We start from the raw sequence: 57,671 nt of genomic DNA on the forward strand, positions 1-57,671 counted from the left end.
TACCGCGCGCGCCACTTTCGGCATGGTCGCCGGGTCGTACCAGAGGTGCGGATTATCGCCGGCTTTCTTGCCGACCAGGTCCGCGGCGACGATGGTGGTGCGCTTCGCGCTCTTCGAGGCGGCCAGCAATTTTGCCATCCACGGATCGTAGTCGGCGCCGTTGTAGACCACAAGGCTTGCATGCTGCAGCGCGCGCGCCGTCTTCGGGCTGGCTTCGAACAGATGCGGGTCCTGATCCGGATTGCTCAGGATGCTCGTGACATCGACACGGTCGCCGCCTAGTTGCTGTACGACGTCGCCGTAAAAATTCTCTGCGGCCACCACCGGGATTTTCGCATCCGCCGCAAACGCGGCATGGCTGAGCGTGAAAGCAGCAGCGGCCGTCGCACCCATGGCCACGGTCTTCGACAGCGTCAGCGCGCGGCGCGCCCCGTTGAACATCGAGCCGAATTTCTTCATCGTCGTTTCCTGCTGCGTGAGAGTTGAATGAATGACAAACGTAAGGGACGGTATGCCCCGGTGTTCTTGCACTCGCTCGAGCGCATGCGCCGGCGCGGCATGCGGAGGCCGCGCCTACGCCGAAGGCTGGAGGTCGGGCGAGTTCGAAATGATATAACGTATCTCAATTTTTTGGCAGCGGCGTCGGCAACAGGCTGTCTTACCGTCTGCACTTCTTCGGTCCCGCAGGCATGCTGGACGAGGCGCGCAGTGGGTTAGCCGCGGACATATTAGGCTTGTAGGGGAGGCCTGCCGCGCTGCACCATCGAAATCTGATCGAGCGCCTTGACATGACCCGGTCCGTATCCGATCATTCGATCACTAACAGAGCAATTGTTCGCGCAACGAGCGTTCGCTCACCGCGCCTCAAGAAGCGAAACGAACCGGAGACAGGCAGTGGCGGCACGATTGCAAGACAAGGTGGCCATTCTGACGGGCGCGGCAAGCGGAATCGGTGAAGCCGTGGCCCGGCGCTATCTGGATGAAGGCGCGCATTGCGTACTGGTCGATGTGAAGCCGGCGGACAGTTTCGGCGACGCGCTCGCCGCCGCATATGGCGACCGCGTGCTGACCGTCAGCGCCGACGTGACGCGCCGCGAGGACATCGAACGCATTCTTGCGAGCACACTGGAGCGCTTCGGCCGCGTCGATATCCTGTTCAACAATGCAGCGCTCTTCGACATGCGCCCACTCCTCGACGAATCCTGGGACGTCTTCGACCGCCTCTTCGCGGTGAACGTGAAAGGCATGTTCTTCCTGATGCAAACCGTCGCCCGGAAAATGGTCGAGCAGGGCCATGGCGGCAAGATCATCAATATGTCGTCGCAAGCCGGCCGGCGCGGCGAGGCGCTGGTATCGCACTACTGCGCGACCAAAGCCGCCGTGCTCAGCTACACGCAGTCCGCCGCCTTGGCTCTTGCGCCGCATAAGATCAATGTGAACGGCATCGCGCCGGGCGTCGTCGATACACCGATGTGGAAAGAGGTCGACGCGCTCTTCGCCCGCTACGAAAACCGGCCGCTCGGCGAGAAGAAACGCCTGGTCGGTGAAGCGGTGCCGCTCGGCCGAATGGGTGTGCCGGACGATCTGACCGGCGCTGCCCTGTTTCTCGCGTCGGCGGATGCCGACTACATCACCGCGCAAACCCTGAACGTGGACGGTGGGAACTGGATGAGCTAAGCGGACAGCAGCGCTGGATGAGCCGAGCCGGCTTGACCAACCCGCTTCACCCTTCGTCATTTTCGTAGAACAAACGCAGCACTACATAACGTACGAGAAAGGAGACAACACATGAAACCAGCTACTCAATCCGCGCTGAAGGCGCTCAGTGCCGGTGCTCTGGCGTGCTTTGCGTTGAGCGCGTCGGCGGCCACGGTGACCATCGCCACGTTGAACAATCCGGACATGATCGAGCTGAAGAAGCTCTCGCCCGCTTTCGAGCAGGCCAATCCGGACATCAAGCTCAACTGGGTGATTCTCGAAGAAAACGTGCTGCGTCAACGCGCCACCACCGACATCACGACCGGCAGCGGCCAGTTCGACGTGATGACGATCGGCGCGTACGAAACGCCGCAATGGGGCAAGCGCGGCTGGCTCACGCCGCTCACCAATCTGCCTGCCGATTACGATCTGAACGACGTCGTGAAGACGGCCCGCGACGGTCTCTCAAGCGGCGGCCAGTTGTACGCGCTGCCGTTTTACGTCGAAAGTTCGATGACGTATTACCGCAAGGATCTGTTCGCGGCCAAGGGCCTGAAAATGCCCGATCAGCCGACCTACGACCAGATCGCGCAGTTCGCCGACAAGCTGACGGACAAAGCCAACGGCGTCTACGGCATCTGCCTGCGCGGCAAAGCCGGCTGGGGCGAAAACATGGCGTACGCGACGACGGTGGTGAATACCTTCGGCGGTCGCTGGTTCGACGAAAAGTGGCAGGCGCAACTGACTTCGCCGGAATGGAAGAAGGCCATCAGCTTCTACGTCGATCTGTTGAAGAAAGACGGCCCTCCGGGAGCGAGCTCGAACGGCTTCAACGAAAACCTCACGCTGATGTCCTCGGGCAAATGCGCGATGTGGATCGACGCCACGGTGGCCGCCGGCATGCTCTACAACAAGCAGCAGTCGCAGATCGCCGACAAGGTGGGCTTTGCGGCGGCGCCGACCCAGGTGACCCCGAAGGGTTCGCACTGGCTGTGGGCGTGGGCGCTGGCTATTCCGAAGTCGTCGAAGCAGGCTGACGCGGCGAAGAAGTTCATCGCGTGGGCTACCTCGAAGCAGTACATCGAGCTGGTTGCGAAGGATGAAGGCTGGGCATCGGTGCCGCCGGGAACGCGTCAATCGACCTACGCGCGCCCTGAATACAAGCAGGCAGCCCCGTTCGGCGACTTCGTACTGAAGGCAATCGAGACGGCGGATCCGGATCACCCGACGCTCAAGCCGGTGCCTTACACCGGTGTGCAGTTCGTCGGCATCCCTGAGTTCCAGTCGTTCGGCACGGTGGTCGGTCAGAGCATCTCCGGCGCGGTTGCCGGTCAGATGACGGTCGATCAGGCACTGGCAGCCGGCCAGGCCACGGCGAATCGCGCCGTGCAACAGGCCGGTTATCAGAAGTAAGCCGCGCTTTTGCACTCCCGGTACCGAAGCCAGGTACCGGCGCGCGTAACGTGAAACGCGCCGGTTGACGCCCGTCAGCCGGCTCACGCAGCACAGCGGGCTGTCCCCGGCACTTGTTGCCGCTTATATGCCGGTCAATTGTCATTCATGCGCCGCGACATCGGCTGGCGTCGCGGCGAGTGATGTGACTAAAGCGCGGCTAAGGCGGTGTCTTTGCCGGACAACCCGCGCATTACCGAACAGGTGGTCAATCATGCGTCCTCTGCGCCTACCTCTCATGCATGCCCATCCCCAGACAGAAAAAGAACGCGAAACCCGCAAAGCCAATTCCGCCCGCTGGCTGGTATCGCCCTCGGTCGCGGTACTCGTGCTGTGGATGGCTATTCCGCTGGCGATGACGATCTGGTTTTCGTTCTCGCGCTACAACCTGCTGAATCCGGATCTCAAAGGCTTCGCCGGATTCGACAACTACAAGTATCTGGCCACCGATCCGTCATTCGGACCGTCGATCGGGCACACCCTCGAACTGATTATCTCGGTGCTGGTGATTACAGTGGTCGGTGGCGTGCTGATGGCGATCCTGTTCGACCGCAAGTTTTACGGTCAAGGCGTTGCACGACTGCTGGCGATCGCGCCGTTCTTCGTGATGCCGACTGTCAGCGCGCTGATCTGGAAGAACATGATCCTGCATCCGGTGTATGGCTTGATCGCCCAGGGCATGCGCGCGATCGGCCGGCAGCCGATCGACTGGTTCGCCGACTATCCGTTGACGGCGGTGATCATGATCGTTGCGTGGCAATGGCTGCCGTTCGCGTTCCTGATCCTGTTCACCGCGATCCAGTCGCTCGATCAGGAGCAGAAGGAAGCGGCGCGCATCGACGGCGCGGGTCCGTTCTCGATGTTTTTCTACATCACGCTGCCGCACCTGAAACGGGCGATCGCGGTGGTGGTGATGATGGAGACGATCTTCCTGCTGTCGATCTTCGCCGAAATCTATACGACCACGGGCGGCGGTCCGGGCACCGCGACCACCAATCTGTCGTACCTGATCTATTCGCTCGGTCTGCAACAGTTCGACGTCGGTCTCGCTTCGGCGGGCGGCATTCTGGCTGTGGTGCTGGCTAACATCGTGTCGTTCTTCCTCGTGCGGATGCTCGCGAAGAACCTGAAAGGGGAGTACGAAAAATGAGTCACGTTGCCTCTACACCGGCGTCGAGCACGACGTCCATTGCCGTGCCGGCCAAGTCGCCGTTCGACGCGATTCGCCGCGGCATTCCCGGCGTGATCGCCTGGCTGGTCGCGCTGCTGCTGTTCTTCCCGATCTTCTGGATGACGATCACCGCCTTCAAAACGGAGCAGCAGGCGTATTCGTCGTCGCTGTTTTTCGTCCCGACGCTCGATAGCTTCCGCGAAGTGTTCGCGCGCAGCAATTACTTTGCGTTCGCGTGGAATTCGATCCTGATCTCGTTGGGCGTCACGGTGCTGTGTCTGCTGCTCGCCGTGCCGGCCGCGTACGCGATGGCCTTCTTTCCGACGCGCCGCACGCAGAAAGTGCTCCTGTGGATGCTGTCGACCAAGATGATGCCGTCGGTCGGCGTGCTGGTGCCGATCTATCTGCTATGGAAGAACAGCGGGCTGCTCGATACCGTGTCGGGTCTGGTGATCGTCTACACGCTGATCAATCTGCCGATCGCGGTATGGATGTCGTTCACGTACTTCGCTGAAATTCCGCGCGACATTCTCGAAGCCGGGCGGATCGACGGTGCGGCGACCTGGCAGGAAATCGTCTATCTGCTGATGCCGATGTCGCTGCCGGGGCTCGCCTCCACCGCGCTGCTGCTGGTGATCCTGTCGTGGAACGAGGCGTTCTGGAGCATCAACCTGTCGAGTTCGAACGCGGCGCCGCTGACGGTGTTCATCGCGTCGTATTCGAGTCCTGAAGGCTTGTTCTGGGCGAAGCTTTCCGCCGCGTCGCTGCTCGCGGTCGCTCCGATCCTGATCGTCGGCTGGCTGTCGCAGAAGCAACTGGTGCGCGGCCTCACGTTCGGGGCGGTCAAATGACCGCAAGCACGAATGGAAGCCAGTTCGCGCTGATCTGCGATTGCGACGGCGTGCTGATCGACAGCGAAGCCGTGGCGGCGCGCATGCTGGTGCACGAACTCGAAGCGCGCTGGCCTGATGCCGATGTCGAACCGGTGGTGCTGCCGCTGCTGGGCCTGCGCATCGAAAAGGTGCTGCAAGGCACGGCGGCGCAACTGCACAAGAGCCTCGGCGCTGGCGATGTCGAGGCAATCCGCCGGGCGGTGGAAGCGGCGGCGATGCAGGCGCCGACAGTTGCAGGAATCGAGACCGCGCTGGCCCAGGTGCCGCTCACCAAGGCCTGCGCGAGCAATAGTTTCCGGCCATATGTGGAAAGCGTGCTGGCGCGCACGGGTCTCGTGAAGTTCTTCGGCGATCGGCTTTTTTGCGCCGATGCGGTGCCCAATCCGAAACCCGCACCGGACGTCTATCTCGCTGCCGCGCAAGGTCTCGGCCTCGCGCCGTCGGCCTGCCTCGTGGTGGAGGACAGCGTGACGGGCGTGACGGCGGCGAGCGCGGCGGGCATGACGGTGCTGGGTTTTATCGGCGGAGGTCATGCGAGCGACGCGCAGATCGACGCATTGCACGCGGCCGGCGCGCGCCACGTTTTCGACGACATGCTGCAGTTGCCGGAACTGGTCGCGCAATGGACGCTGAGCGCGACGGCCGCGACGCCGTAAGCGCGGCTGCGTTGGCGCCGCGTCTGGCACAGCCCCTGGACAAACGAATTAACGCAGTAAGAGCAACACACGGAGACACATCATGGCAAGCGTAACTCTGCGCAATATCAGAAAGGCTTACGACGACAACGAGGTGATGCGCGACATCAACCTCGACATCCTGGACGGCGAATTCGTCGTGTTCGTAGGCCCGAGCGGTTGTGGTAAATCGACGTTGATGCGGATGATCGCCGGCCTCGAGGACATCACCGGTGGCGATCTGACCATCGACAACGCACGCGTGAACGACGTGCCGCCCGCCAAGCGCGGTATCGCGATGGTGTTCCAGTCGTACGCGCTGTATCCGCACATGACGCTGTACGACAACATGGCGTTTGGCCTGAAACTCGCCGGCACCAAGAAGCCCGAGATCGATGCCGCCGTGCGCAATGCGGCGAAGATTCTGCACATCGACCATCTGCTCGATCGCAAGCCGAAGCAGCTCTCGGGCGGTCAGCGTCAGCGGGTTGCCATTGGCCGCGCGATTACGCGCAAGCCGAAAGTGTTCCTGTTCGACGAACCCTTGTCGAACCTGGACGCCGCGCTGCGCGTGAAAATGCGCCTCGAATTCGCGCGTCTGCACGACGAGCTGAAGACCACGATGATCTACGTGACGCACGATCAGGTCGAAGCCATGACGCTGGCCGACAAGATCGTCGTGCTGTCGGCGGGCAATGTGGAGCAGGTCGGCAGCCCGACCATGCTGTATCACGCGCCGGCCAATCGCTTCGTCGCCGGTTTTATCGGTTCGCCGAAGATGAATTTCATGGAAGGAGTGGTGCAGTCGGTGACGCATGATGGCGTCACGGTGCGCTACGAAACCGGCGAGACGCAGCGTGTCGCGGTGGAGCCGGGCGCGGTGAAGCAGGGCGACAAGGTCACCGTCGGCATTCGTCCGGAGCACCTGCACGTGGGCATGGCCGACGACGGTGTGTCGGCGAAAACCATGGCGGTCGAATCGCTTGGGGACGCAGCGTATCTGTATGCGGAATCGAGCGTGGCGCCGGACGGCCTTATTGCGCGGATTCCGCCGCTCGAGCGCCACAGCAAGGGCGAAACGCAGCGGCTCGGCGCGACGCCCGAGCACTGCCATCTGTTCGACAGCGAAGGCAAAGCGTTCCAGCGCAAGATCGTCGAAGTGCTGGCTGCGTGATTCCGTGAAGGGCAAAGCGGCGAGGGCGCCGCTTTGCCTCAATCACGCGTCGAGCGCCGCGCGTGCGCACAACTCGTCGGTTACCAGCCCCGACAGCCAGCCGCCTTTGAGCACGGCGATCAGCGCTTCGCGCTTGCGCTCACCGCCGGCAAAGCCGATGGTAGGACGCCGCGGCGGCGAGTCGAGCGCGATGCTCGTGACCCGGCGCCCGGTCGGCGATTCGACGTGCGCGCCGGCGGCATCGATCGGCAGGCCGAGCATTTCCGCCACCGCACGGTTCTGCATCAATTCCTTCACCTCCGCGGAGGTGATGAAGCCGTCTTCGTGCAACGGACATTTCGGCCCGATATTGCCGACGCCGACGAACGCGACATCCGCGTTGGCCAACAGAGATTCGACGATCCGGTAAAGCCGGTGATTGCACCACTGCGCGCGTTCGGCCTCGCTATCGGCGAGTAACGGCGCCGGCAGCAGAAAATGCTTGCCGCCGGTCTTCTCCGAAATGTGCAGCGCGACGTCATAGCGGTTCGAGGAGCCGTCCTGGGCGATCGCCCCGACCATGGATACCAACCGGTGCTGCGGACGCTCCAGTTGCGCGATCTGATCGACCGCGGCCTTCAGCGTACGGCCGCTGCCCACGGCGACCACCATCGGCTTTTCTTCCACCAGATAGCGTTCCATGACCTGCGCGCCGGCCACTGCCAGCTTGCGGTCGACTTCCTCCGAGGTGTCGCCGTCGATCGGGACGACTTCGCACATGCTCAGGCCATAGCGCTTCGAGAGCTGATCAGCCAGCGCGAGGCAATCGGCCAGTTTGTGATCGACGCGCACGCGAATCAGGTTCTTTTCCACGGCGAAAGCAACCAGCCGCTGTGCGACCGGGCGTGACACCTGGAGTTTCTCGGCGATCTCGTTCTGGGTATTGCCAGCGACGTAGTACAGCCACGCGGCGCGGGTAGCTAGATCTAATTTTTCTGTGGACTTGGGCACGGTGACGGTTCGCTTGAAGTGCGCCGATGATAGCAGCCGGTTCCCGCGTCTCAACGGGAACCGGCTGCGGTTTGCCGATCAGGCGAGCGGTGGCCGCGCGGGGTCGAACAGCGGCCGCACGTGGCGATAGAGCGCGCGATACGCTTCGAGCCGGCTGCGCAGTTCGGCGTGCCGTCGCGGGTTCGGCGTGAACTCCTTTTCGATCGGCGGCTTGGTCAACACTTTGGCCGGATCGCCGCCCGCGGCCAGCCAGCCGAGCCGTGCCGCGCCGAGTGCCGCGCCGGTTTCGCCGCCGCCGTGCTTGCGGGTGGCGGTGTCCAGCGCGTCGGCCAGCAGTTGGGCCCAGTAGTCGCTGCGTGCACCGCCGCCGAGCAGGGACAGCGCCTTCGCTTCGGTGCCGGCCGCGCGCAATGCGTCGAGGCCATCGGTGAGCGCGAGCGTGACGCCTTCGAGCACCGCGTAGCCGAGGAGGGCGCGATCGGTCGCGTGATTCATGCCGAAGAACACGCCCTGTGCGTACGGGTCGTTGTGCGGCGTGCGTTCACCGGACAGATAGGGCAAAAAGAGCGGCGCAATGGTCAATGCTTCCGCCGGCAGTGCCTCGATTTCGGCGAGCAACGTCGGCTCGTCGGTCGAGGTGAGCTTGCAGACCCAGCGCAAACAACTGGCCGCCGACAGCACCACGCTCATCTGATGCCAGCGATCCGGAATCGCGTGGCAGAACGCGTGCACTGCCGACGCGGGGTTCGGCCGGAAACTGTCGCCGACCACGCACAACACACCTGACGTGCCCAGCGAAACGAAGCCGTCGCCCGGTTGTGTCGCGCCGATGCCGATCGCACTCGTGGCGTTGTCGCCACCGCCGGCTGCGACGATCACGCCGTCGCTCAAACCGAACTCGCGCGCTACGGCGGGAAGCAGGGTGCCGGAGGGCGCGCTGCCTTCGCACAGGCTGGGCATCTGCGCGCGCGTCATGTTGCAGGCGGCTAGCAGCGAATCGGACCAGTCGCGTTTGGCCACGTCGAGCCACAACGTGCCCGCCGCGTCCGATGGATCGGACACCTTGCCGCCCGTCAGTTGCAGGCGCAGGTAGTCCTTCGGCAGCAACACGCAGGCCGTGCGCGCAAAGATTTCCGGCTCGTGGCGCGCCACCCAGAGCAGCTTCGGCGCGGTGAATCCGGGCATCGCGAGATTGCCGGCCACGCTGTGCAGCTCTGGCGCGCGCTCGGTCAGCTCGGCGCATTCCTTATCGCTGCGCATGTCGTTCCACAGGATCGCGGGCCGCAACACGCGATTCTCCGCATCCAGCAGAACGGCCCCGTGCATTTGCCCCGACAGGCCAATGCCGCGGATCTGGGCGAACTCGTCCGGATGTTTGGCGCGCAACGCGGCCAGCGCCGCGCGCGTGCCGGCCCACCAGTCTTCAGGATTCTGTTCGGCCCAGCGCTGATGGGGGCGCGAAACGGTAAAGGGTGAGCCCGCGGTGCCGATTACGCGGCCATCGGACGCGAGCAGCAGGACTTTCACTTCGGACGTGCCGAGGTCGATGCCGAGATACATGGGCGCGAAACCTTCGTCGTTAGGGATGCGCTACTTTAGCCGCAAGCGCCAGGCGCTGCCATGCGCATTAAGCCTGGCACCGGCGTGGTTCGTGTGATTCGCGTGGTTCGCGTGGTTCGACACCGCGCGGCTCAAGCGGCGCCGCGTTTGGCGAGCCATACGTCGACCCGCGCCAACGCGCCCGCCAATGCCGATTCCAGCTCCGGTGTCTGCGCCATGCTGCCCCATAGCAGGCGATCAGCGGCGAATGCCTTGAGCGGATCGGGCGCGCTGAAGAAAGCACGCGCGACCTGCTCGTCCATCACGCCGTCCTGATACGCATACGGCAGCGTGCCGGCGTTCCAGCGCTCGAGGAAACGGAAGAACAGCGCCGGCAACATCGCCGTAGCCGTGGGCTTGACGCCGCGTTCGAAGCATTCCGAAAGCGTCGGCGCGATAAAGCCAGGCAGCTTCGAAAAACCGTCAGCCGCGACGCGCTGGTTCGTGTCCTGGATGTAGGGATTGCCGAACCGCTCGAGCACTACGTCGCGATAGCGTTCGAGGTCGAGCGGGCTCGGCGTGAGGCACGGAATCACGTCTTCGGTCACATAGTCGAAGGCGAATTTGTTGATGTCCGGATCGAGCGTGCCTTCGTGGATGTAGTTCAGTCCGACCAGCGTGCCCGCCCATGCAATGCAGCTATGCGTCGCGTTGAGAATGCGGATTTTCGCTTCCTCATACGGCAGCACCGAGTCGACCAGTTCCGCACCGACCTTTTCCCACGCGGGGCGGCCGGCGATGAAGCGGTCTTCGATCACCCACTGGATGAAGGATTCGCCCATGACGGGGCAGGCGTCGTCGACGCCGGTAGCGGCTTTGACGCGTTCGCGCACATCCGGCGTGGGACGCGGCGTAATGCGATCGACCATCGAACTCGGGCACTCGGTGTTGTCGTCGAACCATTGCGCCAGTTCGTCTGCGCCGCGCCGCTCGAGAAACTCGCTCATACCCGCATGAAAACGCTCGCCGTTGCTGCGCAGGTTATCGCAGGTCTGCAGCGTGACCGGGCCGCCGCCGCGCTTCATGCGGGCGTCGAGAATCGCCGCGAGCGCGCCGTAAATGGTGGTATGGCCGCCTTGCAGGTCAACCGCGAGATCGGCATTGGCCGTATCGAGTTCGTCCTGTTCGTCGAGGTAATAGCCACCTTCCGTGACGGTGAAGGCGATGATCTTGCAGGCCGGGTCGGCGCCCGCTTCGATCAGGCCGTCGAGACTTTCGGTCCACGGTAAGACACGCTCGATCGAGCGAATCGTTTCGTACGCGCGCTCGCCCTGCGGTGTGACGGTCTCGAGCGTATAGACGCCGTTCTGCGCGGCGAGCGCGTCGAGCACGGCGTTCATGTCGCTGCGGATATTGCCTACCGTGAGCGACCAGTGCGGCTCGCCCGCCACCTTCGCCTCGTTCAGCCGATGGAGATACCACGCCTGATGGGCGCGATGAAACGATCCCGCGCCGATGTGCAGGATCACGTGTGCGGTCGCGCCGCTGCCTTGTCCGCTGCTCATGTACGTCTCCTGAATGTCTTCGCTCGCCTGGCTCGGAGCCCGCGTTTTTCTTGAATTGGAGCATTTGCTCTGTCTGTGAGCGAATGATCGTACCCGGTGAAACGAATGTCAAGGCAAGCTCAGCGGCTTTTCGTGGCGCAGCGCGGCGTGGCGGGCGTTCTGGCTGTAGTCGCGAGGTGCCCGTGCGTTGTGGGACGCGTGTCGCGGTGCGTATTGCATTGCATCAAATTTGACTTTCTCTGCGTCAGGACTAACCCGAATGCAAAAAAGTATCGGTCCGCGGTTTGATTTTTAGTGGTGGATCAGGTCGTAGAAGGCTACTTTTCGCTATACAAGACGAAGCTCAGCGGCACTCGCAATACGCCGCTTCATGGAGGAAGACGCGAATGCAACCCGATCTGGAAGTCGTCGCCGTACGGCGTGACGAATCCTTCAAAGCGTGGTCGCACGGCTATCCGTACCGTACGGTGCGCTGGCACTTTCACCCCGAATACGAAATCCATCTGATCGTGGCGACGACGGGCAAGATGTTCGTGGGCGATCACATCAGCAGCTTTACGCCAGGCAATCTTGTGCTGATGGGGCCGAACCTGCCGCACAACTGGGTCAGCGACGTGCCGGAAGGCGAGACGATCGCGCAGCGCAATCTGGTCGTGCAATTCGGCCAGGAGTTCGTAACGAGTTGTCTTGAGAGTTTTCCGGAGTGGCGTCAGGTCGAAGCGCTGCTGGCCGACTCGCGCCGCGGCGTGTCGTTCGGCGCGCACACGAGCGCCGCGATCAAGCCGCTGTTCCTCGAATTGCTGGCCGCGCGCGGATTGCGCCGGCTCGTGCTGTTCATGTCGATGCTTGAGATTCTGATGAACGCCGACGATCGCGAGATCCTGGCGAGCCCCGCTTATCAGGCCGACCCGACCAGTTTCGCGTCGACGCGCATCAATCATGCGCTCTCGTATATCGGCAAGAATCTGTCCAACGATCTGCGCGAATCGGACCTCGCGCAACTGGCCGGACAAAGCGTGAGCGCGTTCTCGCGTTACTTCCGCCGTCATACGGGGCTGCCGTTCGTGCAGTACGTGAACCGCATGCGCATCAATCTCGCCTGTCAGTTGTTGACTGACGGAGAACTGAGCGTGACCGATATCTGCTTCAAGGCGGGCTTCAACAACCTGTCGAATTTCAATCGGCAGTTCCTCGCGGTCAAAGGCATGGCGCCTTCGAAATTTCGCCACTATCAACAATTGAACGACGCGAGCCGCGACGCTTCCGAACAAGCCGCCGCGCGCGGCGCGGGCATCGACAATGCGCCGGCGATCGTGCTCGCGCCGGGCTTGCCGCGCACCGCGGCGGCCGCCTATCCGCCGACGAGTCCCCATACGCCACGCTGAAAGCCGAAGCGTTCCAATTCATCCGCGTTTCAACACCTGTCGCGCTGTCTTCGGACAGCGTGAGGGACGTGCTCATTTCATCGAACAGTTTTAATAACGGAGACAACCATGACGCAATCCATTTCGAAGCCGACATCGTTGAAGACCTTCGCGCGCAGCACGGCAGCGCTTGCGACGCTTGCAGTCGGCCTGTCGTTGAGCGCCGCGCCCGCGGCACAGGCCGCGCCGCTGAAGATCGGCATGACGTTTCAGGAACTGAACAACCCGTATTTCGTGACGATGCAAAAGGCCTTGAACGATGCCGCTGCGTCGATCGGCGCGACAGTGGTCGTCACCGATGCGCACCACGACGTCAGCAAGCAGGTCAGTGACGTCGAGGACATGCTGCAGAAGAAGATCGACATCCTGCTCGTGAATCCGACCGATTCGACCGGTATTCAATCGGCGGTGACGTCGGCCAAGAAAGCGGGCGTGGTGGTGGTCGCGGTCGATGCGAATGCGAACGGTCCGGTCGATTCCTTCGTTGGTTCGAAGAATTTCGATGCGGGCGAGATGGCCTGCGACTATCTGGCGAAGGCGCTTGGCGGCAACGGCGAAGTGGCGATTCTCGATGGCATTCCGGTGGTGCCGATTCTCGAACGCGTGCGCGGCTGCAAGGCGGCGCTCGCGAAAGCGCCCGGCATCAAACTCGTGGATACGCAGAACGGCAAGCAGGAGCGCGCGACGGCCTTGTCCGTCACCGAGAACATGATTCAGGCGCATCCGAATCTGAAGGGCGTGTTCAGCGTGAACGACGGCGGCTCGATGGGCGCGCTCTCGGCAATCGAATCGTCGGGCAAGGACATCAAGCTGACCAGCGTCGACGGTGCGCCTGAAGCGATTGCGGCAATCCAGAAGCCCGGTTCGAAGTTCATCGAAACGTCGGCGCAATTCCCGGCCGACCAGGTGCGAATCGCACTCGGCATTGCGCTCGCGAAGAAGTGGGGCGCGAATGTGCCGAAGGCGATTCCGGTCGACGTGAAGATGATCGACAAGAGCAATGCCAAGGGCTTCAGCTGGTAAAGCGAACGCTCGCCGCCGTGCTTCTTTGATCGACATGGCGGCGAGCAGCAGAGGAGGACCCCGTGGACACGATACTCAAGCTCGACAACATCACCAAAAGCTTTCCCGGTGTGAAAGCGCTGCAAGGCATACACCTGGAGATCGCACGCGGCGAGATTCACGCGCTGCTCGGTGAAAACGGTGCGGGCAAATCGACATTGATGAAGATCCTGTGCGGCATCTATCAGCCGGACGAAGGCACGATCACGATCGCCGGCGAGGCGCGCCATTTCACGAACTATCACGATGCGGTCGCCGCGGGTGTCGGTATCGTGTTTCAGGAGTTCAGCCTGATCCCGTATCTGAACGCGGTGGAGAACATGTTTCTCGGCCGTGAGTTGAAGAGCGCTTTGGGTTTGCTCGAACGCGGCAAGATGCGGCGCGCGGCCGCCGCGATTTTTGAGCGCCTCGGCGTGGCAATCGACTTATCGGTACCGATTCGCGAGTTGTCGGTCGCGCAGCAGCAGTTTGTCGAAATCGGCAAGGCCCTGTCTTTGGAGGCGCGCATTCTGATTCTGGATGAGCCGACTGCGACACTGACGCCCGCCGAAGCCGAGCATCTGTTCGCGATCATGCGCGATCTGAAGCAGCAAGGCGTGGCGATGATCTTTATCTCGCATCACCTGGAAGAGATCTTTGAAGTATGCGACCGCATTACCGTACTGCGCGACGGTCAATACGTCGGCATGACCGAAGTTGCGCAATCCGATGTGAACCACCTGGTGGAAATGATGGTGGGGCGCCGCATCGAAAACAGTTTTCCGCCTAAGCCGCCGCTGCGTGCGGACGCGAAGATCGTGCTCGAAGTCGACAAGCTCCAGTTGCTCAAAGACAGTCCGATACTGCGCTTCACGTTGCGGGAGGGCGAAATTCTCGGTTTCGCGGGACTGGTCGGCTCGGGCCGCACGGAAACCGCGCTCGCCGTGATTGGGGCCGACCCGGCTTACGTGAAGGAAATTCGCATCAACGGTACGGCCGCGAAACTGTCCGATCCCGCCGATGCGTTGCGCGCCGGCGTCGGCATTCTGCCGGAGAGCCGCAAGACCGAAGGTCTGATCACAGACTTCTCGATCAAGCAGAACATCTCGATCAACAACCTCGGCAAATACCGCTCGCTGCGCTTCTTTATCGACCAGCGCAGCGAAGCGCGTGCCACCGCCGACATCATGAAACGCGTCGGCGTGAAAGCCCCGACGATGCACACCGAAGTCGCGACGCTCTCCGGCGGTAACCAGCAGAAAGTGGTGATCGCGCGCTGGCTGAATCACCACACCAACATTCTCATCTTCGACGAACCGACGCGCGGCATCGACGTCGGCGCCAAAGCCGAAATCTATCTGCTGATGCGCGAACTCACTGCGCGCGGCTACTCGATCATCATGATCTCGTCCGAACTGCCGGAGATCGTCGGCATGTGCGACCGCGTTGCCGTGTTCCGGCAGGGCCGCATCGAGGCGGTGCTCGAAGGCGAGCAGATCGACTCGAACGCCGTGATGACCTACGCCACAGCCGGTACCCGTGGAGCAACTCATGAACATGCCTAATCGTTCTTCATCGCCGAAAACCTCGGCCGTCAGTAGCGACACACCGGGCGCGCCCGTGCGCTTCACATGGGCGGCGTTGAAACGCTCGACGCTCTTCTATCCGTTCATCGGCTTGCTGGTGGTCTGCATCGTGATGGTATTCGCGAGCGACAGCTTTCTCTCCGCCGCCAATATCGAGAATGTGCTGCGCCAGGTGTCGATCAACGCGATCATCGCCGTGGGGATGACCTGCGTGATTCTGACCGGTGGTATCGACCTGTCGGTCGGCTCGGTCATGGCTTTGTCCGGCACGCTCGCCGCGGGCCTGATGGTCGCCGGGATGAACGCCGTGGGGGCGTTGGCGATCGGCATCGCGGTCGGTTTAGGCTTTGGCGCCGCGAACGGTTTCTTCGTTGCCTTCGCCGGCATGCCGCCGATCATCGTCACGCTTGCCACGATGGGTATCGCTCGCGGCCTCGCGCTGATCTACACGGGGGGTTATCCGATCGATGGTCTGCCGGATTGGGTCAGCTTCTTCGGCAGCGGCAAGATTCTCGGCGTCCAGGCGCCCGTGGTGATCATGCTGGTGATCTATGCGATTGCCTGGGTGTTGCTCGAACGCATGCCGTTCGGCCGCTACGTGTATGCGATTGGCGGCAATGAACAGGCGACGCGTCTTTCCGGCGTGCGCGTGGCGCGCGTGAAACTGATTGTTTACACGCTCGCCGGTTTGACCTCCGCTTTTGCAGCGATCGTCCTGACCGCGCGTTTGATGAGCGGCCAGCCGAACGCGGGCGTCGGCTTCGAACTCGATGCGATTGCCGCGGTGGTGATGGGCGGTACGTCGATCTCCGGCGGACGCGGCTCGATCATCGGCACCCTGATCGGCGCATTGTTGCTCGGCGTACTGAACAACGGCCTGAATATGGTCGGCGTGAATCCGTATGTGCAGAACGTAATCAAGGGCGGAATTATTTTGCTCGCGATCTACATCAGCCGCGACCGTAGAAAGTAACTCTCCACTGACCCATTTTTTCCAGCAGGACCATGCAATGACTCAAACCACGCAATCCGAAAAGCAGGACATGACGGCGATCGTCTGCCACGCACCGAAAGACTATCGCGTCGAACAGGTAGCCAAACCCAAGGCACGCGCGCACGAACTGGTGATCCGCATCGCCGCGTGTGGCATCTGCGCGAGCGACTGCAAATGTCATTCGGGCGCGAAGATGTTTTGGGGCGGCCCGAGCCCGTGGGTCAAGGCGCCGGTGATTCCGGGGCATGAGTTCTTCGGTTTCGTCGAAGAAATCGGCGAGGGCGCAGCCGATCATTTCGGCGTGAAGCTGGGCGACCGCGTGATCGCCGAGCAGATCGTGCCGTGCGGCAAGTGCCGCTATTGCAAATCCGGCCAGTACTGGATGTGCGAAGTGCACAACATCTTCGGCTTTCAGCGCGAGGTCGCGGACGGCGGCATGGCCGAGTACATGCGTATTCCGCCGACCGCGATCGTCCACAAGATTCCCGACGGCATTTCGCTTGAAGACGCCGCGATCATCGAACCGCTCGCGTGCGCGATCCACACGGTGAACCGCGGCGACCTGCAACTCGACGATGTGGTGGTGATTGCGGGCGCGGGTCCGCTTGGTTTGATGATGACGCAAGTTGCGCATCTGAAAACGCCGAAGAAGCTGGTCGTGATCGATCTGGTTGAGGAGCGCCTGGCACTCGCGCGTGAATATGGCGCGGATGTGACCATCAATCCGAAACAGGACGATGCGTTGGCGATCGTCCATTCGCTGACCGACGGTTATGGTTGCGACGTGTACATCGAAACGACCGGCGCGCCGATCGGCGTCAATCAGGGCATGGACATGATTCGCAAGCTGGGGCGTTTCGTCGAGTTTTCGGTGTTCGGCGCGGATACCACGCTGGACTGGTCGGTGATCGGCGACCGCAAGGAGCTCGATGTACGCGGTGCGCATCTCGGCCCATACTGTTATCCGATTGCGATCGACTTGCTGGCGCGCGGGCTGGTGACGTCGAAGGGTATTGTCACGCACGGCTTTTCGCTGGAAGAATGGGACGAAGCGATCAAGGTCGCCAACTCGCTCGATTCGATCAAGGTATTGATGAAACCGCGCGCCTGAGGGGGCGAGTGGAGCGCCGGTCTCGGACGAACGGCACATAAACGGAGACTGTATGGATTACGTCATCGGCGTCGATATCGGCACGCAGAGCACCAAGGCGCTGCTGGTCGATCAGCACGGCGCGATCATCGCGCAGTATGCGTCGAGCTATCAGCCGGATACGCCTAGGCCGCTATGGGCTGAGCAATGGCCGGCGGTGTGGTTGAACGCGGTGGTCGAGTGCGTTGCCGCGTGCGTCGGCAAGGCGAAAGCGGCAGGCGTCGCGGCGAAGTCGATCAAGGCCGTATGTGTGAGCAGTCTGTACGGCGGCTCGGGGATTCCTGTCGATAGCGAGATGCGGCCGCTTTATCCGTGTTTGATCTGGATGGACCGGCGCGCAACCGACCAGGTCGAGTGGGTGCGTGCGAACATCGACCTCGAGCGCCTGTATGCGATCACCGGCAATGGCGTGGACAGCTATTACGGTTACACGAAGATGCTGTGGCTGCGCGACCATGAGCCAGATGTATGGGCGCATACGCGTTACTTCCTGCCGCCTAATGCTTATGTGATTTACATGCTGACCGGCGAGGTTGCCGTCGACCATAGCTCGGCGGGCAATATCGGCGGTGTTTACGACATAGCGAAGCGCGACTGGTCGGATGAGGCGCTCGACATGCTCGGCATTCCCGCGACGATGATGCCCGAGCGACTGGTGGAATCGTCGGACGTGGTGGGCGGGTTGCTGTCGCAGTGGACCGGACAGCTTGGCCTCGAGCCGGGCACGGCGATCGTGGCGGGCGGCGTGGATGCGGCGGTGGCGACGTTTGCCGCCGGCGTCACGCGCGCCGGGCAGCACGTTGCGATGATCGGCACGAGCATGTGCTGGGGATATATCAACCAGAGCGTCGACGCGAGGCATGGGTTGATCAGCATGCCGCATGTGTTCAACGGTCAGCACGATATCTACGTGTTCGGCGGCGCGATTACGGCGGGTGCTTCGGTGACGTGGTACCGCGAGCAGTTCTGCCACGCGGAGACTGAAGCCGCGCGGGCGATACCGAATGGGGACCCGCATCGCTTGCTGGAAGAGAACGCGTCGCGGATTCCGGCAGGGTCGGACGGCGTGATGTTCCTGCCGTATCTGATGGGCGAGCGAAGTCCTGTTTGGGACGCGAAGGCGAGTGGGGCGTTTGTTGGCTTGAGCCTGTTTCATACCCGGGCGCACCTGTATCGGGCGGTGTTGGAGGGTGTGTCGTTTGCGTTGAAGCACAACATCGAGGCGGGGCGTAAAGGCGCGCAGTCGTTGGATGACAAGCTGATCGTGGTGGGCGGCGCCGCGCACTCTGATCTATGGATGCAGATCATCGCGGACGTCACCGGCTATCCGGTCTACACGATCGAGCAGGATGTCGAGGCGGCGATGGGCGCGGCGTTGCTGGCCGGTGTGGGCGTCGGTCTGGTTTCGCGTGAAGAGGCGCAGAGAGGATGGGTCACGCTGGTTGAACGCGCGGAGCCGAACGCGCAACGAATGGCGCTGTATGAGCAGCGGTTCGGTGTTTATACGGATTTGTATCCGGCGTTGAAATCGGTCATGCATCGGTTGCAGACATCATGAATGCTACTTTCGATTTTTCTGGCCGCTCGATTCTGGTGACAGGCGCATCGAGCGGAATTGGGCGAGCGACGGTGGAAGCGTTGTGCGCTTCCGGCGCGAATGTGGTCGCTGCGGCGCGCAATGTGAATGAACTCGCGCGTTTGGCAGAGGAGACAGGCTGCGAGCCGTTGATGCTTGATGTGAGCGATGAAGAGGCCGTAGACGAGGCATTGAGCTCGCTCGAAGCGTTCGATGGGCTTGTGAACTGCGCGGGGATCGCTTTGCTTGAGCGTGCCGTGGATACGACCGGTGCGAGTTTCGATCGTGTGATGGGAGTGAATGCGCGTGGGGCGGTGCTGGTGGCCAAGCATGTGGCGCGCGGAATGATCGAGGCGAAGCGTGCCGGCAGCATCGTGAATGTTTCCAGTCAGGCTGCGCTGGTGGCGCTTGACGATCACTTGAGTTATTCGGCTTCGAAGGCGGCGCTCGATGCGGTTACGCGGGCCTTGTGTATCGAGTTGGGGCCTTTTGGTATTCGGGTGAATAGTGTCAATCCGACGGTGACGTTGACGCCGATGGCCGTGCAGGCGTGGAGCGATCCTGTGAAACGCGATCCTGCTTTGAAGGCGATTCCTTTGGGACGGTTTGCCGAGTCCGCTGAAGTCGCTGCACCGATTATGTTTTTGTTGAGCGACGCGGCTTCGATGATTAGTGGGGTTTGTCTGCCGATCGATGGGGGGTATACGGCGAGGTGAGGGGTTTGCGCGTACTTCAATAGAGAAGGCGCGAACAAGTCGCGCCGTTTTCTTTGTCGCAGCATGGTCGCCGCTATTTCATCCTAGTGCTTCACTGCTGCCCGCTGCGCATCAGCTCGCGCACGGGCGGCAGTCTTGATGCGCTCCTGCTTGCACGTCGCAGTTTTCTCCGGCGCAGCTTCGGCTTCGACCGCTGCTTCTCGCCCCGCCTCCGCTGCATCCGAAAGAAGTTTCGCCGCATGTTTGGCGGTGATGCAACTGTGAGGAACGCCCTTCGCGTCGAGCGCGATTACCTGGTAAAGCTCTCGGTCGCATTCAACTTCCTGCTGGTATTGCTCGACGGTGTGAAGCAGGTGTTCCAGCAAGTTGCGCTCACGGCGTCTTTCGTCAACCGTCGTAGCCGGGCATCGTGTGATGCTTGCCGCGAGATTGATCAGTGTTTCAAGCTGCCGGATTTGCCGGTCGCATGCGCCGAATGCCGACAGTGCGAGCTTTTCGTATTGAAGCGCATCAACAGGCGGGCGTGACGCAGGTTTAGTTTTTTTGGTGTGTTTGCTCATGGCGCGGTTTCCGGTGAGTTCCTGAATTGCCCGACACTCGCTGATATAACAGATGGGGTGAGCGGGCACGTAGCGAGTTTGAGAGACCGGGCGTAAAACCGAAACCGGCGAGCCTCGCGGCTCCCTCACCACAGCCCGCCCGTAGAAACAGACGTGCATGATGGGTTGCGCACTACCTACTTGCGCAGGTAGTGCGGGTTTACGCTGCGGGCTCTCATACCCGGCCGCTTTGTAACGGCGGGAACAATTTAAACCAGATATTTTTTAAGACGAGCAACCACGCAGGCTAAACGCGCGAATTATAACGAATCTTTACATTCGAGCCGGAGCACTCGCGGATCACCGCGAGTCACGCAAACGCGACCGATTCATCGCGCATGTCGACAGCGAGACGCACAACGCTGCAATCGCAAATTTACTTAACATGATTGACTCGCAAAAAAAGCATGAATAAAAGTCTGGTCCCACTCAGAACTGAGCCGTAGCCTGCACTCCCACCGTCACGCGCGAGGTCGGAAATCCGCTTGGTTTGTAGACCGGCGTGCCGACGAACAGATCGTAGGAGAGACCAACAAAGCGTGCAGGCAGACCACCGCGGATGCCGATCACCGCACCCGCCAGTTGTGTTCCGGCCAGAAACGCGGTGTTCGGTCCGAACACGCGTCCGTAGTCGATTCCCGCGTACAACGCCTGTCCGGTCTTGCCGATGGACCATTGCAACTCGTTGCGCCAGTAAAAGCCTCTCTCTGCCGCCAGCATGGTTTCGCCGTCGAAGCCGCGCACCGTGTATCGGCTGCCGATGGTGAGGTCGTCCATGTAGAACAGCGTGTCAGTAGTGAACTGCGCGTGAACGGTCGCGACATACCGGACGTTTTGGCTGGCGACGGCAAACGGGACCGACAGGTTCGCGTCCAGTACCGCCATGTGGTAACGGTAGGTCGGACCCTCGGGGTACGGGTCGGACGTCGCGCCAAGGCCGCCGATGCCTTGGCGGTAAGCGAGCGTACCGTCGAACTGGGACGCGCCGAAGTAATGCCGGTCGGTCAGGCCCGCTTCGATGAACGTGTTGTTGCGCTTCTGTTGCGGGATGTGGGTGTCGTCAATGAAGCTGTCGCCGAAACGCTTCGATAGCTGGAACTCCACGCCGAATACGTCGCTCTGGCTGCGGCTCAGCACACGCGCGAGCCTCAGTGCGGCTGTCTGCGAATTGCCGCTGGACACGAAGGTCTGGTTCACGCCCGCGATGTTCTGGTAGTACGTGTTCGTGTTACCGGACAGTGTGGCCGTCCAGTACCCCCACGGCACGGAATACGAGCCGTTGAATCCGTGCGAGCCGAGTGACTTGTTGCCGAACGACAGGTCCTGATTTGCGCCGACTGTGAAGATGTCGTTGAGTCCCAGCGGATTGTCGACGCCGAGGCTCACGTTGCCCTGCCACTTGCCGGTCGCGTCTGTACCCGAGTTATCGACGGATGCGACGAAGCTCCACGGTTTCGAGCGCTTCACGCTTACGACGACATCGCTTTCGCCTGGTGTGCCGGTCGGCTCGATTTTCATGTCCACGTCCTGCGACGCCACGCGCTTCATCTGCTCCAGCCCCTGCTCAAGGTCGCGCAGGTCCAGCAGGTCGCCGCCGCTTACCGGAAATGCGGATTTCAGGGTGCCGCGCGTTTCGGGATCGACAAAGCGGAGCTGGTGCACAATGCCGGGAACGAGCGCAAAGGCCAGCGTGCCGCTGGACAGGTCCTGCTGCGGGACGAGTACGCGCGTCGTGACATAGCCACGGCTCAGGATGGCCTGCTGCAGCCCCTTCGTCAGTGTGTCAATGCCGGATTTGCCGATGCATTGGCCCCTGTAGTGATCGAGCCATTCGCGAGCGAAGGCGAACGGGTCCAGTGATAGGGCCGAGGTGCCCTTGCTGCGCACGGCATCGGGCAGAGTCGTCGGAATGTCGAGTGCGAACTTGCCGATGCGGAAGCATGGCGTCTCGACCGGCAGCTGTGGGTAGCCCTCGAATGTCGGGAGGGTCGAACGCACGGCGGGTGCCTGCACAATTGCGTCGCGCTGCTGTGCATCGCGTTGTTGCTGTATCTGCTGGTTCTGCCCGGCGTTGGCCCGTGCTGCGGCGGCTTCATCGGCTGGCGTCGGCGAATGTTGCGCGTTCGACGCGAGCGATACCAGGGCTGTGAGCGGGAGTGCCGCCAGCCGCGTTCTGATTTTCATGGGTGTTTCATTCCGTGATTCGATACGGCATGCAGCAGCGAGTACCCAACCATGCCCGTGCCGGCGATAGCTGTACTCACTGGATTGTTATTCACCAGATCGTCATAGGCCTGCTGATTACCTGCAATGTAATGACGGTTGCAGTCGTGATTTGCGTATTGCGGATCGGTCTTGTAGCCGTCGCAGTTCAGGCTCTGGCATCCGATGATCGCGTGAACCTCATAGTCCTGCACGCCACCGGATGCGTTCGAGGCCCGGTGGTCCAGGTTGCGGAATATTTCCGCAACGATTTGGCTTTCCGCTTCCTGTTTATTGATGCCGAACTTCTTTGCAACGACTTTTGCATCCTTCTTTTCCATTGCGTATTCGTCGGGGTGCAACGGCCGGTTCGAGCGAACACCACACCCCGACACGCCCGCCGTTGTCGGTACAGGGTTCCTCCTGACGCAACAGGAACCTGCAAACCGGTTTTTCCTGATTCGCGTCGCCATCCGAAATTTTTGCCCCGACACGGGTTCTGGCCAGAAGGCGCGAGTTTGCCAGAGGACGCCTTGCGCCCATCTCAATTACATCGCATCACGAAACAACTTCGTCTCGGCGGGTTTGATTGAGCACGCGGTGCGACGGCAAACCAGGCGGAATAGGACCGTTGTGCTCCACTGTTCAACAACCGCGCTGACCGTTGTTACGCGGTAACGACGCCTCGCTTACCCCGGGCGCTTACTCCGTCAAGGCCGCGCGCGAGCGCGCCGAAGGGCAGCCGTCTGCCGATGTCTTGAAGAGAATGGCTGTTGCGCTGCATGTCACCGCAGATTTTCTGCTCTTCGATGAGCACGAGCGCGGCCCCGACACTGACCTCACCTTGCAGTTCGAAGCCGTCAACCAGTTTTCAAAGGAAGAGAAACATGTCGTGCGCGAACTGCTTGGGGGTTTGATCCTCAAGTACGAAGCACGACGATGGAATAACCGGACCCCGGAACAGGGCCGTTATCGAAGCGCGGGGCATGAGTGTTACCAGCACTCATGCCCCGCTGACCGCAACCAGTTCACTTGGAGAACTGATCATGGCTGATACCAATCTTAAACCACGTCGCGCACGCGGCGAACACGCCACGCGCATTTCCGTGGCACTTGAAGCAGATAGCACGTCCGAACACGGCAGGCGCACCGCCTTCCCCTGGATGCAGGTCACCAATGCCATGCTCGAACACGCCGGCTTCCTGCCGGGGAACCAGGTCCTGTTCAGCATCGACTACCGGCACGGGCACATCACTATCACCCCGGACTATGACTACAGGGTCGCCGGCCGGTACATGACCGCGACAGAGGCCAACGCCATGCTGCAACGACGCAGCAAACGAAACTGAACAACACCCGCAAACAACAAACTCGGCCAGCGCCGGGTTTGTTGTTACTGCTACAGCCGATTTCTCACCCTGAGATACTGCAGAATTGCCACGATCCAGAAGACTAAGGCCACAAGCGAACCGCGAATCAACACAAACCGTATGTCCTCAACTCCCCATCGATACGCTCCGCCATAAAATACAACAGCCATCAGGACAGACGATACTTTGATCGCCGCGAAGCACAGCAGTGACAGGGCATAGGCCAACATCAGCAAGAGCACTAGACGCATCATTTTTTCGCAGGCCCCATTTGATTCTTGACACCATTTATTGCGGCACCCGCCGCCTCAGAACCTGAACCGCCGGCTACGCCAGCCCCGATTACGGCCAAATTGTTCGGTATAAGGAAGTTCAACCCCGACGGCCCAGCCCATTTTCCGACATCCGCCCAGCCCGAACTGTTGATCGTTGGCCGCAGGATGGAGTTGATCCCTGTCTCCATGCCTTTGCCGACACCATAACCGAAGGCCGCGCCAGCGCCGCTCACTGCGCCGCCAAACATGATGCTGTCGCTCTTACCGTATACGGCATTATTGATCGCCGTGCCAGTCGCACCACCCACGCCATTCACGAACACGTTCCATCCCAGGCCACCGTACGCGCCAGCACCTCCCGATATCGCGGCAATTGCCACGTCAACAGGATTGACCGTTCCATTCTGGTAATACTGCGAGCCTGCATTGATGCCCGCGCTAATCGCGCCGGTTCCCGCCGCCGAAGTCCATGCAGTCGAACCCAATGCCCCGTCAATCCCGAAGATCGGCGCACCGGGTATTGCTGCCAGTGCAGGTAGGACTGCCGGTGCCGCCAACGCGCCCGCAATAGCGAGCCCGAGTTTAGGACTAGCTACGGCTCCAGGCAATGCCCGTTGCTCCGGCGTCAGTGACCCATCTTTGTTTCCGTAGAGGAAGGGACTGTTGTATTCGGAATTAGTGGCGGTGAACATACCGTCCGCGTTCTGACTGATAAACGCCACCGCAGTCGCATCGCCACCAGGCCCCTTGCTTGCCGCTGCATCGACCAAACGATACCCATTGGCCAACAGCACCTGCTGCGCCTGATCGGGCGTGATCGACTGGCCAGTCTTGTCCTCATAGAACTGCGCGAACTGCTTCGCGTTATCTTTCGCCCATTGCCGTTCTTCCGGATGCAACTGTCTGTTAAACCGGTCTGTGTTCACGGCTTGAACCAAGGTCCGAATCTCTCCGGCTCATCACTCAGTATTCCTGCCTTGCGTAGTGGTTTCGGTAAAAACCTGATTAAGACAACCAGCAAGATAAGAAACATAGGCAACCCGATTGCCAAGAGGGCAATATTTTCATCTAGCTTGAACATTAAGCGACATAACCCGGCAACCAGAAACGACCAGGAACTCGCCCCGATCGCCGATGTAAGGCAGACCATGAACCAAATTTGGAATGCGGCGTATGCTCGACGCCAATTCATTTTTTTTCTCCCGCGTTGCGGACGTCATTAACAAAGGTCGCGGCCTTGGTGCCCACTCCAAGCCATAGAGAGGCTTGGTTAGCACTAACGGACGGTCCGATAAACGGGACTGACTTTGCATTGTTAATGTTCGGCACCATGACGTCGAACATAGAAGTGGGTCGGTTTAGGCCATCTAACGTTCCTACGTTAAGTGGAACCGGTACTTTTAACGCAACGAGAGCGGTCCCGAGGTTGATGCCGTCATATATGGTGTTTCCCCAAGTCGGCGCGAGTGCACTAAAACCTGACCGCAAGGGGTTCCATCCAGAGGCCGTAATTCCATCATAGCGATTGGCTAGGCTAGTTGCCCCCTCGATTGCATCACTTGTGCCGAACACGAACATCCAGCCTCCCACCGCACAACCAGCAGCGCTTCCACAGAGCAAGCCACCAGTCTTCGCTGTTACAGCTCCCAGGCCAACCTTCAATGCATCCTTCCCTACACCCAGGGGATCGCTCTTCACCATGTCTGTGATCTTCTGCCGAGGCGTGTAGTTGAACAATCCTGCTTCCTGCTGACGGGTCACCCACGCAACTTCAGGCCCGAGCTGCGTTGCCTCAAGCTGACTCACGTAGTTCTTGTTGTACTCGTCGCTGCCCACGGGATATTCTGCCCAGCACTTCACCGCAAGGCATGCCGCCTTCGTCAATTTGTCCTGTTCGGCCTGGTCGCCGTTCGCCTGCTTCGCTATTGCGCTCTTTTCTTCAGGGTGTAGTTGCCTATTAAACCGAACACTGCCGTGTAGGCGCAGTTGGCGGCCCTACATATCGATTATTTGCATATCTTGCTTGTGGTGGCGTTGTACCTCATGGATATGAGAACAGTTGACGTGTTCTTGTAATCCCCAACATTTTCCTGAATCTCCGCAAGCACGCCCTTCTTACAGAAAGAAGCGGGGCTAGTCGGCATCTGCTGCCAGCCGAGATCAACCAGGGTTTTGATGTCCCTATCCCGAAGCTGCTGCGACCACGAATCCGTGCGAATCAGGAGCGATAACAGCGCTCCGCCGAACTTCGCATTCTCATTTCGATAGACGACCGCTCCCCCGTTTCCAAGCATCGTCGCCATATCGGCTTTCATCATGCTCATCCTTACACTTGCGTCAGTCGTTGATGGATTTTTTATCACGGCATAAATGAGGATGAGCAACCACGACACCACCGTCAGCGCTACTACGTAGTGCTTGGCGGGGCGGCCCCAAATTTGATTATCTGGCATGGTCCATTTATTGTGATGAGGGAAGTTTGAACACAGGCAAAGATACTCCCGTGCTCGCACTCCCGCCGAGATTTATCGCTTTTGTCGACGCGCCAATTCCCAAGCCAACCTCGACAGCCGTAGCGCCACCAATGGCATGATTCCCGCCAAAGCAGGCACCGTAAGCGCAAGCAGCGACCGAGTAGGAGCCGCCCCCCAGGAGTTGATCGGTATTCTCCCCTTGCACTGCGTTGGGCAGCCCGTAGTTCGACGGCAGCCAACCCAACGTGACGCTCGCGCTAGGAGCCACAGGCACAGAGCCGCCAGCTCCGACATAGACTTGACCGTTATGCAGATTCATTGAGAGTGAGCCTGAGAGGCCCAGAGCGTTGCCATTGACGGCGACGTAGTCAGGTGCGGGGATGCCCGGCTGCTGAAATCCAACCGAATTGTCACCGGTGTTCCATCCCGGTGAAAACGGTCCATACGGATCGATCTTCGGCGTTGCCGCTTGAGCGGTTGACGTTCCCCAACTGTACGGTGAGCTAGCACCACCCGTGTTTTGCGTGATCAAGTCCTGCACATTCTTAGACGGTGTCGCCAGCATCGACGGGTCCTGCACCAGATAATTACCCGTACTGTCCGTCGCCAGCTTCATGCCCGTTGTGTCGTAGACGGCGCTTGCAGGCGTGTTCGCGTTCAGCGGCACCACGACGCCTGTCGCAGCGATCTCGCCGTACTGGCTGTTGCTGGCCGCGCGCATTGCGTTCTCAATCTGGTCGGTTGTGATCGGCGATCCGTCCGGGTTCGTTATACCTTGCGCCGCTGCATTCGCCGCTATCTGCTTGGCTGCGGTCTTTTCCTGCGGATGCAGTTGCCGGTTGTACCGGTCAACGTTGTAGCCTTCGAACGCACCCGCATTGCCGCCTACCGCCGCACCGGCACTCGTAGCGATTACGTTTGCCACGATGTTGCCGAGCGCCTTGTTCATATCCGAATTGCCAGTCGGGTCCGATCCCGCGATTGCGTCGCTCAGTCCGTTCAACTTGCCCGCAGCGATTGAAGCGATACCCGCGCCAGCCGCACCGCCGAGCGCGTTGCCGCCGGCAAGTCCCGTTACCAGCGCCGCGCCTGCCGCCTGCATCGCGGCCCGATACGTGCCTCCTTCGGCCCACTCAGGATCGCCTGTCGCCCTGGCCTGACGGTCGGCGTAGTCACCGATGCGCTGCGAAACCGCTTCTCCCGCTGCGCTCGCCGCCGCCATCATGTCCGCCTGCCGGTCGAGCAGGTTGTTCGCGTCAGGCAGTTTTGCAACCGTGCCGTTCGTGTTCGACGTGTCCCGGTTCAGGCTTGCGATGTCCTGCATCTGGCTGGCTGCATCGGTGACGCTGACCGTGCCCGTACTGATGCCGCTACGCGTGGCCGCGCTGTCGCTGCCGCTGTCGTTCTGGCTCAACATCGGCGCACCGCCGCCTGCATTGGGCCCGTTCGCCGTTGAACCCGGGCCGTGAGTACTGTAATTCGCGCCGCCGTCACCAGTCGTCACGCCTGCACTGAAGCCGCCCGAGTGCGCGTCGTAGCTCGACTGGTTCTGGATATCGCTAAAGGTCAGTGTCCCAGTGGACAGGTTGTTCCTGGACGCGTCCGCATCGCCAGCAATCACCGCCCCCTTGAGGTCCGTGTTGCCCTTGACGCTGATATTGAACCCGCCGTCACCCGCCTGGATGCCCGCCTGTTCGTTCACGCCCGCGTAGCTGCCGTTGGCGTTCGCGTTGGTGTGGCTGAAGCTCGCGCTGCCGCCACCCTGGCTGATTGCAAAGCCGCCGCCCGAGCTCTCCTGATGCGCGGCGCTCGCCATCGTGTCCTGCACGCTCGCGATGTTCAGAAAACACGCACCTGACGCGCCCGCCGTTGTCGAAACAGGTTTTCTCCTGACGCGACAGGAACTTGCAAACCGGTTTTCCATGATGCGCGTTTCCATCTGCAATTTTTTGCCCTACGCGGTTTCTGGCCAGAAGGCGCGAGTTTGCCAGATGAGGCATTTTCCTTATCCCAATTACATCGCATCACGAAGCAAACCCGGCGGAACAGGGCCGTCGTGTCGCGTCAACCGTCTGCCGATGTCTTGAAGAGAATGGCTGTCGCGCTGCATGTCACCGCAGACTTTCTGCTCTTCGATGAACACGAGCGCGGCCCTGACACCGACCTCACCTTGCAGTTCGAAGCCGTCATCCAGTTTTCAAAGGAAGAGAAGCATGTCGTGCGCGAACTGCTTGAGGGTTTGATCCTCAAGTACGAAGCACGACGATGGAATAACCGGACCCCGGAACAGGGCCGTTAACGAAGCGCGGGCCATGAGTGCTGGTAACACTCATGGCCCGCTGACCACAACCGACTCAATACAGGAGTTGACCATGGCTGATGTCCATCTTAAATCACCTCACGCTCATCCGGAGCGCAGCCTCACCATCCAAGAGTCTTGGCGTTATCAGCAGATCACGCTCGGGCGCATCCGCAAAGATCCACCTCTTTATCCATGGATGAAGCTCGCTGGCCGATGGATCGAACACGCGGGCTTCCTTCCTGGCCAGCGCGTTCGTATCGTCGTCGAACATCACAGGATTATCATCACGCCATTCCCGGAGTGATTCCACATACAACAAACCCGGCCAACGCCGGGTTTGTTGTTTTAGCGGAAGAATCAGCTCACCAGTAAAGCGTACGCGACTGCCGTTGATGCCAACGTTACAAGCGCGGCCATAAATATCCAGTACCTGAGTCGTTCCTTCTTACTCATTTGCTTCCATTGATCGAGTGAAGGGCCACCACCTGCTGCCATATTTAGCTCCTCATTTACTCTTTCTGCCTATTTGTTTGGCATGACTCCACGGTACAACACCGAATGTTTTGCTACCAGGAGGACTAACACCAAGCTCAATTGCCGTCGCCCCACCGTATGCATGCGTAATCGCCGCATAAACGTTGGCACCAAATGGGGTTGGCAACGAAACGAAGAATTGATTTGCATCGCCATTTAAGAATGCATTCGTCAATTGTGCATTGGAGGAACCTATGATCCACCCGAGTGCTGCGCTGCCGCCCGGTATCCAAGACGTTGCTGACGGGTTCGCCTGAGCTATTCCGCCAGATGCATGTACAGACCCATCGTAAAGGTTTGCTGCGATGCTGCCCGTGGCGGACAAGACACCACCGCCGACGGTTGCGTAGTTAGGCTGGAGAGTAGCCGCCGCTGCATCTGCATTCGCACTCTGCGCCTGAATCGCCGCCTGCAGCACCGCCTCACTACACTGCGCACCCGCACCGCATATCTGCGACACCAGATCCTTTGATACAGATCCATCGTGAACCGATCTATTGTAGAGATCGACATTCGATCCCGAGAATGCACCCGCATCACCACCCACTGCCGCACCCGCGCCCGTAGCAATCGCGTTCGCGACGATGTTCCCGAGCGCCTTGTCGATGTCCGCATTGCCGGTCGGGCGTGATCCCGCAATCGCGCCACTCAGTTCGTTCAGTTTGCCCGCTGCGATCGAAGCGATGCCAGCGCCTGCTGCGCCGCCAATCGCATTGCCGCCGGCAAGTCCCGTCACCAGCGCCGCACCAGCGGCCTGCATGATGGCCCGACTCGTGCCGCCTTCCTTCCAGACGCTTGCATCCCACATGAACTTTGTTGTCGAATCGCATTTTTCCCCGACGCATCAACCACTTGCACACCGCTTTTTCCTGACGCCGGTCCGAGCCCGCAACTTTTTGCCCCGACGCGGGTTTTCACTTTAAGACGCGAGTTTGCCAGTTACGCGTCAGAGATTTGTTAAGGACTGTAAAGGTTGCGCGCGTCATCGTCCCGCCGGGTTTGACGGCTCCCGAAGGGAGACGGCAAACCCGGCGGAACAGGGCACTTGCGTCCCACTGCTCCAGAACCGCGCAAGCCTTCGTGAACCACCCCAGCGACGACTCCGTCAAGGTCGCGCAACGCGCGCCGAAGGGCAGCCTTGACGGCCACTGGTTTGACACGCTCGGACATGCGGTGCAAGACGACACGGCGGCTTGCACCGCATGCGAAGCACGCTTTGGTTTTTCTGTTTGGGGTTTGTTTTCCGTTACGCAGTAACGGCACATTGAGGGAGCCCCATGGGGGCGGACGGGAGGCAGGCTGCGAGCACGGCGCGAAGGCCGCCACGCGGCCGCAGCCCGCGCGCAGCAGACTGCCGGGTGGGCGGGGTTCACACCATGACTGGCCGCGGCGCGGCCCCTGACTTTATTTTGCGCAAGCCATGCCTGGCTTTGATTCGTACACCAGGATCAGGCCGCTTTATGGCCCTGACTTACTCTTGTGCGCCACGCGCACCCGGCGGGCCGGGGGCGCCAGACATAACGCAAATTAGCAACGGTTAGCGGGCCGGCCAACGGGACAGGTGGAGCGAGGCCGGCCCGCTAACCGTTGCTAATTTCCCAGCGTTATGTTCAATTGGCCGAAGGCCAATTTACCCCCGGCCCTCGTACACCTCGGCCCGCAAGGGCCGCACATGCCTTTATTGTTCTTCTGGATTGCGCTGCGCGTCATCGGCCACCGTCGCGTCCACGGATAACGGCTTTCGTGCCTCTGCCATCCCGAACAGGTTCCGGCTGAACCCGCTGTATTCGTGTCGCCTCAGTCGCGTGACCTTCCCATCCTGCGCATCACTCACGCGCTCCAGTCGCGCCGGATGCGTCGCCGTGTGGATCTCCTTAAGCGCCCGGATCGCCACATGCGTATAGATCTGCGTCGTCTTCAGATCCGCATGACCGAGCATCGCCTGCACGAACCGCACATCGGCCCCGTTCTCCAGCATCAGCGTCGCCATCGTGTGCCGGAACAGATGACACGAACCGCTTTTCTCAAGCCCCGACTGCCTGATGTAGCCGTTCACCAGCCGCCCCAGCGTGTTGATATGAACCGCTTCGCCCTGGATCGTCAGATACAGCGTCCGGTCATCGTCTCCCATCATGAGCTGCGCACGTGCCTCGTTTAAATACTTCCTGATCCACGCCAGCGCACGCGCGCCAATCGGTATCAGCCGGTCGCGCTTGCCCTTGCCCTGGCGAACCATCAGCGTGCCCCGGTCGAAGTCGATGTCGTGAACCTTCAGCGCGACGAGCTCCGAACGCCTCACGCCTGTGCTGTACAGCGTCTCCAGCATCGCGCGATCACGCACGCCCATCGCGCTCGTCACATCCGGTACGTTCAGAATCTGCTCGGCTTCCTCTGCGCTCAGGATGTGTTTCGGCAGACGTTTTTCCATGCGCGGCATCTCCAGATCAGCCGCCGGGTTCGACAGTATCCGGTTCTGCCGCACCAGCCACCGGAACCACCCGCGTATCGGCTCAAGACGCTTCACCTGACTGCCGCCCGAGAGCGCTTCGCCGTCAGGCTTGCGGTACAGGAACAGATACCGCTGATACCGCTCCAGAATCGGCCGCGTTACTTCCTGCGGCTGCGTCACCCCGCGCTCGTCGCACCACGTAATGAACAGCCGCAGGTTGTTTTCCCGGTTCTCAATCGTGCGCCCGCTGTAGTTCCGCACCCGCTGCCATTCAAGATACTGCCGCATCTGGTAATACAGGCTGTGCGGATCATCCACCGGGCCAATCACCGGCAGCGGCGCTTTTGATCTGGGCTTACCCATGATTGCCACCCTCAACAACGCGGGCTAAAGAAGGCGCGCGTGTGTTTTCTCCGATATACGCGTTTGCGCTCACCCCGACCGGTTCGCCGTCTTCGCCTTGTGCCGTCTCGCTTTGAACCTGATTGGCCATCCCCGACCGATGCCCGACCAGATGCCGACCGGACCCCGACCGTTCATCGTTTTGCCCCGACCGGTCTGCATCGTTGTGCGTATCGCCCAGGTCCTGCAATCCAGTGTGGATGCGCTGGTTGGCCTTGAGCCGCTCACCGCGCCGCGCATTCACAATCCGCGGCTGCACGCGCTGTATGAACAGATGGATTCGTTATCCGATGAGGATCAGCAGGCGCTGATCGTCCTGATGGACAGCCTGGTCAAGCGTTCGCAGATGACCCGGCTCATGACCAGCTGAAGGAGAAGAACCTCTGAAGAAGCGCGGGCGATGAGTGCGTCAACACTCACCGCCCGCTGACCACCACCAACTCACCAAAGGAGTTGATCATGGCTGACGCCAATCTTAATGCATCGCACGCTCATCCCGAGCGCCGCGCCACCGTCCAGCAGCTCATGCGCTGGCGACCCTCCCCGAAACCCGGCAGGGACTGGCGAACGCCTACCTTCTTCCCCTGGCTTCGCATCGCCGGCATGTGGCTTGAACACGCCGGCTTCGAACCCGGCCAGCGCGTAAAGATCGAGGTAGAGTACGGCCGCCTCGTCATTACCCCAGACTGAACGACCCCATAAACAGCAGACCCGGCGCAAGGCCGGGTTTGTTGTTTGTAGGGGGTATGAACTCAGAAGAAGAACTTCTTTATTAAGAGTAAAACCAAGATACACAGAACGACACCGACGAATACTTTATAAGTCGTCTTTTGTTCTGGCGTCATGCGTTTCCACTCTTCGTCCGTTGGCCCTCGCATCTCGATCCTCCATCATCACTTTTTCTCGTTAAGCGGTGTCGAATGACTCCAAGGCACAACACCCGCTGTAATCCCTCCGGGCGAGGTAACGCCTAGTTCCACTGCTGTCGAACCCCCATAAGCGTGGGTAATCGCGCCCATCAAATTCACTCTACCAAAGGGAATGGAGACATAGAACTGGTTCCCATCCCCATTCATGAATGCATTAGTCGACGACGCATCACTCGCCCCCCAAATCCAACCAAGCGTGGCTGTAGCTCCTGGCGCCCACGATGCGGGCGGGAATGACTGACTAACACTGTATGACGTATAGATGGTACCGTCGTAGAGATTGACCGCACCGCCCACTGCGCCTGACAGGCTACCTGCACCGACAGTTGCGTAATTAGGCTGGAGAGTACCAGCGGCAGCATCTGCATTTGCCCCCTGAGCCTGAATCGCCGCATTCAGCGTTGCATCACTGCACTGCGCCCCCGCTGGACACACCTGTGATACCAGGTCTTTCGGTTTCCGGTGTGCCGACTGGTTATACAACTCAACATTCGATGCAGTGCTCGCCCCAACGCCGCCACCGACCAGCGCACCGCCGACGCCTGCAACCACATTGGCTGCTATGTTGCCCAGCAGTTCCGAACCGGTGGCTGATCCCACACCCTTGTAGATATCTTCCAACTGCTTCGCCATCGCTGCCGATAGCCCCGCGCCCGCTGCACCCTGAAGGGCTGTTCCGAAACTGCCACCACCGAGCCCACCAATCAGCGCGCCCCCGGCTACGTGAAGGGCGACACGGTTCGTCCCACCCTCATCCCACGCGGCCATCCCAGCCTGGTCGCCGTTGTCTTTTGCCTCGTCGTATTTCGACTGCGCAAAGTCGCCGATGCGCCGCGAGACTGCTTCACCCGCCGCGCCCGCTGCATTCATCATGTCCGCCTGCCTGCCCAGCAGGTTGTTCACGTCCGGCGTCCTGCTGACCGTGCCGTACGTGTTCGACGTGTCGCGCTCCAGGCTCGCAATGTCCTGCGACTGGTTCGCCGTATCGGTGATCGTGACGGCACCCGCGCTGACGGCGCTTTTCGTCGTCGCACTGGCGCTGCCACTGTCATGCTGACTAAGTGAGGGCGTGACACCACCGGCGTTGTGCACGGAACCCGTACCAGTTGTCGCATAGTTATTGCCGCCATCGCCAACCGATCCGCCCGCCGACAATCCGCTGCTTTTAGCATCGTAGTTCGAACTGTTCGCGATATCGGAGAAGGAGAGTGTGCCCGTCGTCAGACTGTTTTTATCCGGCGTGGCCGTACTGGCAATGACTGCCCCCGTCAGCTCCGTATTGCCCTTGACAGCAATATCAAACCCACCCGTACCCGCGTGAATCCCTGCCTGTTCATTGACACCCGCGTAGCTGCGGTTGGCGTTCGCGTTCGTATGGCTGAAGCTCGCGCTGCCGCCGCCCTGGCTGATCGCAAAGCCGCCGCCCGAGCTCTCCTGATGGGCGGCGCTCGCCATCGTGTCCTGCACGCTCGCGATGTTCAGGTTGCCGCCGACATCGGCGTTCACCTGGCGACCATTCACATTCGAGCCGATTATGTTCGTATCGCCGCCCGAAATAATCGTCGCCGTGTTCGCGGCGGTCACGTGCGTGTTGTTCTGCATGGCGGCATCGCTGTTGCCGTTGCCGTGCGCCTTCGACATCGACGCATCGACTCCCCAGCCCTGCGTGCCAAAGGAGACACCGACACTCGCGCTGCTGGACTCGTTGCTGCTGCGCGTCGAGTCGGTATCGGTCGTGTTCACGAGATTCACCTGATTCCTTGCTGCAAGGATCACGTCATTCGCGTTCACGTTCGAACCTGCAATCGTCAGGTTGCCGCCTCCCGCGCTGTTGCCAGATGAGCCGTCGCCGGTCGCCACAAACGCAGCCGTGCCGCCCGCCGTGACACCTGAGCCGCGACGGGTCGTGCTCTCTTCCGTGTAGGTGTTCCTGCTGTGGCTGCTGCCGTAACTGAGTTCGATCTTTGCTTCCGGCTTCTCGCCGCCGGCAAGCGCGCCCGCTGCGGCTCTGCCTGCGCCGATTGCATCCACCGCGCTACTTGCCGCCGCCATGCCGTGCAATGCCGCAGCACGGTCATCCTGACTGTGGCTCGCCGCATGCGCCTCGTCAACCGCGCTGGACACCGCGTCAACCACCGGAGCCTTGATCGCGAGCGTAAAGCCGCTCTGTTTGACCTCATGCGTCTCGTCGCGATGCATCGTATCGACGGCAGAGTCGATCGTGACGTTCGCGCCGGTACCGGTGACATTCTGCGCGGCAACCAGATCACTACCCGTGACATGCAGGTCCTTTCCTGCGGTAAGGTTCAGACTGCCGTTGAGCGAGCCGATCGTGCTGCCAGTGTTCGTTACCGTAACGTCGTGAGCGGTATCGGTCTGCGTCCTGCTGCCCACCGATATGCCAATTCCGCCGCTCGTGCCAAAGCCGGACTCGTGCTTCTGGTAGTAGCTCGATGTGCTCTGCGTATCCTGTGAGGTCGTGATGTTCACGTTGCCCGCCGCAGCCAGATTCACGTCGTTCGTGCCCGCGACGGTCGAACCTTTCACGCTCAGGTCCTTGCCCGCACTGACCGTGACCGTGTCGCCGGACACAGTGCTACCCACGCCGATGTTCGCCTGCGTGTTCCGCATCGTGTCGGTGGTCGAGCCATGCACGAAGCTGCCACGCTTCGATTCGGTCGCCGCGTACGAATCGTGTTCCTCGCGGCCTTCGTTGATAGTCACGTCACCCGTGGCCGCAATGGTTGCGGCGCCGCTGCCCGCCGCCAGCGACGAACCCGTGAGCGTGACGCTGCCTTTGCCGGGATCGGCACTCAGGGCCGCGAGCGTGGCATTGCCGCCCGCGATAAGGTTCGTGCCGACTGCCTGTTCGTCGTAGCTGCGGTCGGACTGCTTGCGGGTTTTGTCGTCCGCGGCGACATTGTTGTAGGTCGCGGTGTTGGTCACGGTCGTGGCCGTCAGGTTGCCACCCGCGACAACCGTCATATCACCGCCCGCGCTGAGCGTCGCCCCTTTAAGCGTCGTATCGTTACCGCTCTGCATCGCAAGGTCGCCTCCAGCACTAATGCCGCTCGTCTGGTTGAGCGTGCTGCTGGCTTCCCAATGATGCTGGTCGCTCTTCGTCACGGACTGCGACGTGTCAGACTGCACGGTATCCACCGTAATATCGTGACCCGCTGCGATCTGCGCGTTGCCGCCAGCGGCGATGTTTGCACCGTGAACTGACAGGTCATTTCCCGCCACGACAAGCAGGTCACCCGTCGATGCAATCGTGCCCTGTGTGCCCAGCAGGCTCTGGCTGATCTTGCTGTCGCCCACCGCCGAACTGACGCCCACGCTATCCACCAGCGTCGTGTTCACGATGTCATGACCGGCAAGCACGGCGACCCGGTTGCCGGTGATGCGTCCCGACGCGTTGACGACATCATTGGTCGCCGAAACTACGGTCGTGCCGCTGTCCGTGCTGCTGCCCGAACCGCTACCGATGGAGCCACCCCGGTTCAGAATGCTGGTCGCGGCAATAACGGTCTGTGTACCGCCCCTGATAACGCCTGAGTTGGTCGCGCTGCCCGTCGCGTGAATTTCCACATCATCAGCGGCGATCAGCGCGCCGGTCGGCTTCAGGTCGTTCGCGTGGGCGTGGGCCAGATAGACGACCGGGGCCAGCACCGTTTGCGTCGTGCCATCGGGCAGCGTGACGCTCTGGCTGACCAGCCAGACGATATCGCTCGTCAGCGCATCCATCTGCGCGGCGCTCAGTGCCATGCCCGGTTCAAGATTGAATTCCTTCGCGACGTTCACGCCGCTGTTCATCAGCGCGCGATACTCGTCCTCGTTGCTGGTGTAGCCCTGCAGGTAGACCCGGCCCGTGAGCTGCGTGATCTGGTTGCGTACCATCTGTTCTTCGTACACGCCGTCACCGAGCCGCCTGATGGTCTTCGACGAATCGAGGCCGAGCGCTCCCAGCATGTAGTCGCTCGATATGAAACTCGTGTAACTCGTCAGGCGCGGATCGGTGACCACCAGATACGACGCGCCGGGGGCCGTGTTAAAGGTATACAGGCCGCTCGACGGCAGCGTGATATTCAGCGCACCGCCCGGTCCGGCAATGGACTGCGGCGCGTTAATAGTTTGTGTCTGGCCGGTGGCGAGGTTGACGGTCTGCGCACCTGTGCCGGTGATGCCGCCCACGGTGCCGTTCGCGCCCAGCGTGCCGCCCGTCGCGCCGGTTGCGGAGTTGGCCGCCGCCACGTTCGTGTTGTCGATGTCGGTCGCGCTGATCTGCACGGTGTTGTTCGCGATGATCGTCCCACCCGTGCCGCCAATGGCGACCGGGGACAGAACTATCGACGGCTCAACCACGGTGCCGACATCGCGCGAAATGTTCTCGTTCCACGCGTAGGTCGAAACGATGTCCTGCTTCTGGTACTGGTAGAGCGTCTGGCCGATGTTGTTCACCAGCGTGCCGCCGTAGTTGCCGCTCGCCACATCGCCGGTTGCATCAGTGCTCGCATCGGCGCTGCCAATCTGTATCGAGCCGCCCGCGCCAATGGCGCTGTACTCATTGTTCAGCGTGCCGACGTTCGCAAGCACCATGTTGCCGCCCGCCACGATCTGCGCCTGCTGCGCCTGCGGGCCGCTTACCTGGTCCTGCTGCGTGGTGGTGGTCGTGTCGCGGGCGATCTCGACACGCTGGTAACCCTTGTGGGCGTCGTTGCGCGACGCGTATTCGGTGCCAGGATCGTAGTTGACGTGCGGATCGTAGCCGTCCCAGTAGCTGACGGTGATCGTGCCGTCGGTGTTAGCCGCCAGGGTGTTGTACCAGATCGTCTGCGGCTGGCCGTTGATGTTCACCACCAGCACCTTGTCCGTCGCATTGGGACCGGACGCCTGCGACACAACGTCCGCGCTGGAGAAGGTCGCGTTGACCGGCGCGATATAGCCGTTGTCCCACATGGCCTGTGTACAGTAACCCTTGTCGGCGTTCGTCGTCGTACAGGCCATGTACTTCGAGCGCTTGGTCTGATGTTCGGCTTCAACGCCGGTTGTCACCGTCTCGACGGTGGGCGCGGGGCGCGTATTGGTCAGCGTCTGCGTGGCAATTTCGATGCTGCCCTGCGCCTCGATCGTGGACTGGTCGTTGGTAACGGAGTAGCTGCGGTTCGCGAGCAGGCCGTTCGCATCGCGCGTGCCATCTGCAGCGATGTTGATGTCGCCGAGGCTGAAGAGGTTCGCGCCGCCCGAATTGGAGATATCGCCGGGCGAATGCAGGTTCAGTTGCGAAGCCGCGGCCATTACGGCGGCAGTGCCGGTGTTGGCGATGGAATGGCTGGCGTTCAGCGTGACCGTGTTGCCGATGATCGCTGCCGCGTTGACCAGTGACCCGCTATGTGTCGTAACGGTATCGCCTTCGATGCGGCCTTCGTTGGTGATCGCGTTCGCCGCATTGACCGTCGTAGCCGACGAATTCAGGTCCGCGCCCGCCTGGTTGTCCACGTTCGCCGCGTTCACCGTCAGCGCGTTCACCGCGCCGAGCGTGCCCTGATTTGTGAAGGTGCCTGCTGTCGTGAACGTCAGGTCATGGTTAGCCTGGATCTGGTTGCTGCCGGTGAGCGTGTAGTCGTCGTTGACCGTGACCGCACCGTCGTTTCCGGCAATGATCCTGCCGTCCCCCGTAAGCTGGTTCGCAGTGACACCCAGATTCTGGTCACTGCCGATTGCGCCGTCCTGGTTTGCCAGCGTGCCGGCATTGACGGATATCGAGCCGCCGCTGCCCGTGTCATTACCAATGCGGCCAGATGTGTTGTCGAGCGAAGCCGCATTCAGCGTAATCGCACCGTTGCCGTGAATCGAGCCGCCCGCATTGATGACCCCTGCGTTTGGGCCGTTGAGGGTGACGTTGTTTGCGCCCGAGAGCGTCGCGTTCGTGTTGTCTGCAAGCTGCGCGATAGTCAGCGTGAGGTCGTGGCCCGACACAAGCTGCGCGCCATTCGTGTTCGACAGCGTGTCGGCGTTCACGCTCAGGTCGCCGTTGCCACCGATGGTGCCCGCACCAGCGACACCGCCCGTATTGCTGTTCGTGACGGTGGCCGCGCTGACCGTCGTCGCGCCTGATCCGGTGTTCGCGATACGCCCGTTCGTGTTGTCGAGCGATGCACCTGTCACGGCGAGCGTGGCAGCAGTGCCGTCTGCCTCGATCTGCCCGCCCGTATTGTCGATGGCGCCCAGGGTCGACACCGACACGATATCCATACCCTGAATCAGGCCAGCCCGGTTATCGAGCGTGCTGCCGGACTGCACCGTGGCCGCGCCACCCGCCGTGACGGTGCCGCCCGCATTGCCGATGCTGCCGCCCGATACCGATACATCGCCGTTGCCGCCAATCAGTCCGTTGGTCGTGTTCGTGATTGCACCGCTCGCGCTAACCGTCGCCGTGCCCGTACCGCCGTTCGCGATGGAACCGCCATCGTTGGCAACCGACTGTGCGGAGATGGACAGCGTGTCATCGGCCTGGATCGTGCCGCCCGCGTTGTTCACTGCGCCCGTGCCCGATACCGAAACATTTTGCGCGCCGACGTAGCCGCCAGCGCTGTTGTCCAGCGAGGCGACGTGTAACGTCGCGCCCGTCTGTGCGGCCAGCGTGCCGCCCCGGTTCGAAGCCGCACCCGAGCGGACATCAAGCGCACCATTCGTCGCGATGGTGCCGCCATTGTTCGACAGTGTTCCGGTATTGACCGTTAGCGTGCCGGTGCCGGAGCTGGCAATCGTGCCGTTGTCGTTGACGAGCGCAGCAGGACCAAGCGCCAAACTGTCGCTGTTGGTCTGCAGCGTTCCGCCGGAGTTGTCGAGCGTGCCGGTCACGTCAAGGGTCGTCGTGCCCGTGCCGGTCTGCGTGATAGTGCCGCTGCGGTTGACCAGGTCCGACGCATGCAGCGCGAGCTTGTCCGCACCGAGGTTGCCGTGGCTGTTGTCGAACGTCGCGGCAGAAAGCGTGACCAGACGACCCGCCTGGATGGTGTTCGCATTCGTCAGCGTCGAACCTGCGGCCAGCGTGACATTGCCGTTCGCCGCCAGCGTGCCGCCGTTGAACAGGCTCTGCACCGCGCCGGCAATCAGCGACTGCACCGCTGTAATTGAACCCGCGTTCGCGATCTGACCGGCCTGCACGGCCACATTGCCGTTGCCGCCGATGGTGCCAACCCCGGTCCCACTCGCGCCATTGTTCAGCAGACCGGTTGTGGTCAGCGTGAGGCCGTCAGCGCCTAGCGCCGCAACATGGCCTCCCGTGTTGTCGAGCGAACCCGCGTTGACGGAGAGTGCGCCTGCTGCCTGCAGCGTGCCGCCCTGGTTCAGCAAGTCACTAGTTGCAGTGACGTTGAGCGTGCCACCCGAGGCGATCTGGCCACCGCGATTGGACAGTGCGCCGGCCGTGACAGTCTGCGCACCGCCCGAGGACAGTACACCGCTGTCGTTCGTGAGCGTCCCGGAGGCGCGCGTGTCCAGCGCGCCGCCCGCCGTCACCGTTGCGCCCGACAGGTTCAGATCACCGCCGCTCGCGGTCAGGACCAGCGCTCCGTTAGCCGAGGTACGGCTTCCGGCGAGATTGACCGCCGTGCCATTCAGCGCCGCATTGCCGCCCGCCGCGTTATGTCCGGTCGCGGTCAATGTGCCGCCTGCCGTCACAGAAAGGTCGCCCGCCTGCGCCAGACTGCCGTCGCCGTTCACACCTGCGCCGAGCGTGCCGGTCGAGGCGACACTACCCGCATTGACGGTCGTATTCTGCTGCGCGGCCAGCACGCCGCTGTTCGTGAGCGCGCCAGACGTGTTCGCTGTCACGTTATGCTGCGCATAGGTGGTGCCGCTGTTGTCGATACCGTCGCGCGCTGACAAGGCAAGGTTACCGCTCGCGCTAGTCTGCCCGGCAAGCGTCAACAGCCCATTGGTGCTCAATACGAGATCACCTGCCTGCGCGGCGAGAACCCCTTTATTCGACACGCCGACGCCATTCTCCGTGCCGACCAGAACGATCCTGTTCGCGTACATTCCACCAAGCTGGCTCACGTCGATGGAGACACCGGGCGCCGGGCCATCACCCGCGACAGGCGTTGCATCAAGCGTGTCATGACTGATGCTGTTCGCACCGGTCACGACATTCAGGTTCTTCGCGTAAATTGCGGCGTTCGCCTGGACGGCGCGCGAGAGCAGGTCCACCTGATCGGTATCGCCTGCGTTGAGTCCCGCACCCTGGATGCTGATGTTGCCGCCCGTGACGTTGAAACCGGCCAGCGAACCATCCGGCGCAAAGTTCGGGGTGCCCGTGGTCAGGATGGCTCTGGACGTATTGATAAAGCCGCCGCCGTTCACGGCAATCCCGCTTCCGTTCGCGATGACAACTTCCGCGCGCTGGCCCGCTACTTCCAGATGTCCGTTGATCTGGCTCGCCGCGCTGCTGTTGACCTGGTTGACAATGACGCGCGCGGACTGGCCAGGGCCGAAGTTCGGATTGCCGTTGATCATGCCCGCCTGCTGCGTCTGCACGATCGCAGGCGAATTGTTCAGGATCGCGCCTTTCGACGGCACGTCGAAGCGGCCATAGGTGTTCATCGACACGCCCGCACCGGAGGGCCGGTTGATGTTCACCTGATCCAGCCCGTTCTGTGTCTGGACCACGGACGGTGCGTGCGCGCCGCCCGGAACGATCTGCGCGCCCGACAGCGAGGGCAGCGCGCCGATGAGTGCGAGCGCGGCGAACGCAATCTGTCGTAACGAAAAAACCACACCCGGTGATGTTCTGCTGCGTACCGTGGTTTGTCCTGCCTCCTTACCCATTGCCGCAGCAGTTTCCCCGACGGCGACAAGCATTCCTCTGAGTCGGCTGTACACCAGCCTGTATGTCTTCCGGTTCATTTTTATGCTTCGTATTACGGACTATTAACCGGCCGTAAACTAGCGGAGATCGAACCAATGGAATGTCCACAAATCGTAAAATTCGCGGCACAGCAACGTTTGCATCAATTCGGACTGTTCCGATGGAACCGTCCGGCGAAATGGCCTAACGCGCGCAGGCATGATGCGCACGGGCAAACACGCGGATAAAAAAAGCCCGCGCGATGCGGGCTGAACAACCAGGTCAACGGGAGGGGGCAACAGGGACCGGGATAGACAGAGGAATACGCTGGGCTTAAGAGGCCAGTTAAAAAAGGCTGCTCCGTACGCCTGAAGATGTTACTGAAGACGAGGGCGCAGCCGAATTTCAGGAATGCTTGGTGAACTGGCGTCTTAAAGCATCGTCCTCACATGCCAAAGCTCAGGAAACAGAACCACATCCAGCATCTTGCGCAGATAAGGCGCGCCGCTTGTACCGCCGGTACCTTGCTTGAATCCGATGATCCGCTCGACGGTCGTCACATGCCTGAAGCGCCACTGCCGAAATGCGTCCTCCAGATCGACAAGTTCCTCCGCCATCTCGTACAACTCCCAATGTTGCGAAGGATTCCGATAGACCTCCAGCCAGGCTGCTTCGACAGAAGCATCATGGACAGTCGGCTGTGTCCAGTCTCTCTCCAACCTGGACGGTGAAATTGCAAACCCACGCCGCGCCAGCAAGCGCACGACTTCGTCGTAGAAAGAAGGTGATTCCAGCGAGGCCTTCACCTCTGCGAATACATCGGCACGATGCGCATGCGGCTTCAGCATCTGCTCATTCTTATTGCCGAGCAAAAACTCGATCTGCCGATACTGATAAGACTGGAATCCGGAAGAGCTACCCAGGTAAGGCCGCATAGCCGTGTACTCGGACGGCGTCATCGTCGCAAGAACGCTCCATGCCTGCACGAGCTGCTCCATGATCCGCGACACGCGTGCGAGCATCTTGAACGCTGGCGGCAACTCATCGCGATGCACGGCGTTCAACGCAGCGCGCAGCTCATACAGCGCGAGCTTCATCCACAACTCACTCGTCTGGTGCTGGATGATAAACAGCATCTCGTTGTGAGCCGGCGACAACGGATGCTGCGCGTCCAACACCTTCCCCAGCGAAAGATAATCGCCGTAACTCATCGACTCCGAAAAATCGAGTTGCGCGTCATGCCAGCCATCGCCGGAATCTGCGGCAGCAGCGGCCGTAGCGGAAGCCGCCGCCGGAGCCGAATGGACAGCCCCACTGCCGTGCCCAAACGGACAGCCTTGCGCCGGCTTCTCTTCCGGCAATCCCGGCGTTTGCATGTGATCGGTCATTACGTGTTCCTCAGGTCACTGCGCCGCGTGCGGCAAATTCAGGTGCTCGCCAGCTCTCTTGCGTAAGCACCTCGCGCAGCGTCTCCACTGCATCCCATACATCGACAAAGCGCGTATACAGCGGCGTAAAACCAAACCGCAACACATGGGGCTCGCGATAGTCGCCGATCACGCCACGCGCGATCAGCGCCTGCATCACTTCATAGCCATGCGGATGCTCGAAGCTCGCGTGCGAACCGCGTCGCGCATGCTCACGCGGCGTGACGAGCTTCAAGGGAAACTCGCCGCAACGCGCCTCGACCAGCTCGATAAACAGATCGGTCAACGCGAGCGACTTGGCGCGGATCGTTTGCATATCCGTTTGCAGGAACACATCGAGTCCGCATTCGACGAGCGACATCGACACCATCGGCTGCGTGCCGCACAGGAAGCGGCCGATGCCGTCATCGGGCTGGTAGGCCGGGTCCATCTTGAACGGCGCGCGATGCCCCCACCAGCCGGACAGCGGCTGCGCGAAGTCATTCTGATGGCGCTTCGGTACCCAAACGAACGCCGGTGAACCGGGGCCGCCATTCAGATATTTATACGTGCAGCCGACTGCGTAGTCGGCGCCGACGCCGTTCAGATCGACCGGCACCGCGCCCGCCGAATGCGCGAGATCCCACAGCGCGAGTGCGCCCTTGTCGTGGATGAGTCTGGTCAGCGCGGCCATGTCGTGCATGTAGCCGGTGCGGTAATTCACGTGCGTGATCATCGCGATCGCGGTGTCGTCGCCGATCGCGGCGGGCAACTCGGAGGGATCGTCGACAAGGCGCAATTCATAGCCGCGGTCGAGTTGTTCGATCAGCCCTTGCGCGATGTACAGATCGGTCGGGAAATTCGAGCGCTCGGAAACGATCACGCGACGCTTCGGATCGCGCGCGTTTGCGAGGCGCACGGCCGCCGACAAAAGCTTGAACAGGTTGATCGAAATCGTGTCGGTGACGACCACTTCGTCGTCGGCCGCGCCGATCAGCGGCGCGAGCTTGTTGCCGAGACGGCGCGGCAATTCGAACCAGCCCGCAGTGTTCCAGCTGCGGATCAGGCCTTCGCCCCATTCGGCGCCGATTACAGTCTGCGCGCGTTGGGCGGCGGCGGCCGGCGGCACGCCGAGCGAATTGCCGTCGAGATAGATGGTGCTCGGCGAGAGTGCGAACTGATCGCGCAGCGGCGCGAGCGGGTCGGCGTTATCGAGCGCCAGTGCTTCGTCACGAGTGTTCATGTTGGTCCAGTCAAAGGGATGGGGAGAGTTCGGTGAATGTGATTCAGTTTCGGCAGGCACCAGCAGCGCCTTTAGCGCCCGTGTTCACCGCGATTCGGGCAGCGCCCGCAATACGGCGCGCACAGGGCTCGCGTCGAGCGAGGTCAGCTTGAGCGGCAGCGCGATCAACTCGTAATCGCCGGGCGCGACGGCATCCAGCACGATGCCTTCGAGGATCGCCATGCGGTGCGCGCGAATCCGGTGATGCGCGTCCATCGTCTTCGATTCCTGCGGATCGAGTGACGGCGTGTCGATGCCGATCAGCTTCACCCCTCTCGTTGCCAGCAAGTCGATCGTTTCCGGCGCGACCGCGCAGAACGCGCTGTCCCAAGCCTCAGTCGGCGCGTTTTTGTAAGTGCGTAGTAAGACTCGCGGCGGCAGGTCGTCGAGCGAGCCGCTCAGGTGTTGTGGCGTCACAACAGGCGAAGCGCCGATGCAATGAATCACGCGACACCGTCCAAGGTACGCATCGAGCGCAACCTGGCCGATTGCCGCGCCTTCGGCGTCGTAGTGAAGGGGGGCGTCGGTGTGAGCGCCGGTGTGCGGCGACAGTGTCAGGCGCGCGACGTTGACGGGCGAGCCCGCCTCCATGCGCCACACGCGTTCAATGCCGACCGGCGTATCGCCCGGCCAGACGGGCGTCGCCGTATCGACGGCGGGGGTGATGTCCCAGAGTGTGTCCATGTCTCCATCGGCGGATTGTGTCTATCCACAAATGATAGGTGGCTTGACGCGAAATGTGATTGCGAAAAAATCTCCTTCTGAGCCGTGTCTTGGAACATAATTTGAGTCAAATGGGAAAGGGAGACCGAATATGAACGCGATCTCGCTCGACGCCACCGATTGCCGTATCTTGACGGTGCTTCAGCAAGAAGGACGGATCAGCAATCTCGATTTGGCGGAGCGTATTTCGCTTTCGCCGTCGGCCTGTCTACGACGCCTGCGTCTGCTGGAAGAGCAGGGCGTCATCGAACATTACCGCGCGTGTCTGAACCGCGAAGTGCTGGGTTTCGAACTGGAAGCGTTCGTGCAGGTGTCGATGCGCAACGACCAGGAAAACTGGCACGAGCGTTTCGCCGAAGCCGTGCGGGATTGGCCGGAGGTCGTCGGCGCATTTGTCGTGACCGGCGAAACCCACTATCTGTTGCGGGTGCTCGCCCACAATCTCAAACACTATTCGGATTTCGTGCTGCAACGCCTCTACAAGGCGCCGGGCGTGATGGATATTCGTTCGAATATCGTGCTGCAGACGCTGAAGGAAGATTCGGGCGTGCCGGTGTCGCTGGTGACGAAAAGCAGCGGCCACAGCGCGACGCATAGCTGAATGCGGGCGGCGGGGCCGCTTACGCACGCCTGTATCGGCGCGCGGCAGCCGTCGATCCAAAGGCGCCGCCCCGTCTGTTCAGAACGGCTTGAGTCCGTGAAACTGGCCGTTCTGGAACACCAGTGGCGCAATCTCCGCAGCGCGCTCGTGAACGCCGCAGCGCTCCACTTCGCCGACGAAAATCACGTGGTCGCCTTCCTCGTAGCGGCTGCGGTTATGGCATTCGAACCAGGCGAGCGCGCCGTCGAGCACCGGCATACCGGTGTCGCCCTCGGCATGCGAGACCCCTTCGAAGCGATCTCCCTTCACCGTCGCGAAGCGTTTGCACAGATCGAGCTGCGACGCGGCCAGCACGTTGACCACGTAGTGACTGTTGGCGCGGAACACCGGCATCGACGCCGAGCGCGTGGCGAGGCTCCACAGCACCAGCGGCGGATTGAGCGACACCGAATTGAACGAGCTGGCCGTGATGCCGATCAATTGGCCGGACGCCGCGCGTGTCGTAATCACGGTGACGCCGGTGGCGAATTGACTGAGCGCCTGTTTAAAGGCGGACTGGTCGAAGTTGGGCGGACTGGCGCGCTTCATTGGACGTAAGCCTTTGCGTCAAACCGGGTGAGCCCCGGTCCGGACCCATCGTGCATGCGGCCAGAAACAAATGATTCAAAAGTCATAGTGAAAATCGTCGATTTGTCCCAATTTTAACTGCAATCGCGGTGGACTGGCCGCGCGCCCTGCCAGCTAGTGGAAAAACCGCTAAGCTGGAAAGTCTGGGCGGTGGCATGAGCGTTGCGGTGAACTGGGACCGGCATTGGCCGGCTATGGGTATCAAGGAGCAAGCAGCATGAGTCAGACAGGCGAAATCGCCACCCTCGGTGGCGGGTGTTTCTGGTGTCTCGAAGCGGTGTATCTGGGCGTCGAAGGCGTGAACTCAGTGGAGTCCGGCTATGCGGGCGGCCACACCCAGCGGCCGACCTATGAGCAGGTGTGCGACGGCGTAACCGGCCACGCGGAGGTCGTGAACGTCGACTTCGATCCGGCGAAGATCAGCTATCGCGAGATTCTCGATATTTTCTTCGCGATTCACGATCCGACCCAGTTGAACCGGCAGGGCAACGACGTCGGCACGCAATACCGCTCGGTGATTTTTACCCACTCCGACGCGCAGCGCGAAACGGCCTTGCAGGCGATCCGCGAGATCGGCGAACAGGGCATCTACGATGGCCAGATCGTCACCCAGGTGCTGCCGCTCGACGGCAACTACTGGCCGGCCGAGGCATATCACCAGAACTATTTCGCGCAGCATCCGAATCAGGGCTACTGCTCGTTCGTGGTGGCGCCGAAGGTCGCGAAATTCCGTCAGAAGTTCGCGCATCGGATCAAGGCGAGCTGAGCCTTTGGCGGCGGACCGGCGGTCCGATGCGGCTTGTTCTACCTGCGCCGGCAGCTCAGTTCTGGCTGCCGGGCTCGGCGCCTTCGTCCCGCTCACTCGGGTCCGATTGCGGCTCAGCTTCAGGCGCCGCTTGCGTGTCGTCGTGCTCATGTTCATGAGCCAGCCGCGCATACGCCTCGATAATCTCCCGCGCCAGTTCCACGCAGCTTAACGGCGCCGAGCCTTCCGCCTTGTTGTTGACGGCGATCACCACCGGCTGGCCGGCCAGCGCGTAGCGCGCGGCCAGTTCGGCGAGTGCGGCGCGGGTGCCCGGGTCCTGATCGACCAGCCGGTCGAACGGTTCGTACTTGGCTTTCGCCTGCTCGTATTTGAAGCCGCCGTGCAAACTCCAGCGCACGATCAGCGGGCCGGCCGGCTCGCCGTCCAGCAGCGCGAGCGCCGCCGCCTGACGTAACGGGTCCGGCATCCGCGCATGAATCCCCACGCAATACCGCACCCCTGCCGCTTTCAGCGTGCGGATGAAGCGTGGCGTGAGCAGACTTGCATCGCGGATTTCGATCGCATAGCAGGTGCCGCCGGGCAGCTTGGGCAACGCTGCCATGAATTCCGCGAGTCGCTCGATGAACGCCGCCGGTTGCGCGAGCATCTGGTCGGGCAGCGGCGAGAGCTGGAACACCAGCGCACCGGCTTTGGCACCGAGGCCTTCGAGGCATGGCGTGACGAAGTCGTCGATCGCCATTTGCGCGTTCAGAAAGCACGGATTCAGCGAGACCGGCTCGCCGCGTTCGGCGCGCACGGTGGCGTCGGTGATCGTCATCGGAGCTTTGACGATGAAGCGGAAGTGCTCCGGCACCTGCTGCGCGTAGCGCAAGTATTCGGTGACCGTGAGCGCCTGGTAAAACGACCGGTCGATGCTGACGGTCTTCAGGAGCGGATGCGCGCCGTAGGCCGTCAGGCCTTCGCGCGAGAGTTTGCTATTGCTGTATTCGTCGCCGTAGACGATGCCGTTCCAGCCCGGAAACGACCATGTCGACGTGCCGAGATGCACCTGCGGCGGCAGTTCGGCAGCGATCGCGAGGAGTTCGGCAGAGGGCGGTGCGGCGAGAACGTCGCGTGAGCGGCGTTTCCTGGGCGTATCGGCCGTTGCCGGTGCGGCATTGGCTTGCGTAGTCGCACGCGGTGGTTTTGCTCCGGCGTCAGGCTTCGGTGCGGATGCCGGTGCCGATACCGGCTTCTGTTCCACCGGCATCCCGAACAGATCGAATTGCACGGCGTCGGCCTGCACCTCATCTGCGCCGCTCACCGGCTGTTCAACTTCGCTTGTCCCGCTCTGGTCCATCTATGTCCGACCTGCTGTTGTTTAAGGTTTGCGCCGCGTCGGCCTGCTCATGCAGTGCCCGTAGCCCCGGCACGCGGCGACGGTAGATCGCCACGGCGCAACCGTATCACAACGTTTTGTCGTACATATAGCGACGCGACCACGGCAAGGTTTTCGCGCTGCGGCCGGCTTTGCGGCACACCACCTGGTAGATCGAGACGTCGTCGTTTTCGAATGCATACGCGCAACCGGCCAGATACACGCGCCAGATGCGGAATTTTTCGTCGTCGACCAGCTTGCGGGCTTCGTCCGCGTGCGTTTCGAAGTTATCCGCCCAGATGTCCAGCGTGCGCGCATAGTGACGGCGCAGGCTTTCGACGTCAACCGCTTCAAGGCCACCGCGCTGCATCGATTCGAGCGCAAGGCTGATGTGCGGCAGTTCGCCGTCCGGGAACACATAACGGTCGATAAATTCGCCGCCGCCCAGCGCGGTTTCGCCGCTATCCGCATCGCTCGACGTGATACCGTGATTCATGGCGATGCCGTCGTCGACGAGCAGATCGTGGATCTTCTGGAAGTAGCCCGGCAGATTCTTGCGGCCGACGTGCTCGAACATGCCGACGCTGGTGATGCGATCGAATTGCCCCTCGACGTCGCGATAATCCTGCAGACGAATCTCAATCTGGTTTTCCAGGCCCGCGGCTTTCACGCGCGCGGTCGCGAGATCGAACTGGTTCTGCGACAACGTCACGCCGACACACTTCGCGCCGAATTTCTGCGCGGCGCGCAGGACGAGTGCGCCCCAGCCGCAGCCGATATCGAGCAGGCGCTGCCCCGGTTGCAACTGGATCTTGGTGAGGATGTGATCGATCTTCTTGATCTGCGCGGTGGCGAGATCTTCATTGCCGTTTTCGAAGTACGCACACGAGTACACCATATTCTCGTCGAGCCACAGCTTGTAGAACTCGTTCGAGACGTCGTAGTGATACTGAATGGCCTTCTTGTCCGACGACTTCGAGTGATTGAAATAGCGTCGCACGCGCGCCAGCTTGCTTGCGCTGGTAACGGTGTTGCGCGCCAGCTGATAGCCGACGTTGATGATGTCGGATAGCTTGCCTTCAATATCGATCTTGCCCTTCACATACGCCTCGCCGAGATTGTCGAGGCTCGGTTCGAGCAGGTAAGGCAGCGCCGTAGCGCTTTTGACATGTAGCGTGACCTGAGGCGCGGCGAACTGCCCGAAGTCATGTTGCTGACCGTCCCACAGCACAAGGCGTGCTGGCAGGTTAGCCTTGGTTTTTACCTCTTCCACCCACTGCGCCAGCTTTTTCTCCCAGAACATGTGAACTCTCCGTGTCCGTTGAATTAAAGCAAAGCCTGTGCGGATTGCGTCTCCGTGCGGCGCAACTCCTATGCCGCGAGACGCAGTCCTTCCGGCGCGCGCTGCTGCGTTGGCAACGCGCGTATGGTGTTGTATTCCGATTCAAGGCGATAGGCGGGAGATTTGCCAGTCGCTGTTTTCGCTTGAACGTGTGTAGAGCAAACGGTCGTGCAAACGCGACGGCCGGCCCTGCCAGAATTCGATTGCTTCGGGTACCAAACGATAACCGCCCCAGTGCGGCGGGCGCGGTGGATGGTCGCCGTATTGCAGGCTGATTTCACGTTCGCGCGTCTCAAGCTGCGAACGGCTTTCAATTACCTGACTTTGATTGGATGCCCACGCACCGATGCGTGAGCCAAGCGGGCGCGACGCAAAATACGTATCGCTTTCTTCCGCGCTGGTTTTGACGATGCGGCCTTCAATACGCACCTGGCGCTCGAGTTCGATCCAGTAGAAGAGCAGGCTTGCGTAGGGATTGGCGGCCAGTTCGCGGCCCTTGCGGCTTTCGTAATTGGTGAAGAACACAAAGCCGCGCTCGTCGACCCCTTTGATCAGCACGATGCGCGCCGACGGCCGGCCACGCGAGTCGACCGTGGCTAGCGTCATGGTATTCGGCTCGGGCAATTGGGCGTCTACCGCTTGCTGAAACCACGTCTCGAATTGACGAAACGGGTTGCGGTCGATATCGGCCACGTCCAAAGAACCCAGCGAATAATTTTTTCGAAGTTCGGCGAGGGAGGTCATATTCTTATGCGAACGCTTCAGTCCAATCAGTATAGCCAGGGCTTGAAGTTTTTGCCCGCAACCAGATCAAGGCCCGCGGGGCTGTGTGGATATGCACGCTACAGCCACGTTACAACGCTAGCCGCCGTTTGTCCTCCAGATTGGCGTGGTCATGCCGATTGACGCGATCAGGCAAAATACGGGCTGGGAACGCCCGGGCGCGCCCAAGCGTTTTCATCACTTTGTGCTTTGCCTGCTTTGAACGAGCCTTCCACTATGTCCAGTACCGCCGCGCCTTCTGATCTTACTACCAGCCTCGACGGGAGCGAAACCGCCGACCGCGCGCGGCGCTTCGGCGGCGTTGCCCGGCTGTACGGCGCGCCGGCGCTCGCTGCGTTTGAAGGCGCACACGTCGCCGTGATCGGCATCGGCGGGGTGGGTTCGTGGGTAGCAGAGGCATTGGCGCGCAGTGCGGTCGGCACGCTGACCCTGATCGATCTGGACAATGTCGCCGAGAGCAACACTAACCGCCAGATCCATGCGCTGGACGGTAACTACGGAAAACCGAAAGTCGAAGCGATGGCCGAACGCATCGCGGCAATCAATCCGTTCTGCGACGTGCGGCTGGTGGAAGACTTCGTCGAGCCGGACAATTTCGCGGCGACGCTCGGCGGCGGTTTTGATTACGTGATCGATGCAATCGACAGCGTGCGCACCAAAACCGCGTTGATCGCGTGGTGCGTCGAAAAGAAACAGCCGTTGATCACGGTAGGCGGCGCGGGCGGCCAACTGGACCCGACGCGCATCCGGATCGACGATCTCGCGCTGACCATCCAGGACCCGCTGTTGTCGAAAGTGCGCGGGCAGCTGCGCAAGCAGCATGGTTTCCCGCGTGGTCCGAAGGCGAAGTTCAAGGTGAGCGCGGTGTACTCGGACGAACCGTTGATCTATCCGGAAGCCGCCGTGTGCGATATCGACGAGGAAGCGGAGCACGTCACCACGTCGCCGGGGCATACGGGGCCGGTGGGTCTGAACTGTGCGGGATTTGGATCGAGTGTGTGCGTGACCGCGAGTTTCGGGTTTGCCGCGGCCGCGCATGTGTTGCGGGCTTTGGCAAAGCAGGCAGCGGGTTGATGCCAGGGGTAATACGGCAATAGGCCGGTAGGACGCCAGGGCGGTTTATGCCGCGTGTGCGGCAGTGCATTCAGACGCGGCTGCCGCGCCGCGCCTGAATGCAATACGGACCAGGCCTAGAACAGCAGCGCGCTCAGCTTGCGCCGCCATTGCGACACCAGTTCCGGCTGATGCGCGGCGAGATCGAACACCGAAAGCATTGTCTTGCGGCCGATGTCTTCGCGGAACGTGCGGTCGCGTTGCACGATAGCGAGCAGATGCTCGAGCGCGCCTTCGTATTTGCGGCGGGCAATGAGCGCACTCGCCAGATCGAAGCGGGCTTCGAGATCGTCCGGATGCGCCGCGACTTTGGCTTCGAGCGCGTCCGTAGGCGGCAGATCGGCCGCTGCATCCACGGCGTCGAGCCGAGTCTTGATCGCGTTGAAGCGGGCGTCGATCCCTTGCGTGGTCTTCGGCGACAGCAGGTCGACTTCATTGCGTGCTTCGTCGATACGTTGATCTTCGAGCAGCATCTCGATGCGATCCATGCGCGCCTCGTCGAAGCCGGGGTCATAGGCGAGCGCTGCTTGCAGTGCGTTGTAGGCATCCTCGCGGCGGCCTTCAGCCAACGCGGCTTGCGCTTCAAGACGCGCTGCTTCCGCGCCTTGTGGCACGAGGCGCTCGATGAATTCGCGCAACTGGCTTTCCGGCAGCACGCCGACGAATTGATCCACCGGCTGGCCATCGGCAAACGCCATGACGTGCGGAATGCTGCGCACCTGGAAGTGCGCGGCCAGTTCCTGGTTCTCGTCCACGTTCACTTTGACGAGCTTCCATTTGCCGGCTGCTTCGGCTTCGAGCTTTTCCAGCATCGGGCCGAGCGTCTTGCAGGGACCGCACCACGGTGCCCAGAAATCGACCAGCACAGGGGCCAGTGTCGACGCCGTGATGACGTCCCGTTCGAAAGTGGCCAGCGTGGTATCCATTACGTCCTCGTCGATAAAACAGTTGATGGTTAAATGGGGGCGTGTGCAGCGAATTCAATGACTCAGCGCGGCGAATGCAGGCCGCGACCACGCTGGCTTATTTTTTCAGCGGCAGCGGAATCCACTCGGTTTCACCCGGCACTTTGCCCATCTCCTGATTGGTCCACGCCAGCTTCGCCGCTTCGATCTTCTCGCGCGAGCTGGCGACGAAATTCCATTCGATAAAACGCTCGCCGTCCAGTTTTTCGCCGCCGAGCAGCATGACACGCGCGCCGTGGGTGCTGGCAAGCGTGACGGTTTCGTCGAGCGCGAGCACGGCCATCTGACCGGCTTCGAGCGGTGTGCCGTCGATCTCCAGATCGCCTTCCGCCAGATAGACGCCGCGTTCCTCGTGTTCCGGTTCGAGCGCGAAGGCGCCACCCGGGGCGAACTCCGCAGCCACATACAGCGTGCCGGAAAAGGTCGCGACCGGCGAGGTTGCGCCGAACGCGGTGCCCGCGATCACGCGCAGCGCGACGCCGTTGCGTTCGACCACCGGCAGCGTCTCGGCCGCGTGATGCGAGAAAGACGGCTCGATATCTTCGTCTTCAAGCGGTAGTGCGACCCAGGTCTGGATGCCGTGCATGGTCTGGCCGCTCGCGCGCTCTTCGGCGGGCGTGCGCTCGGAATGGACGATGCCGCGGCCCGCCGTCATCCAGTTGACGTCGCCCGGGACAATCTTTTGCTCGGAGCCGAGGCTGTCGCGATGCATGATCGAGCCTTCGAACAGATACGTGACGGTTGCAAGCCCGATATGCGGGTGTGGACGTACGTCGAGTCCGACGCCGGGAGCGAGCGTCGCAGGGCCCATGTGGTCGAAAAAGATGAACGGGCCGATCAGGCGCGCCGCCATGGCCGGCAGCACGCGCCGCACGGTGAGGTTACCGACGTCGCGTAAATGCGGTTTGAGAACGGCTTTAATCGAGGAAGACATGGGCGGGCTCGGCTGAAATGGGGTAGTCGGTTTTTTGCTCGATAGACGATTCTACTGCGGAGGGCGCAATGCTGACGGTTTGCGCCGCATGGCGACTTCGGGATTCCGTAATGCGCGCGGCTCCCGTGGCGCGGCGGGCTCCGCTAAACTGCCAGATCGAACAATCAAATGGAGACTGGGATGTCGCCCAGGGACTTACTGCTCGCGCTTGTCGTCGTGGTGGCGTGGGGCGTCAATTTCGTGGTGATCAAGGTGGGTCTGCACGGGGTGCCGCCCATGCTGCTCGGTGCGCTGCGCTTCACGCTTGCCGCGGTGCCCGCCGTGTTTTTCGTCAAACGGCCGCAAATGCCGTGGCGCTGGCTGTTTGCCTACGGCGCGACGATTTCATTCGGGCAATTCGCCTTCCTGTTCTCGGCCATGTACGTCGGCATGCCGGCGGGGCTCGCTTCGCTTGTCTTGCAGGCACAGGCGTTCTTCACGCTGATTTTCGCGGCCGTGTTTCTGCATGAGCGCTTTCGCGTGCCGAACGTCGTTGGCTTGTTGATCGCGGCGGCCGGTCTCGCGGTCATCGGCATGCAAGGCGGCCATGCGATGACGCTCGCCGGTTTCGTGCTGACGTTGTGCGCCGCCTGTTCCTGGGCGTTAGGCAACATCGTCACCAAGAAGGTCGGCAAGGTCGATCTGGTCGCGCTGGTGGTGTGGGGCAGCCTGATTCCGCCGTTGCCGTTCCTCGCGCTGTCGTACGCATTCGAAGGGCCGCAGCGGATCGTCGCGGCGTTGTCCGGGATCAGCGCGATGTCGATTTTCGCCATTGTGTACCTCGCATTTATCGCGACGTTGATCGGCTATGGTCTGTGGAGCCGGCTTTTGTCGCGCTATCCGGCCAGCCAGGTGGCGCCGTTCTCGCTGCTGGTGCCGATTGTCGGACTGGCGTCGGCTTCGCTGTTTCTCGACGAGCACTTGTCCACGGTGCAGGTCGTGGGCGCCTTGCTGGTGATGGCGGGTTTGGCGGTGAATGTGTTCGGCGGGTGGGTCGTGCAACGTTTTTCACCGGCGCGTTGAACAGCGCTCAAGCGTGACGCAAAAAAAACGGCCGCATCGAGCGGCCGTTTTTTGTTGCCTGCGTGCCACCCCGCATCAGGTCATGCGGTTCTTGGCCAGAGGGGGATTGGCCGCGAAATAGCGCTTGATGCCGTTCATGATCGCATCGGCCATCTTGTCGCGATAGGCGTCGTCATTCAGGCGGCGCTCCTCGTCCGGGTTGCTGATGAACGCGGTCTCCACCAGGATCGACGGAATGTCCGGCGCCTTCAGCACGGCGAATCCGGCCTGTTCGACCGAACCCTTGTGCAGCTTGTTGATACCGCCGATCTCCTTCAGCACGAAGTTGCCGTAGCGCATCGAATCGCGAATCTGCGCGGTGGTCGACATATCGAACAGCGCGCGGTTGACGGAGGCGTCGGCCGACTTGATGTTGATGCCGCCGATCTGATCCGACGAGTTCTCCTTGTTTGCCATCCAGCGCGCCGCGGCGCTCGACGCGCCGTGCTCCGACAGCGCGAACACGGACGAACCCTTCGCTTCGGGCGTGGTGAACGCGTCGGCGTGGATCGACACGAACAGGTCCGCGCCCACGCGCCGCGCCTTCTGCACGCGCACGTTGAGCGGCACGAAGAAATCGGCGTCGCGCGTCATCATGGAGCGCATGTTCGGCTGGGCGTCGATTTTTGCGCGCAGCTTCTTCGCGATGTCGAGGGCGACGTGCTTCTCGTAGGTCCCCGCGCCGCCAATCGCGCCCGGATCTTCGCCGCCGTGACCCGGATCGATCGCGACCGTGAGCAAACGCACGGTGTTGCTCTTGCCGGTCTTCGGGTTGGTGAAGGCGTAGTTGTCGCTGCTGTCACTGTCATCGCCGCCGAGATTGCTGCCGCTGGTGCCGCCCTTGTTGCGGGCGATCGCGGTGGGCGGCGCGACAGGCGCCGTCGGTGTGGCGGGTTTGCCGAGAATGGGTGGCACGGGCGGCGGCGCGCTATGCGTGGGCGGGTGCGGCACGGCCGACCCGGACCCGCTGCCGCCGTTCTGCGCATAACGTTCGAAAAAGGCCTCGCTGTTGTCAGCGGTGGGCGGCGTGGTGCCGGGACCGCTCAGCGTGACGGGCGGCGCGTTGTTTTCGTCCAGCGTTTGTTGCTTGCGCTCGGTCTGCGCGAGCAGATCCATCAACGGGTCGGGTGCGACAGCGGGATACAGGTCGAACACCAACCGGTACTTGTACGCGCCGACCGGTGGCAGCGTGAACACCTGTGGCTTCACCGAGCCCTTCAGATCGAACACCATGCGCACGACGTGCGGCTGATATTGACCGACGCGCACCGACTGGATCTGCGGGTCATTCGGCGTAATCTTCGATACCAGATCCTTCAGCGCCTGATCCAGATCGAGGCCGTTCAGATCGACCACCAGCCGGTCCGGACCCTGCAGCAATTGCTGCGTGTTCTGCAAAGGCTGATCCGACTCGATCGTGACGCGTGTGTAATCGCGCGCCGGCCAGACGCGCACACCCAGCACCGAGCTCGCCCACGCGAGGCGCGGCGCGACCAGGCCGAGCACCAGCGTGGAAGCGCCTGCGCGCAGAATCTGCCGGCGCCGCCAGTTATGCGTTGCGGTGGCCGCCGATTCGATCGAGCGGAACGGTTTGATTAACATCTTTCGAGACATGCCTTTCCTGATTCGCTGTATGCCCGTGCAACGAGTACCCGGCCTTCGCCCTCCTGGTCCAGGTCGAGTGCGAAGACGAGATCCGGTACGCCAAGCAGACGCCCGGCGCGCTGCGGCCATTCGACGAGGCAAATAGCGCCGCTGTCGAAGTACTCGCGAAAGCCGGCGTCGGCCCATTCGGCCGGGTCGGTGAATCTGTACAGATCGAAGTGATAGAGCGCGAGTTCCCCAACGGGCCGCTCGAGCACGTAGGGTTCGACAAGCGTGTAAGTGGGACTGCGCACGCGGCCGGTGTGGCCGAGGCCGCGCAAGGTCGCGCGCACGAGCGTGGTCTTGCCCGCGCCGAGGTCGCCGACGAGTTGTACTTGCAGGCCATGGAATGGCGGCTTGGCTTCGGTGCCCGGCGTGGCTTGCGGCGAGTTTTGCTGTGGGTCTTGCCGCGAGTCTTGCTGCGGGTTTTGCTGCGGGTTTTGCTGCAACTCGCGCACGCTTTCGATGGCCCGTGCAAAGCGCTCGCCGAATGCATTGCTGGCAGCCTCGTCCGCGAGCGCGAAGGAGCGTTCGAGCAGGATATCGGCGGGCGGTTGGATCGCGAGATCGGGATTGACGGGCATTCTCGTAAAATGGCGTGATGAACCGAAGTCCGGAGTCCCCTGTTTCCTGCACGCCCGCGTCTGACGACGATGCGCATGCCGAGCGTCGTTTCGATGAAACGGCGCTGAATGCGCTCGCGCTCGACATCAAAACGTGGGGCCGTGAACTGGGTTTCGGGGCAATCGGTATCAGCGACACCGACCTCTCCGCTGCCGAAGCGCCGCTTGCAGCATGGCTGGACGCGGGTTGCCACGGCGAGATGGATTATATGGCGAAACACGGTATGAAACGCGCGCGGCCCGCCGAGCTTGTGGCCGGCACGCGACGTGTGATTACCGCGCGCATCGCCTATTTGCCCGCTCAGACATTGAGTGGAAAGGCACACGAAAGCGCTTTGCAGGACTCGCCGCGGATACCGCAAGACTGGCGCGCAGCC

Annotated in this window: 49 protein-coding genes and 1 pseudogene (2 of these 50 cut by a window edge); 25 read left to right on the top strand and 25 right to left on the bottom strand. The window is 61.5% G+C overall.

Going from position 1 to position 57,671, the window contains the following annotated elements; genetic code table 11:
• Positions 1-459, bottom strand: partial view of a metal ABC transporter solute-binding protein gene (locus HWX91_RS16065; protein ID WP_028197993.1) — the 5' end (the start) only. Its footprint begins 516 nt before the window's first position; 459 of the gene's 975 nt are visible here — the first part of the coding sequence; its start codon is at positions 457-459; the stop codon falls past the left edge of the window.
• 435 nt (positions 460-894) lie between these two features.
• Between HWX91_RS16065 and HWX91_RS16070 the strand changes: the two genes are divergently transcribed.
• The 6 genes from HWX91_RS16070 to HWX91_RS16095 all read left to right on the top strand — a co-directional run bounded on the left by HWX91_RS16070 (position 895) and on the right by HWX91_RS16095 (position 7,062).
• On the top strand, positions 895-1,677 hold the full coding sequence (locus HWX91_RS16070) for an L-iditol 2-dehydrogenase (RefSeq protein WP_028197992.1): 783 nt from the start codon (positions 895-897) through the stop codon (positions 1,675-1,677).
• A gap of 111 nt (positions 1,678-1,788) precedes the next feature.
• Positions 1,789-3,111 (top strand): ABC transporter substrate-binding protein, encoded by a 1,323-nt coding sequence (locus HWX91_RS16075; RefSeq protein WP_028197991.1) that lies wholly within the window; start codon positions 1,789-1,791, stop codon positions 3,109-3,111.
• A 253-nt stretch (positions 3,112-3,364) separates the two neighbouring features.
• A complete protein-coding gene (locus tag HWX91_RS16080) occupies positions 3,365-4,300 on the top strand; it encodes a carbohydrate ABC transporter permease (protein WP_028197990.1) in 936 nt (311 codons plus the stop codon).
• Positions 4,297-5,172 carry a carbohydrate ABC transporter permease gene (locus HWX91_RS16085; RefSeq protein WP_028197989.1) on the top strand — a complete coding sequence of 292 codons (876 nt, stop codon included), beginning with the start codon at positions 4,297-4,299 and terminating at the stop codon, positions 5,170-5,172. Before HWX91_RS16080 ends, HWX91_RS16085 begins: the two co-directional genes overlap by 4 nt.
• A complete protein-coding gene (locus HWX91_RS16090; protein WP_028197988.1) occupies positions 5,169-5,870 on the top strand; it encodes an HAD family hydrolase in 702 nt (233 codons plus the stop codon). The genes HWX91_RS16085 and HWX91_RS16090 overlap by 4 nt, the downstream gene beginning before the upstream one ends.
• Positions 5,871-5,952: 82 nt before the next feature.
• Entirely contained in the window at positions 5,953-7,062 is a 1,110-nt protein-coding gene (locus tag HWX91_RS16095; protein WP_028197987.1) for an ABC transporter ATP-binding protein, read from the top strand.
• Between the two features lie 42 nt (positions 7,063-7,104).
• On the opposite strand, the gene HWX91_RS16100 is transcribed toward HWX91_RS16095, so the two are convergent.
• The 3 genes from HWX91_RS16100 to dalD all read right to left on the bottom strand — a co-directional run bounded on the left by HWX91_RS16100 (position 7,105) and on the right by dalD (position 11,156).
• On the bottom strand, positions 7,105-8,052 hold the full coding sequence (locus HWX91_RS16100) for a sugar-binding transcriptional regulator (RefSeq protein ID WP_028197986.1): 948 nt from the start codon (positions 8,050-8,052) through the stop codon (positions 7,105-7,107).
• 78 nt (positions 8,053-8,130) lie between these two features.
• A complete protein-coding gene (gene xylB / locus HWX91_RS16105) occupies positions 8,131-9,612 on the bottom strand; it encodes a xylulokinase (RefSeq protein WP_028197985.1) in 1,482 nt (493 codons plus the stop codon).
• 131 nt (positions 9,613-9,743) lie between these two features.
• Positions 9,744-11,156 (bottom strand): D-arabinitol 4-dehydrogenase, encoded by a 1,413-nt coding sequence (dalD, locus tag HWX91_RS16110; RefSeq protein ID WP_028197984.1) that lies wholly within the window; start codon positions 11,154-11,156, stop codon positions 9,744-9,746.
• Positions 11,157-11,542: 386 nt separating this feature from the next.
• Here dalD and HWX91_RS16115 point away from each other — a divergent pair, with 386 nt between their 5' ends.
• The 7 genes from HWX91_RS16115 to HWX91_RS16145 all read left to right on the top strand — a co-directional run bounded on the left by HWX91_RS16115 (position 11,543) and on the right by HWX91_RS16145 (position 19,643).
• On the top strand, positions 11,543-12,541 hold the full coding sequence (locus HWX91_RS16115) for an AraC family transcriptional regulator (RefSeq protein WP_028197983.1): 999 nt from the start codon (positions 11,543-11,545) through the stop codon (positions 12,539-12,541).
• Positions 12,542-12,649: 108 nt separating this feature from the next.
• On the top strand, positions 12,650-13,603 hold the full coding sequence (locus tag HWX91_RS16120; RefSeq protein WP_028197982.1) for an ABC transporter substrate-binding protein: 954 nt from the start codon (positions 12,650-12,652) through the stop codon (positions 13,601-13,603).
• Positions 13,604-13,665: 62 nt separating this feature from the next.
• On the top strand, positions 13,666-15,186 hold the full coding sequence (locus HWX91_RS16125) for a sugar ABC transporter ATP-binding protein (protein WP_028197981.1): 1,521 nt from the start codon (positions 13,666-13,668) through the stop codon (positions 15,184-15,186).
• Positions 15,173-16,180: an ABC transporter permease gene (locus HWX91_RS16130; protein WP_028197980.1), complete on the top strand. Its 1,008-nt coding sequence runs from the start codon at positions 15,173-15,175 to the stop codon at positions 16,178-16,180. Before HWX91_RS16125 ends, HWX91_RS16130 begins: the two co-directional genes overlap by 14 nt.
• A gap of 37 nt (positions 16,181-16,217) precedes the next feature.
• Positions 16,218-17,312 (top strand): alcohol dehydrogenase catalytic domain-containing protein, encoded by a 1,095-nt coding sequence (locus tag HWX91_RS16135; protein WP_028197979.1) that lies wholly within the window; start codon positions 16,218-16,220, stop codon positions 17,310-17,312.
• A 52-nt stretch (positions 17,313-17,364) separates the two neighbouring features.
• Complete coding sequence (locus HWX91_RS16140) at positions 17,365-18,909, top strand: FGGY-family carbohydrate kinase (RefSeq protein WP_028197978.1); 1,545 nt, start codon at positions 17,365-17,367, stop codon at positions 18,907-18,909.
• The gene (locus tag HWX91_RS16145; RefSeq protein ID WP_028197977.1) at positions 18,906-19,643 is read left to right on the top strand and encodes an SDR family oxidoreductase; all 738 of its coding nucleotides are present in this window, start codon (positions 18,906-18,908) and stop codon (positions 19,641-19,643) included. The genes HWX91_RS16140 and HWX91_RS16145 overlap by 4 nt, the downstream gene beginning before the upstream one ends.
• Positions 19,644-19,726: 83 nt before the next feature.
• Here HWX91_RS16145 and HWX91_RS16150 read toward each other — a convergent pair whose 3' ends face one another.
• The 3 genes from HWX91_RS16150 to HWX91_RS16160 all read right to left on the bottom strand — a co-directional run bounded on the left by HWX91_RS16150 (position 19,727) and on the right by HWX91_RS16160 (position 22,785).
• Positions 19,727-20,203 (bottom strand): hypothetical protein, encoded by a 477-nt coding sequence (locus tag HWX91_RS16150; protein WP_028197976.1) that lies wholly within the window; start codon positions 20,201-20,203, stop codon positions 19,727-19,729.
• A 468-nt stretch (positions 20,204-20,671) separates the two neighbouring features.
• Entirely contained in the window at positions 20,672-22,426 is a 1,755-nt protein-coding gene (locus tag HWX91_RS16155; RefSeq protein WP_028197975.1) for a ShlB/FhaC/HecB family hemolysin secretion/activation protein, read from the bottom strand.
• On the bottom strand, positions 22,423-22,785 hold the full coding sequence (locus tag HWX91_RS16160; protein ID WP_028197974.1) for a hypothetical protein: 363 nt from the start codon (positions 22,783-22,785) through the stop codon (positions 22,423-22,425). The genes HWX91_RS16155 and HWX91_RS16160 overlap by 4 nt, the downstream gene beginning before the upstream one ends.
• 323 nt (positions 22,786-23,108) lie before the next feature.
• Here HWX91_RS16160 and HWX91_RS16165 point away from each other — a divergent pair, with 323 nt between their 5' ends.
• Together HWX91_RS16165 and HWX91_RS16170 are read left to right on the top strand one after the other, a co-directional pair.
• Positions 23,109-23,498 (top strand): hypothetical protein, encoded by a 390-nt coding sequence (locus HWX91_RS16165; RefSeq protein ID WP_052660776.1) that lies wholly within the window; start codon positions 23,109-23,111, stop codon positions 23,496-23,498.
• A complete protein-coding gene (locus tag HWX91_RS16170; RefSeq protein WP_042275718.1) occupies positions 23,491-23,793 on the top strand; it encodes a hypothetical protein in 303 nt (100 codons plus the stop codon). Before HWX91_RS16165 ends, HWX91_RS16170 begins: the two co-directional genes overlap by 8 nt.
• Positions 23,794-24,064: 271 nt before the next feature.
• On the opposite strand, the gene HWX91_RS16175 is transcribed toward HWX91_RS16170, so the two are convergent.
• The 4 genes and pseudogenes from HWX91_RS16175 to HWX91_RS41460 all read right to left on the bottom strand — a co-directional run.
• Positions 24,065-25,027 carry a hypothetical protein gene (locus HWX91_RS16175; protein WP_127837947.1) on the bottom strand — a complete coding sequence of 321 codons (963 nt, stop codon included), beginning with the start codon at positions 25,025-25,027 and terminating at the stop codon, positions 24,065-24,067.
• Positions 25,028-25,277: 250 nt separating this feature from the next.
• Positions 25,278-25,925, bottom strand: coding sequence for a hypothetical protein (locus tag HWX91_RS16180; RefSeq protein WP_127837946.1), 648 nt, complete (start codon positions 25,923-25,925; stop codon positions 25,278-25,280).
• A 170-nt stretch (positions 25,926-26,095) separates the two neighbouring features.
• A complete protein-coding gene (locus tag HWX91_RS16185) occupies positions 26,096-26,542 on the bottom strand; it encodes a hypothetical protein (protein ID WP_042275716.1) in 447 nt (148 codons plus the stop codon).
• An 814-nt stretch (positions 26,543-27,356) separates the two neighbouring features.
• Positions 27,357-28,406, bottom strand: a pseudogene (locus HWX91_RS41460) (filamentous hemagglutinin); the annotation flags it as partial.
• Positions 28,407-28,655: 249 nt separating this feature from the next.
• Here HWX91_RS41460 and HWX91_RS16195 point away from each other — a divergent pair.
• Both HWX91_RS16195 and HWX91_RS16200 read left to right on the top strand, forming a co-directional pair.
• Entirely contained in the window at positions 28,656-28,862 is a 207-nt protein-coding gene (locus tag HWX91_RS16195; RefSeq protein ID WP_052660774.1) for a hypothetical protein, read from the top strand.
• A 73-nt stretch (positions 28,863-28,935) separates the two neighbouring features.
• Entirely contained in the window at positions 28,936-29,169 is a 234-nt protein-coding gene (locus HWX91_RS16200) for a SymE family type I addiction module toxin (RefSeq protein ID WP_081833158.1), read from the top strand.
• A gap of 201 nt (positions 29,170-29,370) precedes the next feature.
• Here HWX91_RS16200 and HWX91_RS16205 read toward each other — a convergent pair whose 3' ends face one another.
• Positions 29,371-30,207 carry a polymorphic toxin type 22 domain-containing protein gene (locus HWX91_RS16205; RefSeq protein ID WP_028197967.1) on the bottom strand — a complete coding sequence of 279 codons (837 nt, stop codon included), beginning with the start codon at positions 30,205-30,207 and terminating at the stop codon, positions 29,371-29,373.
• A gap of 272 nt (positions 30,208-30,479) precedes the next feature.
• Here HWX91_RS16205 and HWX91_RS16210 point away from each other — a divergent pair, with 272 nt between their 5' ends.
• Complete coding sequence (locus tag HWX91_RS16210; RefSeq protein ID WP_156034537.1) at positions 30,480-30,656, top strand: hypothetical protein; 177 nt, start codon at positions 30,480-30,482, stop codon at positions 30,654-30,656.
• 421 nt (positions 30,657-31,077) lie between these two features.
• Here the strand turns inward: HWX91_RS16210 and xerC are convergent, their stop codons facing one another.
• Entirely contained in the window at positions 31,078-32,211 is a 1,134-nt protein-coding gene (xerC, locus tag HWX91_RS16215) for a site-specific tyrosine recombinase XerC (protein ID WP_052660773.1), read from the bottom strand.
• 112 nt (positions 32,212-32,323) lie between these two features.
• Between xerC and HWX91_RS16220 the strand changes: the two genes are divergently transcribed.
• Complete coding sequence (locus tag HWX91_RS16220) at positions 32,324-32,620, top strand: hypothetical protein (RefSeq protein ID WP_174459549.1); 297 nt, start codon at positions 32,324-32,326, stop codon at positions 32,618-32,620.
• Between the two features lie 89 nt (positions 32,621-32,709).
• A complete protein-coding gene (locus tag HWX91_RS16225; RefSeq protein ID WP_028197966.1) occupies positions 32,710-32,940 on the top strand; it encodes a SymE family type I addiction module toxin in 231 nt (76 codons plus the stop codon).
• A gap of 203 nt (positions 32,941-33,143) precedes the next feature.
• On the opposite strand, the gene HWX91_RS16230 is transcribed toward HWX91_RS16225, so the two are convergent.
• The 4 genes from HWX91_RS16230 to kynB all read right to left on the bottom strand — a co-directional run bounded on the left by HWX91_RS16230 (position 33,144) and on the right by kynB (position 45,399).
• Positions 33,144-42,086: a hemagglutinin repeat-containing protein gene (locus HWX91_RS16230; protein WP_028197965.1), complete on the bottom strand. Its 8,943-nt coding sequence runs from the start codon at positions 42,084-42,086 to the stop codon at positions 33,144-33,146.
• A gap of 372 nt (positions 42,087-42,458) precedes the next feature.
• Positions 42,459-43,415, bottom strand: a complete 957-nt coding sequence (kynA, locus tag HWX91_RS16235) for a tryptophan 2,3-dioxygenase (RefSeq protein ID WP_028197964.1) — start codon at positions 43,413-43,415, stop codon at positions 42,459-42,461.
• A gap of 10 nt (positions 43,416-43,425) precedes the next feature.
• Complete coding sequence (gene kynU, locus HWX91_RS16240) at positions 43,426-44,676, bottom strand: kynureninase (protein WP_028197963.1); 1,251 nt, start codon at positions 44,674-44,676, stop codon at positions 43,426-43,428.
• 84 nt (positions 44,677-44,760) lie between these two features.
• Positions 44,761-45,399, bottom strand: a complete 639-nt coding sequence (kynB, locus tag HWX91_RS16245; RefSeq protein WP_028197962.1) for an arylformamidase — start codon at positions 45,397-45,399, stop codon at positions 44,761-44,763.
• A 130-nt stretch (positions 45,400-45,529) separates the two neighbouring features.
• Between kynB and HWX91_RS16250 the strand changes: the two genes are divergently transcribed.
• Positions 45,530-46,039, top strand: coding sequence for an Lrp/AsnC family transcriptional regulator (locus tag HWX91_RS16250; RefSeq protein ID WP_028197961.1), 510 nt, complete (start codon positions 45,530-45,532; stop codon positions 46,037-46,039).
• A 78-nt stretch (positions 46,040-46,117) separates the two neighbouring features.
• Here HWX91_RS16250 and HWX91_RS16255 read toward each other — a convergent pair whose 3' ends face one another.
• Entirely contained in the window at positions 46,118-46,627 is a 510-nt protein-coding gene (locus HWX91_RS16255) for a flavin reductase family protein (RefSeq protein WP_028197960.1), read from the bottom strand.
• A gap of 256 nt (positions 46,628-46,883) precedes the next feature.
• Between HWX91_RS16255 and msrA the strand changes: the two genes are divergently transcribed.
• Positions 46,884-47,432 (top strand): peptide-methionine (S)-S-oxide reductase MsrA, encoded by a 549-nt coding sequence (msrA, locus tag HWX91_RS16260; RefSeq protein WP_028197959.1) that lies wholly within the window; start codon positions 46,884-46,886, stop codon positions 47,430-47,432.
• Positions 47,433-47,487: 55 nt separating this feature from the next.
• Here the strand turns inward: msrA and HWX91_RS16265 are convergent, their stop codons facing one another.
• The 3 genes from HWX91_RS16265 to pdxH form a co-directional block, all read right to left on the bottom strand.
• Positions 47,488-48,771 carry a DUF72 domain-containing protein gene (locus tag HWX91_RS16265; RefSeq protein ID WP_028197958.1) on the bottom strand — a complete coding sequence of 428 codons (1,284 nt, stop codon included), beginning with the start codon at positions 48,769-48,771 and terminating at the stop codon, positions 47,488-47,490.
• Between the two features lie 106 nt (positions 48,772-48,877).
• Positions 48,878-50,092, bottom strand: a complete 1,215-nt coding sequence (locus HWX91_RS16270) for an SAM-dependent methyltransferase (RefSeq protein WP_028197957.1) — start codon at positions 50,090-50,092, stop codon at positions 48,878-48,880.
• Positions 50,093-50,233: 141 nt separating this feature from the next.
• Complete coding sequence (gene pdxH / locus HWX91_RS16275; protein ID WP_028197956.1) at positions 50,234-50,875, bottom strand: pyridoxamine 5'-phosphate oxidase; 642 nt, start codon at positions 50,873-50,875, stop codon at positions 50,234-50,236.
• A 255-nt stretch (positions 50,876-51,130) separates the two neighbouring features.
• Here pdxH and tcdA point away from each other — a divergent pair, with 255 nt between their 5' ends.
• Positions 51,131-51,988 (top strand): tRNA cyclic N6-threonylcarbamoyladenosine(37) synthase TcdA, encoded by an 858-nt coding sequence (gene tcdA, locus HWX91_RS16280; RefSeq protein WP_028197955.1) that lies wholly within the window; start codon positions 51,131-51,133, stop codon positions 51,986-51,988.
• A 116-nt stretch (positions 51,989-52,104) separates the two neighbouring features.
• Here tcdA and trxA read toward each other — a convergent pair whose 3' ends face one another.
• Positions 52,105-52,953, bottom strand: coding sequence for a thioredoxin (gene trxA, locus HWX91_RS16285; RefSeq protein ID WP_028197954.1), 849 nt, complete (start codon positions 52,951-52,953; stop codon positions 52,105-52,107).
• Between the two features lie 97 nt (positions 52,954-53,050).
• Positions 53,051-53,926, bottom strand: a complete 876-nt coding sequence (locus HWX91_RS16290; protein WP_028197953.1) for a pirin family protein — start codon at positions 53,924-53,926, stop codon at positions 53,051-53,053.
• Positions 53,927-54,106: 180 nt separating this feature from the next.
• On the opposite strand from HWX91_RS16290, the gene HWX91_RS16295 reads away from it, so the two are divergent.
• Positions 54,107-54,988 (top strand): EamA family transporter, encoded by an 882-nt coding sequence (locus HWX91_RS16295; RefSeq protein WP_028197952.1) that lies wholly within the window; start codon positions 54,107-54,109, stop codon positions 54,986-54,988.
• 75 nt (positions 54,989-55,063) lie between these two features.
• Here HWX91_RS16295 and HWX91_RS16300 read toward each other — a convergent pair whose 3' ends face one another.
• On the bottom strand, positions 55,064-56,641 hold the full coding sequence (locus HWX91_RS16300) for an N-acetylmuramoyl-L-alanine amidase (protein WP_028197951.1): 1,578 nt from the start codon (positions 56,639-56,641) through the stop codon (positions 55,064-55,066).
• Positions 56,623-57,255, bottom strand: coding sequence for a tRNA (adenosine(37)-N6)-threonylcarbamoyltransferase complex ATPase subunit type 1 TsaE (tsaE, locus tag HWX91_RS16305; RefSeq protein WP_028197950.1), 633 nt, complete (start codon positions 57,253-57,255; stop codon positions 56,623-56,625). The genes HWX91_RS16300 and tsaE overlap by 19 nt, the downstream gene beginning before the upstream one ends.
• A 17-nt stretch (positions 57,256-57,272) precedes the next feature.
• On the opposite strand from tsaE, the gene queG reads away from it, so the two are divergent.
• Positions 57,273-57,671, top strand: partial view of a tRNA epoxyqueuosine(34) reductase QueG gene (gene queG, locus HWX91_RS16310; protein WP_028197949.1) — the 5' end (the start) only. Its footprint extends 843 nt past the window's final position; 399 of the gene's 1,242 nt are visible here — the first part of the coding sequence; its start codon is at positions 57,273-57,275; the stop codon falls past the right edge of the window.

It is taken from the genome of Paraburkholderia fungorum (genome assembly GCF_902833645.1).
Taxonomy (GTDB): Bacteria; Pseudomonadota; Gammaproteobacteria; order Burkholderiales; family Burkholderiaceae; genus Paraburkholderia; species Paraburkholderia fungorum.

Bases quoted from the DNA above. Each gene is read 5' to 3' on its own strand.
- HWX91_RS16075 (WP_028197991.1), top strand. From the start codon at position 1,789: ATGAAACCAGCTACTCAATCCGCGCTGAAGGCGCTCAGTGCCGGTGCT.
- HWX91_RS16080 (WP_028197990.1), top strand. From the start codon at position 3,365: ATGCGTCCTCTGCGCCTACCTCTCATGCATGCCCATCCCCAGACAGAA.
- HWX91_RS16085 (WP_028197989.1), top strand. From the start codon at position 4,297: ATGAGTCACGTTGCCTCTACACCGGCGTCGAGCACGACGTCCATTGCC.
- HWX91_RS16090 (WP_028197988.1), top strand. From the start codon at position 5,169: ATGACCGCAAGCACGAATGGAAGCCAGTTCGCGCTGATCTGCGATTGC.
- HWX91_RS16095 (WP_028197987.1), top strand. From the start codon at position 5,953: ATGGCAAGCGTAACTCTGCGCAATATCAGAAAGGCTTACGACGACAAC.
- xylB (WP_028197985.1), bottom strand. From the start codon at position 9,612: ATGTATCTCGGCATCGACCTCGGCACGTCCGAAGTGAAAGTCCTGCTG.
- dalD (WP_028197984.1), bottom strand. From the start codon at position 11,156: ATGAGCAGCGGACAAGGCAGCGGCGCGACCGCACACGTGATCCTGCAC.
- HWX91_RS16115 (WP_028197983.1), top strand. From the start codon at position 11,543: ATGCAACCCGATCTGGAAGTCGTCGCCGTACGGCGTGACGAATCCTTC.
- HWX91_RS16120 (WP_028197982.1), top strand. From the start codon at position 12,650: ATGACGCAATCCATTTCGAAGCCGACATCGTTGAAGACCTTCGCGCGC.
- HWX91_RS16130 (WP_028197980.1), top strand. From the start codon at position 15,173: ATGAACATGCCTAATCGTTCTTCATCGCCGAAAACCTCGGCCGTCAGT.
- HWX91_RS16135 (WP_028197979.1), top strand. From the start codon at position 16,218: ATGACTCAAACCACGCAATCCGAAAAGCAGGACATGACGGCGATCGTC.
- HWX91_RS16140 (WP_028197978.1), top strand. From the start codon at position 17,365: ATGGATTACGTCATCGGCGTCGATATCGGCACGCAGAGCACCAAGGCG.
- HWX91_RS16145 (WP_028197977.1), top strand. From the start codon at position 18,906: ATGAATGCTACTTTCGATTTTTCTGGCCGCTCGATTCTGGTGACAGGC.
- HWX91_RS16150 (WP_028197976.1), bottom strand. From the start codon at position 20,203: ATGAGCAAACACACCAAAAAAACTAAACCTGCGTCACGCCCGCCTGTT.
- HWX91_RS16155 (WP_028197975.1), bottom strand. From the start codon at position 22,426: ATGAAAATCAGAACGCGGCTGGCGGCACTCCCGCTCACAGCCCTGGTA.
- HWX91_RS16160 (WP_028197974.1), bottom strand. From the start codon at position 22,785: ATGGAAAAGAAGGATGCAAAAGTCGTTGCAAAGAAGTTCGGCATCAAT.
- HWX91_RS16170 (WP_042275718.1), top strand. From the start codon at position 23,491: ATGGCTGATACCAATCTTAAACCACGTCGCGCACGCGGCGAACACGCC.
- HWX91_RS16185 (WP_042275716.1), bottom strand. From the start codon at position 26,542: ATGCCAGATAATCAAATTTGGGGCCGCCCCGCCAAGCACTACGTAGTA.
- HWX91_RS16195 (WP_052660774.1), top strand. From the start codon at position 28,656: ATGGCTGTCGCGCTGCATGTCACCGCAGACTTTCTGCTCTTCGATGAA.
- HWX91_RS16200 (WP_081833158.1), top strand. From the start codon at position 28,936: ATGGCTGATGTCCATCTTAAATCACCTCACGCTCATCCGGAGCGCAGC.
- HWX91_RS16205 (WP_028197967.1), bottom strand. From the start codon at position 30,207: ATGTGGGATGCAAGCGTCTGGAAGGAAGGCGGCACGAGTCGGGCCATC.
- xerC (WP_052660773.1), bottom strand. From the start codon at position 32,211: ATGGGTAAGCCCAGATCAAAAGCGCCGCTGCCGGTGATTGGCCCGGTG.
- HWX91_RS16225 (WP_028197966.1), top strand. From the start codon at position 32,710: ATGGCTGACGCCAATCTTAATGCATCGCACGCTCATCCCGAGCGCCGC.
- HWX91_RS16230 (WP_028197965.1), bottom strand. From the start codon at position 42,086: ATGAACCGGAAGACATACAGGCTGGTGTACAGCCGACTCAGAGGAATG.
- kynA (WP_028197964.1), bottom strand. From the start codon at position 43,415: ATGACCGATCACATGCAAACGCCGGGATTGCCGGAAGAGAAGCCGGCG.
- kynU (WP_028197963.1), bottom strand. From the start codon at position 44,676: ATGAACACTCGTGACGAAGCACTGGCGCTCGATAACGCCGACCCGCTC.
- kynB (WP_028197962.1), bottom strand. From the start codon at position 45,399: ATGGACACACTCTGGGACATCACCCCCGCCGTCGATACGGCGACGCCC.
- HWX91_RS16250 (WP_028197961.1), top strand. From the start codon at position 45,530: ATGAACGCGATCTCGCTCGACGCCACCGATTGCCGTATCTTGACGGTG.
- HWX91_RS16255 (WP_028197960.1), bottom strand. From the start codon at position 46,627: ATGAAGCGCGCCAGTCCGCCCAACTTCGACCAGTCCGCCTTTAAACAG.
- msrA (WP_028197959.1), top strand. From the start codon at position 46,884: ATGAGTCAGACAGGCGAAATCGCCACCCTCGGTGGCGGGTGTTTCTGG.
- HWX91_RS16265 (WP_028197958.1), bottom strand. From the start codon at position 48,771: ATGGACCAGAGCGGGACAAGCGAAGTTGAACAGCCGGTGAGCGGCGCA.
- HWX91_RS16270 (WP_028197957.1), bottom strand. From the start codon at position 50,092: ATGTTCTGGGAGAAAAAGCTGGCGCAGTGGGTGGAAGAGGTAAAAACC.
- pdxH (WP_028197956.1), bottom strand. From the start codon at position 50,875: ATGACCTCCCTCGCCGAACTTCGAAAAAATTATTCGCTGGGTTCTTTG.
- tcdA (WP_028197955.1), top strand. From the start codon at position 51,131: ATGTCCAGTACCGCCGCGCCTTCTGATCTTACTACCAGCCTCGACGGG.
- trxA (WP_028197954.1), bottom strand. From the start codon at position 52,953: ATGGATACCACGCTGGCCACTTTCGAACGGGACGTCATCACGGCGTCG.
- HWX91_RS16290 (WP_028197953.1), bottom strand. From the start codon at position 53,926: ATGTCTTCCTCGATTAAAGCCGTTCTCAAACCGCATTTACGCGACGTC.
- HWX91_RS16295 (WP_028197952.1), top strand. From the start codon at position 54,107: ATGTCGCCCAGGGACTTACTGCTCGCGCTTGTCGTCGTGGTGGCGTGG.
- HWX91_RS16300 (WP_028197951.1), bottom strand. From the start codon at position 56,641: ATGTCTCGAAAGATGTTAATCAAACCGTTCCGCTCGATCGAATCGGCG.
- tsaE (WP_028197950.1), bottom strand. From the start codon at position 57,255: ATGCCCGTCAATCCCGATCTCGCGATCCAACCGCCCGCCGATATCCTG.